The organism is Ruegeria sp. AF8, assembly GCF_056541825.1.
In genome coordinates this window covers 57,672-98,574 of sequence record NZ_JBQFYW010000017.1, presented here as the reverse complement: position 1 = coordinate 98,574, position 40,903 = coordinate 57,672, and the positions used below count along the sequence as shown (strand labels likewise).

Genomic DNA, 40,903 nt, shown 5'->3' with positions numbered 1-40,903 from the left:
CTCGATCTCGTCGCGCTGGCGGCCCAGTTCCGAGGTGATCGAGCCATAAAGCTCAGGATCACGATCCGACAAAGATTGGGTGAAAAATCCGTTGGCGCGATGGGGGGCGTTCATGTTGGAACCTCTTGAATTGGATTAGCCGGTTCAGCCCGGACCGGGCGAAATGGCATGCATGGATTGTAAGGGCGGAACCTGCGCGTGCCCGGATCACGGGTCTTGCGGGGCCAGAGACCGGACAGTACTTCGACGAACCCGTATTCGCTTGCCACGAGACCGTCCTGCGTTTGCCGGGTATCCCGCGCTGCCTGCATCAGATTACTCTGTCGCGTGGCGGTCGGCCTGCAAAGAAGTCGCCCAGATTGTCCAGAACGCGGAACCCCATAGCCTCGCGCGCCTCGCGGGTTGCGCTGCCAAGATGCGGCAGCATGACAAGGTTGTCGCATTGCAGCAGGTCCGGGCTGATCCGGGGTTCTCCGTCAAAGACATCCAGCGCGGCGCCTCCGATCATATCGAATGCAAGCGCCTGGATCAGGGCGAACTCGTCCACGACTTCGCCCCTTGCTGTGTTGATCAGGAACGCACCGGGTTTCATCAGGTCCAGACGACGGGAATTGATCAGGTGTCGGTTGGCCGGCCCACCGGGACAGTGCAGCGAGACGAAATCGCATTGCGGCAGCAGTTCATCCACCGAGTCCACTTGCACCGCGTTGCATCGGTTCAGAACCTCGGGCGATACAGGGCTGCGGTTCTGCACCAGGATCTTCATGCCGAACCCATGATGGGCCCGGCGCGCCATTTCCTGACCGATCCGGCCGAATCCGATGATACCAAGCGTCTTGCCGCTGACCTTGGTGCCGACCAGATGCGTGGGACGCCAACCCGACCACTGGCCCGCGCGCAATTCGCGTTCACCTTCGCCCGCACGCCGGGCGACCATGAGCAACAGCGTCATGGCCAGATCGGCGGTGCATTCCGACAGTACATCCGGCGTGTTGGTGACCGTCATCCCCAGATCACGCGCGGCCGGTTCGCAGATATGGCTGTAGCCCACGCCGTAATTGGCCAGAATTCTGGTCTGCGCCGCAGGTACGTCCAACGCTTCGGCGCTCAGTGAGTCCGTCACGGTCGGCAGGACCGCATCATACCGCTTGAGCGCTTCGCGGATTTCCGCCGGGGTCATCGGTTTGTCCCCGGTGTTCAGTACGGCGTCGTAATTCTCCATCAGTTGTGCCTCGACGGCGGCGGGCCAACGACGGGTGACAAGAACAGACGGTTTGGCCATCACGCAGCCTTTCCCATGACACGGGCGATGGTCTCGCCAATCACCGCCGGATTTTCAGCAACGGTCACACCCGCCGCCGAGAGGATTTCGACCTTTTCCGAAGCACTTTCGCCAAAGGCCGAGATGATTGCGCCCGCGTGTCCCATGGTGCGCCCCTTGGGCGCCGTCAGGCCGGCCACATAGGCCACGACCGGCTTAGTCACATGATCGCGGATGTATTCCGCCGCTTCCGCCTCTTGAGGGCCGCCGATTTCACCGATCATCGCGATGACCTCGGTTTCCTCGTCCTGTTCGAAACGTTCCAGTATGTCACGGAAGGACGAGCCGTTGATCGGATCACCGCCAATACCGACGCTGGTCGAAACACCGATGCCGCGCTCTTTCAGCTGTGCCGCGGCCTCATAGCCCAGCGTCCCCGAACGACCGATGATGCCCACGTTGCCCGGCAAGTAGATATGACCGGGCATGATCCCCAGCAGCGCCTTGCCCGGGCTGATCGTCCCCGCGCAGTTTGGGCCGGTCAGAACCATGCGCTTTTCCCTGGGGTAGCGGTACATGTAGCGTTTGACGCGGATCATATCCTGGGCCGGGATACCGTCGGTGATGCAAACGCAATAGCGGATGCCGGCATCCGCCGCTTCCATGATCGAATCCGCAGCGAACGGTGGGGGCACAAATACCAGGCTGGCATCAGCTCCGGTCGCCTTGACGGCCTGTTTGACAGTGTCGAAGACCGGCACGCCTTCGACGGTCTCGCCGCCCTTGCCGGGTACGACCCCGCCGACGACATTGGTGCCGTATTTCAGCATGTCCTTGGTGTGCAGCCGCGCCATGCGGCCCGTGATGCCCTGAACAATGACACGACTGTCGCGATCGAGAAGAATGCTCATTACACGGCCCTCATCTTGGTGTTTTGGGTCAGATCGTGCTGCCAGGCGCTGACAGCGCGTTCGGCGGCTTCCATCAGGGTTGTTGCGCGGATGATCGGCAGGCCGGATTTGGCGAGAATTTTTTGGCCTTCCTCGACATTCGTGCCCGCAAGGCGCACGATCACGGGCAGATCGATCTGCAATTCGCGAAGTGCCTGTACGACACCCTCGGCCACCCAGTCGCAGCGGTTGATACCGGCGAAGATATTGACCAGAACCGCCTGAACATTGTCATCCGACAGAACCAGACGGAACGCCTTGGCCACCCGCTCGGGCGATGCGCCGCCGCCGATGTCCAGAAAATTGGCAGGTTCGCCACCGGCCAGTTTGATCGTGTCCATCGTGGCCATGGCCAGACCTGCCCCGTTCACGATGCAACCAATGTTGCCCTCGAGCCCGACATAAGACAGGCCACGATCCGCCGCGCGGCTTTCGCGCGGGTCCTCTTGCGACTTGTCGCGCAACTCGCTGATTTGCGGGTGCCGGAACAGGGCGTTGTCGTCAAAGCTCATCTTGGCGTCGAGCGCCAGAACGCGATCATCGCCGGTGATGACCAGAGGGTTGATTTCGACCATGGTCGCATCAAGCTTGCTGAACGCGGCATAGCATCCTTGCAGCGTGCGGACCATGTGCTGGATCAGGCGTGGTTCAAGGCCCAGATCAAACGCGATCTCTCGCGCCTGGAATTCCTGCAACCCGACCGCCGGTTCGACGATCGAGCGCACGATGCTGTCGGGGCGTTCCGCCGAGATTTCCTCGATCTCCATCCCGCCTTCAGACGAGGCAACGATCATCACGCGCTGGCTCGAGCGGTCCAGTACAAAGCCCAGATAGATCTCGCGATCGATCGGCACCGCGCTTTCCACGTAAACGCGATAGATGCCCTTGCCCTCTGGGCCGGTCTGATGCGTGACCAGCTTGCGCCCGAACATGTCGTCGCAGGCCTCGTAGATCTCGCTTTCCGAGCTGCACAGCTTGACCCCGCCGGCCTTGCCACGGCCGCCGGCGTGGATCTGCGCCTTGACGATCCATTTGTCGCCCCCCAGTTCCCGCGCGCGATACGCCGCTTGTTCCGGGCTGTAGGCGAGTGCCCCCGAAGGAACATCGACACCGAAATTCGAGAGAATTTCCTTGGCCTGATATTCGTGAATATCCATTTGAATCCCTTTCGTTTAAGCGGCGATCGAGGTGCCGTAGCGGCTTTCGAGCAATGATTCGATCGCTTCGTGATCGACCTGACCACCCAGCTCGCGCAGCGCTTCGGCGAACAAGCGTACGATCCGGCTGACGGCCTGACGGTTCAGCTGATTGAGAATACCGATCCGAACCTGCACAGGTGCGCTCAGCGTGGGCCAGATGCCGAATCCGCGGGCGCGGCAGTTCTGAACCAGTTCCATCTCGCGGCCCGCCAGTTCCGGGGGCAGGTTGAGCACCACGAGGCTTGGCATGTCCGAGGTGACTTCACACCCCATCGCGGTCACGGCATCGCGCAGAACGCTTTCATGGGTCCGGTACGAATGCGATCGTTTCGCCAACCCTTCCTGCAACGTAAGACGCAGCGATTCATGGAAGGCCGCAACGGCATAACCAGAATGGGTTCGGTGATAAGTGCCCTTTTCGACGTCCTGACCGTCGACAACACCCCAGTGGCGCGCCTCGAAAATCGGGTTGTGAACATAGGTGTAGGCGCCGGTCGCTTTCAGAGAGGAAATATAGGCGTCGGTGAAACTGACGGGCGCGTAGGTCAGCGGCAGACAGCACAGGCCTTTTTGCGGGCAGGACGCCCATCCGGCGACGCCGGGATAGTCGTCGATCCGAAAATTCTCGACCCCAAGCGACGAAACGGCGTCGATCAGCCCCATGACGCCGTGGCGTTCGCAGGAATCCGAGAAGCCGCGCAAATCGTTGATACGGCCCGACCCGGTTTCCCAATGCGCCATGAAGGCCCATTTCGGCTTGTGCTCGGTCAATGCGGCCTCGACCGTCTCGGCGGTGACGGGCTGGCCGTGCGGAACGTCGATGACGGTCACGCTGGCCGCCTGCGGGTCCAGCGGATTGGCTGCGTGTTCCTGCGGCGTGGCGGCCTTGATCCGGAGCGTGAGAGAGTCGATGCCGGAAAAGGTTCCATTGGAAAACGCAACTACCTTGTCGCCGGGCATGACGGCCGAAAACATGGTGTCCAGCCCGCTCCAGCCAGTTCCGGCCACAGCAAATGTATAGGTGTTGTTCGTGCCCCAGATCTCGCGCAGCATGTGCTTGCATTCAATCATGCCACGCAGAACGTCGCCCTGCATGTGATCCGCCACTCCGGCGTTGGAGAACGCCTGCAAAACGCGCGCATCCGTATTGCCCGGCCCCGGTCCCGCTGCGAGGGTCTCAGGGATTTCGAGCTGTGGAAACTTCTGGAATGTCATCGGCGATCCTCCTCATCTATGGGGTGGAACCCGGACCCCACATATCGCGTTGATTGACAGAAAACCGATGCTTGCCTGTGAGCGCAACGTAACTTACTACTGCTTTAGCATATCTATTTGGATGGGGAAAAACCTACCCAAAATGGTCGGAATACAGTAGCATACCGCAAGAACACCTATCCTTTCGGGTAGGTTTACGCAAATTTGGGCGAAAAAACAAATGGCTGACACTGCGCAATCCCCGGTCGACATTATGCTTGCCGACAGCAACCCACTGGTTTTGTCGGCGATGTCGGAGATCTTTGAGCGTGACCCGCGATTCTCTTTGGTTGCGACTTCGGCCACTGCCGAGGGCTTTCTGGGCGCGGTGATGCGGGTGCCCGTTCAGGTCTGCGTTGTGGCCTGGGACTTGCCGGTTCTCGGCGCGGCCAAACTTATAGAGGTTCTGCGCGAACAGGAGAACACGCCCCGTTTCGTCATCTACGGGGACGAAGCCGGTGATGTTCCGCGCCTTGCGATGCAGGCGGGTGCTGCCGGATTTGCGGCCCGCTCGGGCGATGTCGAGGGTCTGCTTGAAACCTGCGCCGACGTGGCGGCGGGCAAAATGGTCTTTCCCTTTATCGACGTGCGCAAAATGCAGCAGAATCCGATGCTTAGCCTGTCGCGCAAGGAACGCGCCATTCTTGAGGCGCTTGCCAAGGGCATGTCCAATCGCGAATTGTCCAAGAATCTGCAGATATCCACGAACACCGTGAAGTTTCACCTGTCAAATATCTATGAGAAACTGTCAGTCAGGAACAGAGCACAGGCCATCGCCTACTATTATTCCTCAAAGACATCGGACAGCTAGACTTGAGCCGTTACAATCCCCGAACCGGGAGTTCACTGGAAGATGCGGGGCCGGCATTGGTATGGCCAAACTTTGGATTGTGGCGCGGTCGATGGCTCCTAGTCCTTTACTGGACAACCGAAGGTGATGTCAGACCCGAGGCGACAGACCGGCGATGTGCGCCCTTCACCTTTCTCATCAGAAAACTGACGTGAACCTGTCGGGCAACCGATAGAGGGTTTTTGTGCGTCCGCCTCCCCAAAAAGCGACGGTATCGTTGTGCAGCAGTTTTTGCCGATTGATCATCGTTTCACGAAATTCCGGGAATTCGATGGTTTCCATTTCGGGTTCTCTTGAAGACATGGCCTCATAGTTTTCCAGATCTTTGGACCAAGCACCGCTTTTGCTGGCGCCTTTGTTGCCAATGTCGATAGAGGCGCGCATGTCGCGCCGCAAATTCAGCCGTTCCTTTGTGCGTTCATAGTCAAAGAAGCGCATGTGGATCAGGTACAGGTCTTCGGAAAGGACGCGGGGAAGGTGGTTGTTTGCGTGTCCGCCGACCGTGAAATGCATGGGCGAGCGGACGATGCAGGGTTTGGAATAGTTTGCATTGATCCGAAAAACCCGGCGCCGGCTCAGAACCGGGACGTCGTCCTCCAGTGGTTCCGGCTCATGTTTGGGGTTGTGGATCAGTTCCAAACCCAATGGGCAAATCGACTTGGGGGTGCTGCCCCTTTCATATTGCGTCATGATGTAATCTGGCAGGCTCTGATTGGTGTCGGGGTCGACAATCACAATTTCATCTACATCAGTGCAGACCACCCAGTTGAAGTAAAACAGCAAGCCGTTGCTGATCTGGCTCAACAGCGACCAGCGGCGGCGATCCAGCCGGAACAGGCCGGGATCGCGATGAAGCCCGATGATATTTGCATCCGGTGCCAACCGGCGATGTTCGGGGTCGTTGTCGTGGCTGACAATGTAAAGGTGTTTGGGATCAATCAGCGCGCTGTAGTAGTCATACCATTTCTTGACGAAGAAATAGTCCTGGTACGCCATCGTGACAACGGCAATATCGGCCTTTGTCGGGTCGGGAAAAGGGCGCTTTGCCATACGGGTGCACTGGTTCCGTGAATTCTGTCGGGTTGGGGTTTCCGTTCTCAACGAGTAGGTATAATTCCGACAGATGTCGAGCCGAAACCTCAGTGATCTGCGGGCCAGGGGCGATCCGAGAAACAACTAGCGGGGCGAAAGGTATTCATTCCTATGCGAATTTTCGGGCACTGCCGTTTTTCCTGGTTCGGTATTTCAGATACGGGAAGGGAAATTGCCTCTGTCGAAGAGGCGCAGCAAAAGCTGTGGAATCCATACCGGATGGCCGTTCGCTTTCACCTGTTCGAAAATATCATGCTGCCCAGCATGGCCGCCCAAACCGATAAAGATTTTCAGCTTGTTCTTCTGACTTCGACGGACATGCCCCAGGCCTATCACCAGCGACTGAAAACTGTGACAGCGCCGTTTTCGTTTGTACGTCTTATTGATACGGACCAGCGGGATATCGGGCATGCATTACGGCCATTCATGCGCGAAACCGTGGAAGGAGGGCAAAAGGCAGTCCATTTTCGTATCGATGATGACGATGCCCTGGCCGCTTCGTATGTCGAACGCCTGCGGGTAATCAGCGACAGGCTTTCGCCGCGCACTGCAATCAGTTTTTCCAAGGGGTTTTCGGGATTTATTGATGGGAAAGTGGCGCGGCACTGCGAAAGAATAAAACCCTATATCGCGATAGGTCTCGCTTTGGTGACTGACGAGAGTTTTCACCGCAACCCATTCCAAATCCAGCACAGAAAGGTCGGGCGGTGGCTGCCCAGCTATCTGGATCCGGGTTTTCATGCCTGGCATCACAGTTTGCATGTGGCAAACAATACAAACGGCTATGCCGAATCCGGAGAGGAGTTGGCCGGCCTGAAACCGCCTTCACCACGCCGGTTGCTGGCAAGTCATCCGCATCTCAAAGATGATACAGTCAGCACCGACCAATGTGATGAAGCATTGACTGCTGCTTTCCCCTGGAGCGACGGCCCCAATCTGCGCAGGATCCTGGCGCAGTCCGCGGACCCCCAAACCTTGGCGCAGGAGATGGGATTTATTTGAGCTTTTGCGCCCGGTCTGCTTGATGTCAGCAGAGATTACGTTCCGAGTTTTCCGGCGGCTGTTCCGGTCAGAGGCATTTTGTTGTGGTGAACTGGCCGTTATTTGTTCGGCACCACCTTGTCCTGATCCGGCTGCCTGACGGACACGGCAAGTCCCTGCCGATGCGTGATCCTGACAAAACTTGCCCCCAAAACACATTCGGTTTGGGTGCCGTCCGATGTTATTTGCGGTGTCATCGGCCAATCGCTCAGATCCAGCGTCAGACTTTCGCCCCAACGGGTGATTTCCGTGACCCCGCCATATTCCGGTGCGATCACGGTAGCCCCGTCCGTTCCCGGAGTGATCAAGTTATGGCCGGGGCCCGCGTGAATCCGATCATTGCCGCCGGCGCTGACAACGGAATTGCGGCCTGGGCCGGTGTGAATCAATGAATTCCCGTTTCCGTCCTTGATATCGTCATTGCCATAGCCTCCATCGAGCAGATTGTTGTTGGCGCGGCCAAGGATGGTGTCGTCTCCGGGGCCGCCATAGAGCCGGTCACGTCCCGACCCGCCTGCCAGATAGTCATCCCCCGCGCCGCCGAAAAATGTGTTTCGGGCCTTGTTGACCGGCAGAGTTTCCAGGCAATCGTTTCCTCCGCCGCCATGGAACTCTGATCCCGCATAGCGTGACCCCATCATACGATCATCCGCGTTCGAGCCCCAGACGTGAACGGCGACTCGCTCGGATGTCTCGAATTTCAGCGGCGTTTCGGGGTGGGCCCGGACGCGGATTGTACGGGGAGCTTTGGGTTTACCTTCGGGCCGGGCCACGACCGTGGCGATGCGAACCGCTTCGACATGCGCGGGCATCGACAGTTCATATTCGTCAGGCCCGCCCATGTACCAAAGGGTATCATAGCCGCCGCCCTCTTCTTCGACGATTTTCTCGGCGTCGCGGCCATAGACCCAATAGTGGTTGTCGGAAATACCGCCTTCCAGCGTAATGCTGCCATCCACGGCCATCATTGCGTTGATCCCGTTTGCAGGGTTGGCCATCCCCCGCAAATCCAGACCGAGATCAAGCGCTCCGCGCACAAGTTCGTCGCGTAGTTCGCCAATGGGGGTGGTATCTGGCGAACTCGCCGCCAGATTGTCGGTTTCACCGGGATCGGTGACGAGATCATAGACATGCTCTTCGCCGTTCGGATACCGGAAATAGCGGTATTGTTCGAGGCCCTCGACCGAAGGGCGGACAGAGAGTGTTCCGAACACGCTGGTGATCGGAGATTTGCTACGGTCGTATTCTCCAAAGCTGTCACTGATCAGTGGCAAAAGGCTCTGGCCCGAGACCCAATCGGGACGCGGCGGCAGCCCGGCAAGATCGAGGATCGTTTTGGGGAAGTTGTGCAGCGATACCGGCAGCTCGATTTCCCGGCCTTCCTGCATACGGGGGTTCCAGATGCTCAGGGGGACGTGGGCGGCGCTGTCCCACTGGCTCATTTTGTGAAAGCTGTCATGGGTTCCAAGGTTGAACCCGTTGTCCGACAGGAAAACAACAGTCGTATTGCCCGCCAATGGCGAGTTTTCCAACGCCTCCAGAAAACGGCCGATTTCGTGATCCACGTGACTGCAGGCGGCAAAATAGGCGCGGACAACCTGCCGCCAGGCTTCGTCTCCGGCCCCTTCGGGTGTCCAGCGGCCATTGGTGATATAGGCCGCTTCATAAACGGCAAACCCCGGCTGCGGACCGAAATAGTCTTCGGGGGCCGCTGTCTTTGGCCAGCATATCCGGGCGGCATCATAGCGCTGATAAAACCGGTCGGGGCATTCAAGCGGATAGTGCGGATGTTTGAAGCCAAGCTGGATCAGGTGTCTGCGTTTCGGATCGGCGCGGTCGAGATAATCGATGGCGTTCTGGGCAACCCGATAGTCATAGTACCCGCTGTCGCATTCGCCCTGATCGTTCGGGTGGTTGTACCCGATGATCCCCGGACCCTTGTCCAGATAGGGATGCGGGGCACCGCGATTGGAGGTGTCTTTTGCCGCGGCTTCCTCGTGAAACAGAAAGTGGCGGTAAGCGTCCGGCATGGGTTTGTAATGACCGTCCACCTTTCCCGTGGTGAAACAGCGAAACCCTTTGCGGCGCAGATCGTATTGCCACGCGACCGGCGGCGGCAGTTCCTCTCGCCAGATGCGGTTGAGATCGACAAGCCCGGTCCGATATGGTGAAAGCCCGGTTGCCAGTTCCGCGCGGCAAGGCGCGCATAGCGGCACCGTCGCGTAGGCATTTGTGAAACGCACGCCTCGCGACATCAACCGGTCGATATTCGGTGTGTCGATCCGGATGCCGAACGCGTCACGCCAGGTAAAGACGTCGATCATGTCATCGACCCAAATGACGCAGATATTGTCCGACGCGATCGTGTCGCTTGTAAAGGTCATGGCTTTCTCTTGCGGATCGAATTCAGAACCCGGTGAACTCTGTCCCTTTGCAGGGAACTGGCTTGGTGAAGGATGTTGAAATCCGGCCAGATGATGATATCGCTGATGGTCTTTTCGCCCAGCGTCTTCAGCAGTCCGGCGCGATGGCTGCGGCAGCCGACAAAAAACTCGGCCGGTAAGGAAAAGCCGTAGCGCGCTTGACGTTTGTCCGTTGCGGCGGGGTCTGAACCCATGGCCAGAGAAAGCCCTTCCGGATCAATCCCTGCCCATACGTCGACCCACTCTCCCGGTTCGGCATCGATCGGCAGCACGATCCCGGTTTCGTTGTTGTCCGGCTTGAACTGAATGGTCCCATTCTGTTCGGACAGGAAAATGTATGGCACATCTTCCGCATCCCCGGTCAGCGTGGCAAGAGTGCGGGCTTCACCATTCGCGCGGCGATAGCGGATCAGCCAGGACGCGCTTTGGCTTTTCCGGTCCAGACGAAAGCAGAACCCGCAATGCACCCGATTTTGAAAGACAAGGCCGGCGCCGCCGGCATCGGGAAATGAATTGCCGTCATTCGGCTGGGTAGGCGCGGCCCGTACGTCTCCGAGGCGGGCTGAAATACCGCAGATGTGGCCTGTGTCCGCATCCAGCGAAAGCCGGTCTTTCGACAGATCAAACCAGATCGCGCCATCGCGCGAAAGGTCGTATGCGGCCGTGTCATCGGGCAACAGCAAGTGTTCGGGCAGATCGGCATCAAGCGTCAGCATGGATTTATCGCCCTCCTAGTGGATTTCCAGCACGGTCGGCAATGCCCAGCGGTGCAGGGTGCGGCCATTGCGGCCTTGTCTGGACCACGTGTCGCGAACGGAGCCGCACGCGGCGGGATACCCGTGGCGCATCGCCCGGGCAGGGGCGCCAAACCCGTAGACAAGCTTGAGTGGCTCATCCCGGGGCAGGGCGTCGAAATGGACGAGAATATCGCTGGGGATGTCGGGGCAGCGCTCGACGGCAAGGATCGCGGCCCCCGAGGAATCTCCGTCCAGCCGGAAGCCGTAGCTCGACCCGGCGTCAAAGGGATCGTTTTCATCCACGACCAACGCCTCCATGGCATCGGCGCGCACACGAACCGTATCAGCGGTATCCCGTTCGGCCAGAAGAAAAGTTGGGCAATGCCAGCGCTCGCCGGTTGCAAGCACCTGTAACGCAGATGCCTGCATTTCGCCCATCGCAGCGAGGGCTTCGGCGGTGGGGCGCGCGAATTCATCCTGCTCGAACATATAGCCGGGTGCCGCATAGACCAGCCCATGCCGCCAACCCATCCAGGCCAGATCCGATTGCGCGCGCAGCACGGGCAGGTCCGAGATTTGCGGCGTGCCGCAGTCGAAAATGGACAAAACCGGAGGCATGCGCATTCCCAACGCACCCAGATTCGCGCCCAATCTGGTCAGCAGGCCCAGCATGTCCGTCTGATAGCGCAGGGGATCGCTGACGACATCCTCCAAAGCGAAATCCAGGCAGATCGCAAGCAGTTCGGAGCGGGTTCCCATACGGTTTGCGCAGGCGTTCAGGTTCTGAGCCGCGACCAGCAGGTTGTCAAAGGCGCGTCCCCGCGCCAGATCGCCGAGCGATGCCGAACTGTCAGTCTCGGTCCGGACCATGAACACCGGCAGGGCGGAATAGGTGCGCAGACAATTCTCCAGCAGGGCTTCCGCCATGAAGGCTTCGCGCGTCAGTTCCTGAATATTCAGCAGGTCACTGCGTTCTTGCGCGCTTTCCAGTCCGGCCATTCCGACAGCGCCTATTTCATCCGCTGGAGCCATCACATGGCAGGGAAAGCCCGATGCCTGCGTGACACCCAATGCCCATCTCTGACCTCCAAACCCGAGAATTCCGCTGAGCGGCGCATGGCTTTCCGCAATGATCGCAGGCGGAGTGGCGTCCGGGTCGTTGTGATCCAGGACCCGGTACCGGCGCATTCCCTGCCGCCCCGGTATGCGCCCGTGAAACCGAAACCACTCTCCATCCTTTTCGATATCCCATACGTCCAGCCCCTTCAGCCGAGGCGGGCAGTCCACGGCTGATTTATCGCCGATCGGTTCCGGTGCAGATGGGTGAACGGGCAGGCGCGCGGCGATATCATCGATGACCCGGTCGGACAGAACCAGATCGAGGCCTGTCTGATCATACCGGATCACATCGCCGTTGCGCGCGCGCAGGATCGTGCCCTCTGCCGGGATGTTCCGCTTTTCGGACTCGGCCGGATCATCACTCATGAGCTTGACCCTCGGCCAAAGAAATCTGTTCTTCCGCCGCTTTCAAGGCCAAGCGCGCAAAACGCAAATCCGGTTTTCGCGCCAGAAGAGACTGACAGGCACGGATAGTCAATTTCGGATGTCTCCCGTCGCTGATGTGTTCAACAAACCTGCGTGACCATTTTCTGACCATCGGGCGATGGCGCATCCTCTGCCAGAATTCTGGGCCCACCAGACCTGTCTCCGCAAAATTCTGCATCACCCAGTGCATGGCGTCGCAATGTACAACAACACGGATGGCCTCGTGCGTGCAATGACGCAGTGGAACCAATTGCACATGTGGCGCCCGCATCCTTGCCACATGCGCTTTGTCCTCGGGGACAAAGGGATCGTACAGAATCGAGACACGGTCGATATACGGTATGGCGGCGGCGGCATCGAGAAAAGGCATGCCCTCCCAGTTGGAATGCCGGACCGAGTAGCGAAACCTGTTTTCGTAAGGCGCAATCGTCCTGTTCATTGTGGATTGAGGGCTGAACGCGAGCACGCGCGAGCCGGGTATGAGCGGAGCGAAATTGAGCGCGGCAAACCCGCCCATGGATGCCCCCATAAGGATGACCGTCCCGAAATGCCCGAAAAACCCGCGTTCCGCCAGTTCCCGCAATATCGGCCCGGTGGTTTCGTGGCGATACCAGTCTTTTCGGTGTGACTGCACCCCTAGAATGGAGTGGCCCAGTTCCGAGACACGCCAGCCCATCCATGGCGGGCGCGGAGATGGTTCGTCGACTGTGGCAAGGTTGTCGAACGTGACAAACAATACGTCCGAACGGCGTTCGAACCACAAATCAGATTCCGGCCCGGGAGTGAAAAACGCCGCGGCGGGAGTTCCGTGCCATGGCATGGCGCGGTCCAGAGGCATTTCCGGCGGTCGCACAATTTCCGTTTTTTCTTTGGTTTGCGCCATGGCCGGTCAAAACAACTGAGAGAAACGTTCGGGGAGACGAAACAGCTCTTTGCTGCGACCGCCGCCAAGGCTCCAGTACGAGCCCTTTTTTTGCCGCCATCCATTCAGCATCTTTTCGCGTTCTTCGGGAAAATCGATGGTTTCGGCCACCGGTTCTCGTTTGCTCAGATGCTGGAATTCGTCCAGTGCCGTATCCCATCCGGTGACCTTGCGAGCGCTGTCCTTGAGATCACCACTGGCTATGATGCGCTGTTTCCGGCGCAATGCCAGACGCTCTGACATCATGTCGAAATCGATGAACCGCAAGTGGAACAAATACAGATGCGGGTCGAGGTGAACCTTGTTCTGATTTGCATAGTGGCCGCCGGGAGCGAAACTCACGGATCCCTTGGCGATGCAGGGCTTGGCATAGTTGGCGTTGAGGCGGAACAGGCGGCGGCGGCCCAGGATATTGTAGCCATCCTCCAAAGGCTCTGGTTCCAGCCCCGGGTTGTGGACCATTTCCACCGCGAACGGAGTGATCACACGCGGCAGCTTGTTTCGCGGCAAGCTGTTTATGTAATCGGAGAGATTGTCAGAGACATCCGGATCCACCACGACGATTTCATCAACATCGGTGCTGAGCACCCAGTTGTAGTAGTTCGTGAATGCGCTGTTGAACAGCGAGATCATCTGCCATCGGCGTTGGTTCCAGCTGAATCGGGTCGGATCATAGGGCAGATAGATGATATTTGCCCCTTCGGCGATCTTCTTGTGCTCCGGATCGCCACCGTGACTGAAGATAAAAAGATTTTCGCGGCCAACGTGCCGACTGTAATAGTCGACCCATCGGCGCAGGAAAAAATGGTCTCCGCCAACCATTGTCGTCGCAGCCATTTTACCTTTTGTCTGATCCATGCCTGTTGCCCGGGGACATTGCCGTTTTTCTGTATTGTCTTGTTTAGAAGTGGGTCGCGAAACAACTACACGTCTCTGACCCATTCATACAAGGACAGAGGACCATCCTGAATCGTTTTTTGGTTGTATGTAGGATTTGCAATCCTGATGGCAGCGAGACCGGTCTGAACACAACTCTGCACCGCATGTGACGGGATGAAACGTATTGCCCGCATTCTCAATCCGGCTTGAGTTGAATGTGGCCCAGTCTAAAAACAGATCAGGGATCGGCCATCCTTTGATCATGACATCATCAGCGACGCGAGCAAAGAACTCCTCAAAGCGGACCTTGTCAGCCCTCGACATCAACAGGTAGAACAGTCATGGTCGCAACCGGCAGAGCCGCATTCGGCCTGCCGCGCGCTATTGGTTGGAAGACTGCCGGAGCAAAGATCCCGTGATCTCTATTCGCACGTTCGCGACTATTGTTTTTGTAATGTTGAGCGCTTGTGCGGCGCTGGCGGAAAAACGCGTAGCCCTGGTTATCGGCAATTCTGCGTACGAAGCCGTCGGTCAACTGGACAATCCAATCAATGACGCATCGGATCTAAGCATTGCGCTGGAAGGGCTGGGGTTTCAGGTCTTTCTTGGAACGGACCTCGACCAGAACGAGATGATGGCTTTGGCGGAATCATTCGGTGCGGCGGCAGAGGATTCCGATGTTTCGCTCCTTTTCTATGCCGGTCACGGTTTTCAGGTGGACGGCCGCAACTATCTGTTGCCCGTCGACACCAGGGTCTCGTCGATCGGTGATGTCGTCTCGCAGACAGTCGCCATAGACGAGTTCATCACGCGCATGGAGAAGTCGAAGGGAATTCGTTTGATCTTTCTCGACGCCTGCCGCAACAACCCGTTCGAAGATGCCGGTGTTGATCTGGGGGGCGATGGGCTGGCCCGTGTCGGCAGTGCGGCCGATTTTCTTTTCGCCTATGCGACACAGCCGGACAACGTTGCGTATGACGGCACCGGGCGGAACAGCTTTTTCACCGAGGCGATACTAAGCCATATCTACACGCCGGGGCAGGATATTTCCGACCTGCTGATTTCAGTTCGCAAGGATGTTCTGGCATCGACAGGCGGTCGGCAGATTCCGTGGGACAATTCTTCGATGACCCGCCAGTTCAGGTTTGACAACAGCCCGGTAACGGCGTCCGAGGAAACCCTGCTTTGGCAGGTCGCGGCCAACGCCCAGGACCCCGCGCTTATGCAGCTTTACATTGATCGCTATCCCCAGGGTTCATACGCTGGCGAGGTTGTGGCGTTTCTGGATCAGGCAGGGCAGCAGGGAACGCAAACCCGCGCCCTTTCCGTAGAGGATCAGGATGCGCAGGCCGAGAGGCTGTGGAAACTGGCCCAGCGCAGCCGGATGCGGCCGTTGCTGGAATTCTACATCGAACAATACCCGGATGGCTCTCATGCGGATCAGGCCAGGCGTCTGATTCAGTCGATCCCTCGCCCCGAGGATTCAAGCCCCGGCGGAATCTGCGAGCGGCTGGCGACACATCCGCGCGACAGCACGGCCAGCATCCCCGGCGTTCCGTTCAGCAGATTGCAAAAGAACGCGATGACCGCGATTCAGGCGTGCAGCGCCGCAACCGTGCAATCTCCGAATTTGCCGCACTATGTCGCGCTGCTGGCCCGAGCAACCATTGCCAGCGGCGACGTGGACCGCGCGGTCACTCTTTACAAACAGGCTGCCGAGCGTGGCGATTTGCGGGCGATGGTATCGCTGGCGCAACTCTATGAAAGCGGTACCGGCGTGGATCAAAGCACGGATCGGGCGCTGGAGTTGTATGAGCGCGCGGTCGCGGGCGGCAGTTTTGACGCGATGATCAATCTGGCCGTGGTCTTGTTCCAGGGTCAGATTGTTATGAAAGACGAACAGCGGGCGATATCCCTGCTGCAAAGTGCGGCAGACGGAGGCGCCGCCAAGGCGACTTTCAATCTGGGTGTGTTGGCGCAGGACGGGATCGTGGGGATTCCGCCGCAGGCGCTCGGCTATTTCCTGAAATCTGCGCGTGAGGGCGAATATCAGGGTTTTCTGGCTGCCGCTATTCTGTTGGACGAGGGCCGGGGCGTGCCACGAAATCCCGCGCAAGCTGCCCGCACTTTGTTGCGCGGAGCTGTGGAGGATGATGGAACCATCATCCAGCAATTGACCCAGGCATCCGACCAGTGGACGCGGGACACACTTATGGAAGTACAAAAGCTGCTGCAAACAGCCGGACTATATAGCAGTGTGATTGACGGGCTGCCGGGGCCGAACTTTACTTCGGCGCTGCAAAGCTGGCGCGGTGGTGGGTTCGATCCTCTGATCCTCGCAAAAAACTAATTGCGCGGTGACCCTTGAGTTCCGGTTCCGATCAGATCCGCTCCAACTGCCAGTTTGCGTGAATGCCGCAGTTGTGGTTCAGCGCATTCGTGTCCTGTCCGGCAAACAGACCGTCACGGGTCACCAGGACCGATTTCCAGCCCTGTGCGGCCGCCCCAAGAATGTCGGTGTGGGGGGAATCTCCACACATGATGATCCGTTCCGGCGGGATGCCGGGCAGAGTGCGGGCGACAAGGCGGTAGACGTCCGGAAAGGGTTTGCCGAAAAACTTTGCCATGTGATGTCCCAGATCGACCAGACGATGCCCATAATATCCCGGCTCAAGCGACAGGTGGTTGCCACGGGGCGCGACAATATCCGCATTCGCAATGATCAACGGGCGGGGATTTGCCAGCAGGGAGGCCTCGAGTAGCGACTGACGTTTCTCGGACCAGTTGGCAGTGGACAAAAAGACGATGCCCCCGGATCGGTCATAGGCCGACGCATCATCGTTCAATCTGGCGGTCGGAACAGTGAAATCCAGCGCCGCATCGTCGTCGGCCGCGATGAGCCCCCACAAGCGATTATCGAGATGGGGAAAGATTGCGTCGCGACTGGTAACTATTTCATTGTCTTTCAAAGACAGGCCGAGATTGTGGAATTTACGAACCGTGTGCGCCTTGCCGTAACTTGCCGCGTTGGACAGGACACGGATGGCACACCCGCTCCGGCGCAGCTGCTCCAACCGCCGGTCGGCGCCAGGGATCAGGGTGTTCCCCACGTTGAGGACGCCAAAAGCGTCAAAGACGAAGGCATCGGCATGATCCCGAATATCAAGAAGAGACGTGATTGACCGAGCGACGCTGCGGTTCGGAATGTTTGGCAGGCGCGGGCGGATTTCCTCGTACCTGTCAAATGCAGCTTGAGACGAGTTCATGCTTGTGCCGCGCCCCGGATATCATCCAGCCAGGTGTATCCGCGCGCTGTCAGGCGGCGCTGAACCCGGCCCGGATAGTCCGTTACGATGGCATCGACGCCGAGGTCGATCATCTGATCGATATCTTCCGGTTCGTTTACGGTCCACACCGCAACGCAAAGCCCAAGCGCACGGGCGCGCGCGATGGCCGTGGCGGTGATATCCGGAAAGCGCGGGCACCAGAACTGGCCACCGGCACGGAATACCAAGTCGGGCACGCTATCTGCGCCACCGCTCAGATCCGGGCCGACCGATTTCGAGGAGTCCTCGCCAATCTCGTCGTCGTTGACGGGCAGTTCGGACAGGTACGAAGTCGGCATGTCTGGTGCCTGTCGGCGGCACTCCTCCAACAGACCCCAGTCAAAACTGTGCAGGATCGTGCGGTCCACCAGCCGGGCATTGCGAATGTCGGCGACGACTGCGACGACCAGATCCTTGCGCCGCTTGCTGTTATTCAGAATTTCGGGATCCGATTTGATTTCAAGCATCAAGTGAACATCCCCGTTTCCGGGCCTGTTCACGAGTTCGAACAACTCGCTCAAACGCGGGATGCGCGTATCGTACAAAAACGCCTGATCGGGAAAACGCCGACCATATTCGCTGCGGCCATCCAGCCCACCTACGTCATAGCGTGACAGTTCGGCCATGGTAAGCGATGACACCTTGCGTTCTTCACCGCACAGCCACCGATCATTTTCGTCGCGGACCATGGCATTGCTAAGGCGGTGATTGTGCGTGATCACCGGCACCCGATCCCGACTGATCGCAACATCGAACTCCAAAAGCCTGACACCGCAGGAAAGTGCAAACTCAAAGCCTGCCAACGTGTTTTCCGGCAAGACGCCGCGTGCCCCCCGGTGTCCGATGATGCGGATGGTGCGGGCACCACCCGAAAACGCCTTGATCTGTGGAAACTTCATCCGGTTCGCAGCCGTTTTTCGGTTGCGGGGTCAAACAGGTGAACCAGCCCGGGATTGATCGAGAAGTGCCGTGTCGTTCCCTGTTCGATGGTGATATGCCCCGGAACCGATGCAATCAGATCCTGATCTGTGTCCTGCAGGCGACCATGCAACAAAGTGTTGGCGCCAAGTTGTTCCAGCAGGTCCACTTCCAGGGCTATCGGCCCCTCTGCATCCGGAATCAGGTGTTCGGGACGCAGACCCATGATCGCCTCGCCGGAAAACGGATTCTCCAGGGGCACGGCCACGCCGTTTGGCAATGTGGCCGACCCGCCATCTGTCCTGACGCTGACGAAATTCATCGCGGGACTGCCGATGAAACCGGCGACAAAAACAGATGCCGGGGCATCGTAAAGTTCGATTGGCGTCCCGAACTGTTCCACATACCCGCCATTCAGAACCATGAGCCTGTCACCCAATGTCATGGCCTCGACCTGATCATGGGTCACATAGATCGAGGTGACACCAAGACGCTGTTGCAGCTTGCGGATTTCCAGGCGCATCTGCACCCGCAACTTGGCGTCCAGGTTTGACAGCGGTTCATCGAACAAAAATACCTGCGGGTCACGGACAATGGCCCGGCCCATGGCGACGCGTTGCCGCTGGCCACCCGACAGCTGTCGCGGCTTACGGTCAAGGTATTGGCGGATTTCCAGAATGTCGGCGACGCTTTCAACACGGCGGTTGATTTCGTCCTTAGGCAATTTGCGGATTTTCAAGCCGTAAGAGATGTTGTCGCGCACCGACATGTGCGGGTACAGAGCGTAGTTCTGGAACACCATCGCGATATCCCGCTGCGCCGGTTCCAGGTCATTCACGCGCCGGTCGCCAATGCGGATTTCGCCGGAAGTGACAGTTTCAAGCCCCGCAACCATGCGCAAAAGAGTGGACTTGCCGCAACCCGAGGGGCCGACGATGACAATGAACTCGCCATCAGCTATCTCGCCATCGACATGGTGCAGAACTTCGGTCGGCCCATAGGATTTGACGAGGTCTTTGAGATGAATTTCAGCCATAGGGGCGCCTTATTTGTCAGTTTCCGTCAAGCCCTGGACAAAGAGCTTTTGCATCGCGATGACGACGACGATCGGCGGGATCATCGCCAATAGGGCGGTCATCATGATGATGTTCCAAAGAGGGGTTTGTTCGGCTGCTTCGAGCATCTGCTTGATCGACATCACGATGGTGGTCATTGAAGTATCGGTCGTGATCAGCAGCGGCCACAAATACTGGTTCCAGCCGAAAATGAACAGGATCACGAACAGCGCGGCGATATTCGTGCGCGACATCGGCAGCAGGATGTCCCAGAAAAACCGCATTGGGCCGGCTCCATCAACTCGTGCACTTTCAAGCAGCTCGTCGGGGACTGTCAGAAACACCTGCCGGAACATGAACGTCGCCGTTGCCGACGCGATCAGCGGGATCGACAGGCCCCAATAGCTGTTCAGCATTCCGAGGTTGGCGACCACCTCGAACGTGGGAAGGATGCGCACCTCGACGGGCAGCATCAGGGTGATAAAGATCAGCCAGAAACTCAGCATACGGAACGGAAATTTGAAATAGACAATGGCAAAGGCCGACAAAAGCGAGATCGCGATTTTGCCGATTGCGATCATCAGGGCCATTGCAAGGCTGTTGAGCAGCATCAGCCAGACCGGAGCGATTTCGGTTCCGCGCAGACCAGCGCCGAACAGTGTCTGTTTCAGATTTTGCCAGAAATAGCCGCCGGGGAGCAGGGGCAGCGGTGCCTGGCTCATCCGTAGCTCGCTATGGGTCGCGGCCACGAATGTGATCCAGACCGGCAGCGCCACTGCGGCAACCCCCAGGATCAGAACCACGTGGGTCAGCGTATCGGTTACAGGGCGGTTCTCGATCATCAGTATTCCACCTTTCGTTCGACATAGCGGAACTGGATGACAGTCATGGCGATGACGAGGGCCATCAGGATGACCGACTGCGCAGCCGAACCCCCGAGATCAAGACCGACAAAGCCGTCATTGAACACTTTGTAGACGAGGATCGTGGTCGATGTGCCGGGACCGCCTTGGGTAACCGCATGTATGATTCCAAAGGTCTCAAAAAAAGCGTAGACCATGTTGATCACAAGCAGGAAAAACGTTGTGGGCGAGATCAGCGGGAAGACGATTGTCCAGAACCGGCGCGACGGCCCCGCGCCATCCATGGCCGCGGCTTCGATCACGCTGTTGGGGATCGATTGCATCGCCGCAAGGTAGAACAGAAAGTTATAGGCCACCTGTTTCCAGGCCGCCGCCAGAATGACCAATAGCATGGCCTGGCCACCACTCAGATAGTGGTTCCATTCGATACCCAGAAAATCGAGGAAATAAGGGAAAATTCCCAGTGTGGGGTTGAACATGAACACCCAAAGCGCGCCGGCAAGAACGGGCGCCACGGCATATGGCCAGATTAGCATCGTGCGATAGAATAGTGCACCACGCAGAACACGTTGCGCAAAACCGGCCAGAAATAGGGCAAAAACCATCGACAGGGCAGTCACCGCCAGAGAGAAATAGGCGGTCCGCCAGAATGTGGCGATATATCCCTTGTCGGACCACAAAACCCCGTAGTTTTCAAACCATACGAACTCGGTGCCCAGACCAAACGCATCCTGGATCAGAAAAGACTGGTACACAGCCTGACTGGCCGGCCAGATAAAGAACACCAAGGTGATGACCAGTTGGGGCGCCACAAGAAGATAGGGCAGGGGCGAGGTCGGAAAATGCACACGTTTGAGCATGGTCGTCTCCGGAAATCATCAGGCCCCACGCGCCGACAGCAAACGCGGGGCCGATGTTACGATGAGGATCAGTTCGCCGTCCGCTCGAATTTGCGCAGCAGGTCGTTACCGCGTTCAACGGCCGTGCCCAGGGCTTCGGTTGCGGTTTTGTTTCCGGCCCAGACTTCCTCCATCTCTTCGTTGATCACATCCCGGACCTGAACGAAATTGCCGAACCGCAGCCCGCGGCTGTTCGGCGTCGGCGTATTCAGGCTGAGTTGTTGGATTGCCGTGTCCGTGCCCGGATTTGAATCATAAAACCCCTGTTCCTTCGACAGCACATAGGCGGCCGTTGTGATCGGGACATACCCGGTTTCCTGATGCCACCAGGCCTGAACCTCGGGCGAAGACAGATAGGTCAGGAATTTGGCGACGCCGGGATATTCGGCCTCGTCCCGCCCGCTGAGCACCCACAGGGTCGCGCCCCCAATGATCGAGTTTTGCGGCGCATCGGCGATCGAGGTGTCGAGCGGCAGCATGGTCTGACCGAATTCGAACTCGGCCTGCGACTTGATCGAACCATAATAGGCCGACGAGTTCATCCACATGCCACATTCGCCATTCGTGAACATCGGAAGGCTGTCGCCCCGGCGGCCACCGTAGACAAACAGGTTGCCGTCCGACATCGCGGCAATGTCATCCAGACGCGCCGCAATCTTGTCGTTGTCAAAGGTGAATTCGGTGTCGAATCCCGCAAAACCGTTTTCCTCGGTGCCGATCGGCATGTTGTGCCAGGCCGAGAAATTCTCGATCATCACCCAGGATTGCCAGCCAAAGGAGAAACCGCATTTCATGCCGCTGTCCACCAGCTTCTGGGCCGATGCCTTGACCTCTTCCCAGGTTGCGGGAACATCGGCGCCCGCAGCTTCTAGCGCGTCCTTGTTGTACCACAGAACCGGCGTCGAGCTGTTGAACGGCATCGACAAAAGCTCGCCTTCGGGCGTCTGATAGTAGGACACAACCGCTGGCAGGAACGCCTCGCCGTCGAAAGGTTCGTTGGCATCCTTCATGAGCTGTTCGACGGGGTAAACCGCACCCTCCGCCGCCATCATCGTTGCGGTGCCGACCTCGAACACCTGAACGATGGCCGGGTGTTCCTTGGCGCGGAAAGCCGCAATCGCTGCGGTCATGGTTTCGGTGTAATTACCCTTGTAGACAGGAACGATCTTGTAATCGCCCTGGGTCGCGTTGAAATCCTCGGCGATCTTGTTGACGCGCTCGCCATTGGTTCCGCCCATTGCGTGCCACCACTGAATCTCGGTCTGAGCCAGCGCGGTCGTCGCCATCGCCATCGCGACAGAGGACGCAAAAAAGATGGATTTGACAGACATTTGTTACCTCCCACTGCGTATGTGTGAGTCAGCATTCGAGCAACCATGAGAATAATGCAAGCAAAAGTTTTTTGACAAATAATATAACAAAACATTATTCACGAGAAATCGGTTTCTAACCTCGGTGGGCATATGAAGTTCAAACTCAGGCAACTTGAGGCGTTTCAGGCCGTCGCGCAGACTGGTTCGATGACCCGAGCGGCGCAAAGGCTGGAGATATCCCAGCCCGCTGTCAGCCGGTTGCTGTCCGACTTTTCCAGAACCGTCGCGGTGGAACTTTTCATCCGCGAAAGCGGCAGGCTGGTGCCCACCAGCGAGGCGCGGTACCTGCTGTCCGAAGTCGGGCGCATTTTTGACAGCCTGCGTCATCTGGAAGATCTCAATCGGGACCTGTCGGAACGAACCGCCGGCCATATCAGAATTGCGTGCTTGCCCGGTTTCGCCACCAGTCACCTGCCTGCGGTGCTGGCAGATTTCCTTGAGGAAAGGCCCGGCGTGACGGTGACGCTGGAACCGGACCGGCCGGAGCGCATCCTCGAATGGATAGTCGGTGAGCAATATGACTGCGGTATCACGGATGGATTCACCGGACATCCCACCGTCGAAAGTGAAGACATCATGATCCGCACGGTTTGCGTTATTCCCAAAGGACATCCACTGGCCGACAGGGAAGTCATTAACCCTATGGATCTGCGAGCCGAAAAGATCATCCACACCCGCCGGGACAGCAACTTTTTTGGCCATCTGTCGTCGGCTTTCGCCGAGTATGGATCACTAATAAATTCATGGATCGAGGTTCGCCAGTTCACCACCGCCTGCATGATCGTCAACCAGGGGCAGGGGATTTCCGTCGTCTCCGCTCTGGATGCCGAGCCGTTTCGTGGAAAAGGGCTGGAAATACGGGAGTTCGAACCCAAAGTCCCTCATCGGCTTTCGATCCTCAAACCAATTGCGGGGAGCAGATCACTGCTGGCGCTGGATTTTCTGGACGCTTTTGCAGAAAGTCTGGCGCCCTATGAATGTGCCGGATAGTGCCGCACGCAAGATCGGAATGGCGAGTTTGTGTCAGGCGTCAACGATCATGTCAGAGGTTTCCCCAATGGCTTTGTGCCAATAGGGCGGCTTCGGTACGATTGCGGACCTGCAATTTTTGCAGGATCGCAGTCATGTAATGCTTGACGGTTTTTTCCTGAAGCTGCAGCGCAAGCCCCACTTCCTTGTTGCTTTTTCCCTCTGAAACCAGCCGCAAGATATCCTCTTCCCGCTTTGACAAAGTGCCAATTGGATTGATTTGCTCGACCGGCGGACGCGGTCTGTTCATTCGGGTCAGAACCTTTGCCGCCAGGGACGGCGCGACATAGCTGCGGCCCGCAACCAGGTCCGTCAGAATACGGATCAATTCACGTGAACCGACCCCTTTGAGCACATAACCCGCCGCGCCGGCAGAAAGGGCCGCCAGTATGGAATCGTCGTCCTCGGATACGGTCAGCATTGCCACCAGCGCCTTGTGTTCACTTTTGATAATCTCAGTCAGAGCCCACTGACCGCCATCCGGCATGGATAGATCCAGCAGAACCAGATCGGGCTTCAGGCGCTCGGTCATTTCAACGGCCTCCTGCCCGGTTGCGGCTTGGCCAACGACTTCGAAGCCCTCGCTTTCATCCAGTGTACGGGCAACTCCATCCCGAAACAGAGGGTGATCATCAGCCAATACGACACGTGTTCTTGTCATCGGTGATCTCCTGTCTCAAGCATCATTTCGATTTCGCTGCCGCCGCCTCTTCGATTGGACGCCCGAAAAGTACCGCCAAGGCTTTCGACACGGTCGCGCAAGCCGCTAAGGCCAAGGCCAAGACGCGGGCCGCCTGGCCCGAACCCGGCGCCACGGTCCCGAACGGCGAGCGAAAGTGTCCGGTTGTCGCTTGTCATTTCGACCAACATTCCGCTTCCACCGCCATGGCGTGAAGCGTTGTTCAGACCTTCCTGAACAAAGCGATAGATACAGATCCGCTCTGCGGGTGAGGCGTTGAATGTGTCACCGTCGCAATCGACGGTGACGGTCTGTTCCGTTCGGCTTTCATGGGCGTTGACGGCCTTTTCGACAACATCGCATAGCCGGATGTCGGCGATGTCGGGAAGCGACAGGCCCTGCGAAATGAACCTAACCTCGTCCATGGCCTGCTTCAGCGCGTCATTGACGCCATCCAGTTCGGCCAGCGCGGCCGCGCCGGTTTGCTTTTCGCGCAGATCGTCGAGACGCAGTGTTGCGAACGCGAGGTATTGTGCCGGACCGTCATGCAAGTCGGCGCCGATCTGGCGCAGCGCATGTTCCGTGCTGGCCGCCGATCTTGCCGCCGCTTCCTGCACGCGCCGCCGCAGGTCAAGATTTCGCGCTGACAGCGCGCGCAGGTCCCGGAACTGGGCGTCCAGCCCGGCCCGTTGACGTTCGATCGTGCGGCTGCCGCGGCGCACGATCAGATATAGTGCCGCTCCGATGGCGGATATGACGCCGACCACCGTCGCCCAGGCTGTCTGGCGCGCAGCGATAAGATCGTTGCGCAACTGGGGGTTGGCTTCATAGATTTCCGCCACCGCGATGACTTCACCGGTCCAGACCTCATGAATTGGCGAATAGACTTCCAGCAACGGGATGCCAAGCGCGCTCTCTCCTTCGGCCTCCTCATCCCCGACTTCCTCGAATTCGCCGCTCACCTGTCCTTGCCAGGCTGCTTTCAAGGGTGCGCTGACTTCAAAGACGCGATTGATCAGGCTTCGATCGGACGCCTCTACAATACGCCCGCCCTTCTTCCAGATTTTATAGGAAACGATGCGTTCACCCAAAGGCGTGTTGTTGAAAATCTCGTCCAGAGCAATCTGTGCGTTTTCAGACAGTTCATCGCTCTCCGCAAGCTGCTGTGAGATCGGGGAAACGAAACTCTCCATGTAAAGTGCGGTTGAATTGGCGGTATTGCGGACGACACTTTCCTCGATCCGATGCGTGACGATGGCGCCGACGATGAGGGCTGCAACACACAGAACCACTCCGCCGGCAAGGCCAAACTGGGTGGCCAATGACATCCGCTGCCATATCGCCGCGTATCGCCCGAAAATCTTCATGTTTCCATATTCCCCAGCAAACCGGACAAGAAAAGAGACTTTGGTCCGAGTTTGGGACCGATAGTGGTTCACAGACGATCCGCCGAAGCGGGTTTCATTTTGCCGTGATTCCCTTTGGTCCGACGCCACTCGCGCTTGGGACCCGACAACATTCGACCCATTCAAAGGATCGATTTGAAATTTTCGGTCCCCCAGTCTTGACGGCGGGCCGCTTCTGTTGCGCGGAACGGAATTCCGAACGAATGAGGTTGATATTGGATGCAATATAATAAAAACAACATACAGTTTCCCTGTCAGCGCATTTGTCAGGGAAGTTGCATGAATTCTGATGCGCTGAAGCGATCAGAAATAAGAACAAGGGAGTAGATAATGAAATTCAGGATATTGGCCGCAACGGCGGCAACCGCATTGATGACGACGCCGGCTTTGGCGGCTGGCACACTTGTCTATTGTTCGGAAGGGTCGCCGGAAGGCTTTGACCCGGCGCTGTTCACCGCCGGCACCACGTTCGACGCCTCGTCACATCCCCTCTATAACCGGTTGATGGAATTCGAGACCGGCACCACCAACGTGATTCCGGGACTGGCGGAAAGCGTTGAAGCAAGCGACGACGGGCTCGAATACACCTTCACGCTGCGCAAAGGTGTCAAGTTTCATTCGAATGACGAATTCACCCCGTCGCGCGACTTCAATGCCGACGACGTGATTTTCACTTTTGAACGCCAGCGGCAAGAGGACCACCCATTCAACAAGGTAAACGGCGGGACCTGGGAGTATTTCAACGGCATGGGTATGCCGGAACTGGTGAAATCGGTCGAAAAGGTTGACGACTATACGGTCAAGTTCACCCTGAATAACCCCGAGGCTCCTTTTGTCGCCAACATGGCGATGGACTTTGCCTCGATCCTGTCGGCCGAATATGCGCAGGCCATGATGGACGCGGGTACACCCGAGAAGATCAACACCGATCCGATCGGTACCGGCCCGTTCGAAATGGTGGCTTATCAGAAAGACGCCGTGATCCGCTATCAGGCCAACGAAGACTATTGGCGTGGCAAGGCGGACGTCGATCAGCTGATCTTTGCGATCACCCCTGACGCTTCGGTTCGTTATCAGAAGCTTAAGGCTGGTGAATGTCACGTAATGCCGTATCCGAACCCGGCTGACATTCAGGCGATGAAGGACGATCCGGCCATCAACATGATGGAGCAGGAAGGTCTGAACGTCGGCTATCTGGCCTACAACACCACCATGGAACCCTTCGACAACCCGAAGGTCCGCAAGGCGCTGAACATGGCCATCGACAAGAACGCGATCATCGACGTGGTGTTCCAGGGCTCGGGGCAGGCCGCCAAGAACCCGATTCCGCCCACGATGTGGAGCTACAACGAAGCCATCGTGGACGACGCCTATGATCCCGAAGCTGCCAAGGCCGCTTTGGAAGCCGAAGGCGTCACCGACCTGAGCATGAAGGTCTGGGCAATGCCGGTGCAGCGCCCGTACAACCCGAACGCCCGCCGCATGGCCGAATTGATCCAGGCCGATTTTGCCAAGGTTGGCGTGGATGTCGAGATCGTGTCCTACGAATGGGGTGAATATCTGTCGCGCTCGCGTGAACTGAACCGTGACGGTGCCATTCTTCTGGGTTGGACCGGCGATAACGGCGATCCGGACAATTTCCTGGCCGTTCTGCTGGGATGTAGCGGTGTCGAAGCGTCGAACCGCGCTCAGTGGTGCCACGAGCCGTTCGAGGAACTGATCCAGAAGGCCAAGCAGTCGACAGACGTTGCCGAGCGCACCAAACTGTACGAAGAGGCGCAGGTCGTCTTCAAAGAGCAGGCGCCCTGGGCCACCATCGCGCATTCAGTGGTATTCATGCCGATGCTGAACAACGTCAAGGGCTATAAAGTCCATCCGCTGGGCGGTCACATCTTCTATGGCGTGAGCGTCGAGTAAGTTCTCATCTTCGGACCGGGGCCACCTTGAGTGGCCCCGGTTCTTTTTTGTCTGGGGAGACAGATACAATGGCCGACCGTTTTGCCCAATATCGCCAGATTGCCCGAGATCTGGACGTGGATGCAGTGGCGCTGGTGCCCGGACCGAACTTTACCCGTGCATTGGGGCAAAGCTTCATGAGCCATGAGCGCCCGTTCGTGGTTATCATCCCGGCCGAAGGTGCGCCCGCCGCGATTGTTCCAAATCTTGAACTGGCCAGTTGGGCAAAGGTCGGATTCGAGGGTGCGGTGTTCGACTGGCGCGACCAGACCGGATATTCAGACGCTTTTGCCGCACTGGCCGCGCATCTGCCGCTGAAACGGCTGGCTGTCGAAGGTCAGGTCATGCGTGTTTTTGTCCATCACGCGCTGAAACAGGCTTACGGAGAGCTGCAATTGATCGATGCGGAAGGTGAAATATCCGGCCTGAGGATGATCAAGACTCCCGAAGATATCGCCGCACTGGAGGACGCGATTGCCATATCCGAACGTGCCTTGCACCGGGTTCTGGAAAACGTGCGCAGCGGTCAGACCGAAAAACAGATAGAAGCCGCCCTGATCCACGCGCTGTTCACCGAGGGCGCAGAGGGCATGGCGTTTTCACCAATTGTCGCCGCGGGCGAGAATTCGGCGATGCCGCATGCCCACGCGCGCGAAGGCTACCGGATACAGGCAGGGGACGCGCTGATGTTCGATTTCGGTGCCCGCAAGCATGGTTTTGCCGCCGACATAACCAGAACGGTATTTGTGGAAGAGGTTTCCGACGAAGGCCGCGACGTTTACAATACGGTACTCGCCGCCAACGTGAAGGGGCTCGAAGTGACCCGTGCCGGCGTGACAGCGCATCAGATCGACGATGCGGTGATCGGCGTGCTGGAGGCGTCGCCCTATGCCGACCGCATCCGCACCAAGACCGGCCACGGGCTGGGCCGGGATGTGCACGAGGCACCCTACATCATGCGTGGCAATCATGCCGTTTTACCCGCGGGCACGGTCTATACCAACGAACCGGGCCTCTATGCGTTGGGCAAATTTGGTGTCAGGATCGAAGACGACGTGCTGATCACCGAAGATGGCTATCGCAGCCTGACAACCTTTCCAAAAGACCTCATGGTCGTGGGACACTGATGCTACGCTACTTGTTATCGAGACTGGGAACGTTTCTGCCGACATTCATCGGTGTGACGTTCATTTCCTTCATGTTCATCCGGGTTCTGCCGGGTGACCCAATCATCGTCATGGCCGGCGAACGTGGCATGACCGAGGAACGCTATCAGGAGATGGTGGAAAAGCTGGGTTTCGACAAACCCGTCTGGCAGCAATACGTCGATTATCTGTGGGGCGTGATGCACGGCAATCTGGGCGAGAGTTTCGTGACCAAAAAGCCGGTTTGGGACGAGTTCTTCTCGCTGTTCCCGGCGACTTTGGAACTTTCTCTCTGCGCCATGATCTTCGCGGTTCTACTGGGGCTGCCCGCCGGCGTGATCGCCGCCGTGAACCGGGGCAAGTTCTTTGACAGGATGCTCATGTCATCGGCACTGGTCGGGTATTCCATGCCGATTTTCTGGTGGGCATTGCTGCTGATTATCGTGTTTTCCGGCAATCTGGGCTGGACACCGGTGTCGGGGCGCATTGATCTGATCTACTGGTTCGATGACGTCACCGGCTTCATGCTGATCGACAGTCTGCTTTCCGGGCAGGCGGGCGCGTTCAAATCGGCCGTGCGGCACCTAATCCTGCCGACAATCGTTCTGGGCACCATCCCGCTTGCGGTGATCGCGCGCCAGACACGGTCGGCAATGCTGGAGGTGCTGGGGGAAGATTATATCCGCACTGCTCGCGCCAAGGGGTTGAGCCCTGCGCGGATCAACGGCCTGCACGCGCTGCGCAATGCTCTGATCCCGGTGATCACTGTGATTGGCCTGTCGGTGGGCACCTTGCTGGCAGGTGCGATTCTGACCGAAACGATCTTCAGTTGGCCGGGTATCGGCAAATGGATGGTCGACAGCATATTCCGTCGCGACTACCCCGTCGTACAGGGCGGCCTTTTGCTGATCGCCACCATCGTGATGATCGTAAACCTCATCGTCGACGTGCTCTATGGCGTGATCAACCCGAAGATCAGGAAACGGTAATGGCGGACCAAGCAATTCAAACCCCCACAGTCAGCCCTGCACGCCCCAGTGCGTTGCGTGAGTTCTGGTATTACTTCCGCGAAAACCGCGGTGCCGTGATCGGGCTGTGGTTTTTTGCGGCCTTCGTTCTGTGTGCGGCGTTGGCACCATGGCTTGCGCCCTACGATCCCACGGAACAGTTCCGTGACCATATATTGCAGCCCCCGGCATGGTCCGAAGGCGGTAGCTGGGCCTTTCCGCTGGGCACCGACCCTCTGGGCCGGGATATGCTGTCGCGCCTGATCGCCGGATCGCGATATTCCTTCTTTGTGGGAATCGTCGTGGTGACCGTGGCCGCCTCGGGCGGGATCATCGTCGGGCTACTCTCGGGTTTTGCGCCCAAAACGGTCGATACGCTGATCATGCGGATCATGGACATCATTTTGGCCTTCCCCTCGCTGCTTTTGGCGCTGGTGCTGGTGGCCATCCTCGGTCCATCGCTGACCAACGCAATGATTGCCATCGCCATCGTGTTCCAGCCCCACTATGTGCGCCTGACCCGTGCACAGGTGCTGGCCGAGCGGCAAAAAGACTATGTGACATCGGCGCGGGTTGCGGGGGCAGGGCTGCCACGGCTGATGTTCATCACCGTGCTGCCCAACTGCCTTGCGCCGATCATCGTGCAGGCGGCACTGTCGTTTTCGACCGCGATCCTTGACGCGGCCGCCCTGGGCTTCCTCGGTATGGGCGCACAACCGCCCACGCCGGAATGGGGCACCATGCTGGCCGAGGCCCGAGAATTCATCCTTCGCGCGTGGTGGGTGGTGACCTTTCCCGGTCTTGCTATCCTTGTGACCGTGCTGGCCATCAACTTGATGGGCGACGGCCTGCGCGACGCGCTCGACCCGAAACTGAAGCGGAGCTGATGACATGAGCCTGTTGCGCATCCGCAATCTTTCCGTAGATTTTGCCACTTCCTCGGGCCAGTTCAGGGCCGTGGACGGGATGAATCTGACACTCGACAAGCGTGAAATTCTGGCCATCGTCGGCGAAAGCGGCTCGGGCAAATCCGTATCGATGCTGGCCCTGATGGGGCTTTTGCCCTGGACGGCGACCATCACCGCTGACGAAATGACGTTCGAGGGCCTGGATCTGCGCGACATGTCCGCCCGCGACCGTCGCAAGATCGTGGGTAAAGATCTGGCAATGATCTTTCAGGAGCCGATGTCCTCGCTCAACCCCTGCTTTACCGTAGGGTTCCAGATCAAGGAGGCGCTGCGTATCCATCTGGGCCTGGATCGCAAGGCGCGGCATAAACGGGCGATCGAGCTGTTCGAGCAAGTGGGCATTCCCGCGCCCGAAGGCCGCCTGAACGTGTTCCCGCACCAGATGTCCGGTGGCATGAACCAGCGGGTGATGATCGCAATGGCGATTGCCTGCCGGCCCAAGTTGCTAATCGCGGATGAACCGACAACCGCGCTGGACGTGACCATTCAGGCCCAGATCCTTGATCTGCTGGTATCTTTGCGCGACGAGACCGGCATGGGACTGGTGCTGATCACCCATGATATGGGGGTGGTGGCCGAAACGGCCGAACGGGTGCAGGTGCAATATGCCGGTCAGAAGGTCGAGGAACAGCCCGTGCGGGATTTGTTCCGCCATCCCTATCATCCCTACACCGCAGCACTTCTGGCGGCGCTCCCCGAACGGGCCACGTCCAAATTTCTGCCGTCGATCCCGGGCGTGGTACCCGGTCAGTTCGATCGGCCCAAAGGATGCCTTTTTGCGCCGCGCTGCCAGTATGCCGATGAAAAATGCAATACCGTGCCGCCCGTTGCCAATGGGCCCGAGCTTGGCCGCGCCTTGTGCCACTATGCCCTGACCGGCCGGAAGGAGACCGCCTGATGACCGCCCCAATCGTCAAAGCCGAAGGTCTCGCAAGATTCTATGAGGTCAAGGAAGGGTTCCTGTCAAAGGCGAAAACCGTCCGCGCTCTGGCAGGTGTCGACTTCGAACTGGAAGCAGGCAAGACGCTGGCCGTCGTCGGCGAATCCGGCTGCGGAAAATCAACGCTGGCGCGCCTGGTGACGATGATCGAAGAACCTACTGCAGGTCGGCTGACCATCGATGGCAAGGAAGTAACCCCCGCCGTATGGTCGGGACTGCGTGAAGCGGTGCAGATCGTATTTCAGAACCCCTATGGTTCGCTTAATCCGCGCCAGAAGATCGGAACCATCCTGATGGAGCCTCTGGTCATCAACCGCCCCGACATCTCCGCCGCAGAGCGTGAGGCGAAGGCACGAGAGATGATGACTCTGGTGGGGTTGCGCCCGGAACATTTCGACCGGTTCCCGCACATGTTTTCCGGCGGGCAGCGGCAGCGCATCGCCATCGCACGCGCATTGATGCTGGATCCGCGCATCCTGGTTCTGGACGAACCCGTTTCTGCGCTGGATGTCTCGATCCAGAGCCAGATCCTGAACTTGCTGGTAGAATTGCAGGAGCGGCTGAATCTTGCCTACCTGTTCATCTCGCATGATTTATCGGTGGTGAAACACTTCGCCGATGACGTGATCGTCATGTACCTGGGTCGTGCCGTCGAAAAGGCCAGCAAGGAAGATCTGTTCGCCGCACCCAGACACCCTTACTCCAAAGCGCTATTGTCGACCACCCCCCGTGCGGATCCCGAAGCGAAGAAAGACCGGATCAAGCTGGAGGGTGAATTGCCCTCACCGATGAATGTTCCACCCGGGTGCGCTTTTGCGCCGCGTTGCTGGAAGGCAACCGAGGCGTGCAGGGCAAAAGCGCCGCAGATGGAGGGTGACGCGCATCAAGTGGCCTGTTTCCATCCCTTGTAGGGACAACTTCAGCCCTTGGTGAAATTCTCAAGTTGCTCTGCCAGCGATTTTTTGGCTGCGAGGATATGCGCCGCCGTCAGCTGGGCGGCGGCATCCGCGTCGCCACGCTGACAGGCATCCAAAATGCCCTCATGCTCGCGGGTCGCGCGAGAAAATCCATTGCTGAGAACCATCTGCGCCCTCAGAAATCGATCGATCCTATCCATCGAGTTGCCGATGACGCTCAGGTGATAGGGCAGGTTGCTCGCTTTATAAAGCGTCGCATGAAAGCGTCTGTTGAGGTCGCCGAATTCCATCGCGTCCCGGGTCTGATGGAACCGGGCCAGGAATGACCGTGCCTCATCCAGAACGTGATCCGTCATGTTCGGCACGGCTTTGCGGATGACCTCGGATTCCAGGAGCGCCCGGAATTCGAAGATTTCGCCGGCCTCCTCCAGCGACATACCGGCAACGACCGCGCCACGATAGCGTTCGGTTTTGACCAGACCCTGCTGCTCCAGCATGGTCAACGCCTCGCGCACGGGAATGCGGCTGGTGTTGAACATCCTGGCAATTTCGTCCTGACGCAATGGTTCCCCGTCTTTCAGAGATCCATCGATAATCGCTTTGCGAATTGCATTGCAAACGATTGTCGCCGTTGATGCAGTCTTGCCGATATCAACTGTAGGAATTTTAGCCATTGCTCGTTTATTTAGGGCCTCCGGAATACCCATCGCGCATTTTCAGAAGCACCTATAAGAAGTCGATTTTAAATTGCATATAATATTTTTGTTTTAGTTTCAGCAATTTTTTGTGTGCAGCGCCATTGCAAGAGACGCAGAACGCGCCTGGCATCCTCTGGCGTGATCACATATCGCCAGAGCGACAATTGCCCATCGGCAACTCAACCTGACTCCAGGACAGTGAGATTGACCTTGTGGCAGTCATCCACAATTTTCGCTCCACGCTGCACGCTACCCGGCCAGCGGGTCATCGGGCGGCGCTCCGCAAGAGGCATGCAGTTTTAGGCCTGATGGACTCCTTGCCTGAACTGTCTATGGTCAGGATTAGTCCAGTTCGCCACTTACCGAGGAGATAAGAAATGGATACACAACCCGTCACGGTTCAACTCGACAAACCCGGTCGTGGCCGTATCTACGGTTCGATTCTTGAGACAATCGGTAACACACCCCTTGTACGGTTGGGCCGACTGGCCGAAGAGGCCGGATGCCGGGCCGAGGTTCTGGTCAAGCTCGAATGCTTCAACCCCATTTCCAGCGTCAAAGACCGGATCGCCGTGGCAATGCTGGAAGCGATGGAAGCGGACGGCACCATCGGACCCGGAAGCGTTATTGTCGAACCGACGTCAGGGAACACCGGCATCGGGCTTGCATTTGCCTGTGCCGCCAAAGGGTATCGCTGCATCCTGACCATGCCGGACAGCTTTTCAATTGAGCGGCGCAAAATAATGAAGTTCTTTGGCGCGGAACTCGCGCTGACCCCGCGCGAGAAAGGGATCAATGGCGCCATAGAAAAAGCCAATGAAATCATCGCGGAAACCGAAGGCGCGGTCATGCCCTGGCAATTCGGAAATCCCGCCAATCCCGACATCCACCGTCGCACCACCGCGGAAGAGATCTGGGAGGATACCGGAGGTGCGGTGGATGTGGTGATCATGGGCGTAGGCACCGGCGGTACATTGACTGGTGTTGGACAGGTTCTCAAGGCCCGCAATCCTGACATCAGGATAATGGCGATCGAACCCGAACTCAGCCAGGTATTGTCCGGCGGCACGCATTCACCCCACATGATTCAAGGTATCGGTGCCGGTTTCGTACCCGATGTCCTGGAGACAGAACTGATCGACGAAATCCTATTGGCAAGCAATGACGAAGCGATGGAGACTGCCCGGCGCGCGGCGCGCCTTGAGGGTATACCAGCGGGAATTTCATCGGGCGCGGCGCTGGCCTGTGCATTGCGGGTCGCGGCGCGCGAAGACATGCAGGGAAAGACGGTGGTCACTGTGCTCCCGAGCGCTTCGGAACGTTACATCTCAACGGCTTTGTTCGATGGGTTGGGAGAGGATTGACCGGAACAACCGAAACGCCGGTCGGGGCTTCATAGATGCCCCTCACCCACCCAAGGCTTGTTTCGGGTCGATCCCGACTTCCTGGCACATGCGCCAGGAATAGGAATTTTCCAGCGGGACGTGATTGCGCCACCACGGCTTGGTGCCGTTCGTGTACAGGTGAACCGAAACGGTATCGTCAGTAAACCACCCTTCGACCCTGCCATACGGGTCGTAGAATATATCGTTCAGCTGGAATGGCACCGGATAAAGAACGTCCGGTGTCATCGCCCGATCGAAATCACCGGTTTGTTTTGCATAATGCGTAAAGGCCTGCGGGCCAAAAGCTGTCCGCTCGGTTTTGTAAATGCGAACCGCCAGGGGGTTCTCGTCATTTTGCCTGTCCATTTTCTTGCGCTGGCCGCGGCTCCACCACGCCGGATAGTCAGGCAGGTTCTCATAATAGTCCAGGAGCTGGTCGATCAGTTCGCACTTCTGCGGCAGCCCGACAACTCCGCAGTTCAAAGCACCGCGCATGCCGTGGCCCGCGAAAATCCACTCCCACTCATCCGGAAAGGGTTTGTGGCAATAGGCATCGCAATCGATCCAGATGGCGCCGGTTTTCTGGATCATCTTATAGCGGAACACGTTCGACAGAAACGAAGCCGACGTGGACTTGACCACCGACATATCGATATCCATGATCTCGGACGCGGGTCTTATCACGACGCCCTCGGGTGCGTTGGTCACATCGTCGGTGCAATATAACGTTACCGGATGTCCGTGACGCAGGTGAGATTTCAGGCACAACTGGTTGAGATAGTGCAGGCTCTCTCCGATCCAGAGAGAGGCAACGGGGCGACGCATTTCGGACAAGTCTGCTTCCTCGATAGAATTTGCCTGTTAGAATGTGTTGTCCAATATTTGACGCGATGATGCAAAGGTGAATTGTTTGACGCAATCAGAGTGCTCGAATGATGGCAGTTTTTTCATTCTGGGCGTATATCGGAATCTGACCAGCGAATACAGGCAACACAGGACAGACATGCCCGACCCGAAAGGCATTCTTGACGCGCTTAGAAACCGCGAAAGCCCGCATGGCACCGTCATGGCCGTGTCCATGATGAAGGACGAGGCGCCGTTTTTGCTTGAATGGTTTTCGCACCATCTGGCTGTCGGGTTCACCGATATTCTCGTCTATACCAATGACTGTTCCGACGGCACTGTGGAAATGCTGCAGCGGTTGGAGGCGCTTGGCCTGGGCTATCACCGGCACAATGTCATTCCCGATGGTGTCAAGCCGCAGCCATCCGCTCTGAAACATGCGCAAACCGAGCCGCTGGTCCAGGCGGCGGACTGGCTGTTGGTTTTCGACGCGGACGAGTTTCTATGCGTCAGTCATCCGTCCGGGGGACTTGACGATATGATTTCCGATGCCGCGGCCCAGGGCGCAAACGGTATCGTGATTACCTGGAGAATTTTCGGTTCGGGAGGTGTTGTCGACTGGTCGCGGGCGCCCGTGACCGAGCAATATCTTCGTGCGGCGCCGCCGCTTTGGAACAAGGGGTGGGGGGTCAAAACCCTGTTCAAGTTTGACCCTGAGTACTGGAAACTTGGCATCCATCGTCCCGCGATCAAGAACAAGCATCTTGAAACCGGATTCCCCGAAACAGTGAAGTGGTTGAACGGTTCCGGCCAGCCGATGGAGGACTATTTCAAGTTCCGCGGCTGGCGATCCATCCGCCGGACGCTGGGGTATGGGTGGGCGCAAATGAACCACTATGCCGTCAAGTCGGTGGATTCCTACGCTGTGCGGAAATTTCGTGGCAACGTGAACAACAAGAAAGACAAGTACAACGCCGACTATTGGGCCCTACAGGACCGAAACGAAGTCGAGGACCGGGCAATTCTTCGCCATGCGCCGCGCAGGCAAGAGATTATGGAAGCCCTTCTGTCTGATCCTGTGCTCAAAAATTTGCATGAGACTGCATTGAACCGGGTCGAAAAACGGCTGAACGAGTACAAGCAAACTCCGGAATATCAAGATCTCAGAGCCGGTTTGATGGAGGCCGGCAAAACACCCATCACCGAGGTGGTCGCCAAGCCGCCACAGCCACGTGACCCGGCCAAGATTGCCGCAATGATGAGTCGCGTCGAGAAAAAGGCGGCCGAAAAATCGCAGCACGCTCGTAATACGAAACCTGACATACGACCGGTTGCGTCTCTCTATGCAGGTCGTGACGCCCGTTTTTCTGGGGCCGGATCAAGCGAATGGTTCTTGAATCATGAAATCGATCTGCCTGCCGATCCCGTTCTTTTCACTCCCGAGGCTCTCAACGCCATCGTGTCGGGACGGTTCGACCGGCGGAACGCCCGGAACGCCAAAAGCTATCTGGAGGGATGTGCGCGGCTTCTTGAAATCGGTTGCGGGGTGGGTTTCATCCCGCTCAAGGTCAGCCGCGATCTTCCCGATCTGGTTGTGATGGCGCAGGACAGCCGCCCGGGCCTTGTCAGCGCAGCGCGGGAAATCGCGCGTCACAACGGGTTGGAGGATACGGCCAGACTCAGGTTCAGCGACGGGCCCTTGTCCTTTGAAACAGATGCGCAGGGGCAGGCCTCGGGGCTGGCCGCATATTTGAGAGACTTCAGGCCTGATGTCCTGCGCATTGCAACCGCCGACTGTCTTCCGCCTGAATGGTTGCGGTCGGTGCCTCTGGACCGCGTGCGCCGGGTGGTCATCCCGTTTGCGAATGACCGGACCCGCGATCGGACCCGGCGGGGGTATGGCCCGATTTTGAGGAAACTCGGCCTGGTCGAGTCTGAGGGCAGGGATGAGAGCGGGTCGTTACAATTTGACAGGCTCTCTCAGGTATAGCGGCGTCTTGACTGCGGCCCCGAGGCCGAGATCGTGTCCAGAGACAATGTGTGATCCATGTTCTGCATCCTGTGCCGCAGCATCTGACGGGTCAGGCGGGCAAGGTCAACGGCGTATTCGGGTTTATCGGCCACGTTTTCAAGTTCGCCATTCGCATTGCGGTCGAACAGGATGGGCGGCAGATCGGCGGCGAATTCGACAAGCGTGAACCTGCTGTCCCGCAAGATACCGAGACAGGAATTCGAAGGATTGGTTCCCAACGCTTTTTCCCATTCCGTTGGGGCGGAGGGTCTGGCAAAATCCAGCTCGCTGAACGTGCAGGTGCGCCAGTCACCCGGCACATCGCCCGTCATCAGAGGGATGAGCGAGCGACCGTCCATCGAATTGGGAACCTCGCACCCGATCCAGTCCAGAATGGTCGGTGTGATGTCGATGGTCTCGACCGGGGCGGATACAACCTTGCCCGCCCGCGCGCCATTTCCCGGCATTCGGATAATGAGCGGTGTCTGATAGGCCGCGTCATAAACCGTCATTTTCCCCCAGGAATGATGATCACCCAGCATCTCGCCGTGATCCGCCGTTATGACGAGAAGGGTATTGTCATACTGTCCGCTATCTTTGAGATGCTGGATCACCCGCCCGATATGATGATCCACCTCGGTGGCCAGACCAAGATAGATTGACCTCAGCGTCTGGATATTTTCATCCGTTGCTTCGAGGCCGGGAAACCCTTCGACGAAACTATCGATGGAGCTGGATTTCAGCAGCGGGCCAAAGAAGGGATGCATTGCACATTCCAGCTCGGGCGAGACCAGCCGTTTCGGCAGCGGCAGCGACCGGGGATCATACATGTCATTGTAAGGGGCCGGTGCGACCAGTGGTGGATGAGGGCGGATATAGGTCAGATGCGCGAACCAGTTCTTGCCGTGATGCGCGGTGATCTTGCCAAGAAAGGAATTTGTCAGGAACGCCGTGTCGCTGTCTTCGGCTGAATACAGGGCGGGATCGTTCAAGCGCGGCTTGCCACCGTCAGGCGCCTTTGGCTTGAATACATCCCAGTATTTTTCGAATTCATACCCACGCTGCATCAGGTGCGATTGCCATGGGTAAGACATCTCAAGCCGCATCTCGGTCATCTCGTGAAACCCGGTCATCGGATATTCATAGGTCCGCATAGCCGGGTCATTGGGGTGGTGGACGCGCGGATCGGAAGACGTGTCGGTATATCCGAACAGCATCGGCAGCAGGCCCACCTTGCGCATCTCGGTGGCCAGATTGGGGGTATCATGGCGCAAGGGTGTGCCGTTGCGGACCGACCGATGGTTCATCGAGTATTGTCCAGTCAGGATGGAAGCACGCGAAGGGCCGCAGGGGTTGGTGACCGAAAAATGCCGATCGAAGCTTACGGCATCCTCCATCAGTGCCCGCAGATTGGGCAGGTCGACATAGGAGGCCAATTCTCCGGTCAGGCAATCGGCCCGCAATTGGTCGATGACAATGAAAAGCACATTGCGCGGGGCGGACATCGGGCATCTCCAAATTTCTCGCGAATTCACGTGATAGGAGCGTTGTTCAGATGCGTCCAGACAAAAAGGCTCAAGGTGTTCAAAGGGAACAAAAACCAATGGAAAATGCGTTTTGCGGAGTCAAAGAAGGCGCGGCGGATGACCGCCGCGCCCTTTGCCTGGCATGTGCAGCGACGCTATTTCAGATCGAAGCGGTCTGCGTCCATCACTTTGGTCCAGGCAGCGATGAAATCGTTCACCAACCGCGCCTGACCGTCATCCTGACCGTAGACCTCGGCAATCGCGCGCAACTGCGAATTGGAGCCAAAGACCAGGTCGACCCGGGTGGCGCTCCACTTGACCGCCCCGGTCGCCCGATCCCGCCCCTCGAACGCGTTTTCCGAGCCCGGTGTCCATTCGGTTCCCATGTCCAACAGGTTCACGAAGAAGTCGTTGCTCAACACACCCGGGCGTTCGGTCAACACACCATGCGCCGAATTGCCCTGGTTCGCACCAAGTACCCGCAGGCCGCCAACCAGTGCCGTCATTTCAGGTGCCGTGAGGCCAAGCAATTGTGCCTTGTCGATCATAAGTTCTTCGGGCGAAACCGTATAATTGGCCTTCAGATAGTTGCGGAAGCCGTCGGCGATCGGCTCAAGCACATTCATGCCTTCCGGGTCGGTCTGATCCTGGGTGGCATCGCCCCGGCCCAAGGTCACCGGCACGGTGACATCGTGACCGGCGTCCTTGGCCGCCTTTTCGATTGCAGCGGAACCGCCCAGGACGATTACATCGGCCATGGATACCGGTTGTCCGAATTCCGCGCGGACACCTTCCAGAACTCTCAACACGCGGTCAAGCCGTTCGGGATCGTTGGCCGCCCAGCGGTTCATCGGCTCCAGCCGGATACGCGCTCCGTTGGCACCGCCGCGGTGATCGGACCCGCGATAGGTCGAGGCCGAAGCCCAGGCGGTTTTGACCAGATCCGAGACCGACAGGCCGGACTCGAGGATCTTTGCCTTGAGCGAGGCAACATCAGCGTCGGAAAGGTTGGTTTCCGATGCCGGGATCGGATCTTGCCAGATCAGATCGTCAGCAGGCACCTCCTCGCCCAGATATCGCGATTTCGGCCCCATGTCGCGGTGTGTCAGTTTGAACCATGCACGAGCGAAGGCTTCGGCGAATTCGTCCGGGTTGGCATGGAACCGGCGCGAGATCGGGCCATAGATCGGGTCCATGCGCATCGCCATGTCAGCGGTGGTCATCATGGTCTTGACCTTTTTCGACGGATCATGCGCCTGTGGCGCCATGTCGCCCTCGCTCACGCCGACCGGTTCCCAAATCCACGCTCCTGCGGGCGATTTGGTCAGGTTCCAGTCATAACCGAACAGCAGATCAAAATACCCGTTGTCCCATTTGGTCGGGTTCGCCGTCCAGGCGCCTTCGATGCCGCTGGTGGTGGTGTCGTCCTTGTTGCCGCAGCCGTGCGCGTTGATCCAGCCCAGACCCATTGCTTCGATCGGCGCGGCTTCGGGTTCGGGGCCGACAAGCGCCGGATCACCTGCGCCGTGGGCCTTGCCGAATGTATGGCCGCCGGCAACCAATGCCACGGTTTCCTCGTCATCCATGCCCATTCGGCCAAATGTTTCGCGGATATCGCGACCGGATGCCAGAATGTTGGGGTCACCATCAGGCCCTTCGGGATTCACATAAATCAGGCCCATCTGCACGGCGGCCAGCGGGTTTTCGAGGTCACGTTCGCCAGAATACCGTTTTTCGCCCAGCCACTCGGCTTCGACGCCCCAATTGACATCCTCTTCCGGTTCCCAAACATCGGGACGACCGCCG

34 protein-coding genes (1 of these 34 running past the window's edge) are annotated in these 40,903 nt (G+C 58.1%); 12 read left to right on the top strand and 22 right to left on the bottom strand.

The window, feature by feature from the left end; all coding sequences use genetic code 11:
• Positions 1-310 precede the first annotated feature (310 nt).
• The 4 genes from ACR0AO_RS20410 to ACR0AO_RS20395 are packed head-to-tail and all read right to left on the bottom strand — an operon-like array spanning position 311 to position 4,625.
• A complete protein-coding gene (locus ACR0AO_RS20410; RefSeq protein ID WP_480607796.1) occupies positions 311-1,282 on the bottom strand; it encodes a 2-hydroxyacid dehydrogenase in 972 nt (323 codons plus the stop codon).
• Positions 1,282-2,172, bottom strand: coding sequence for a succinate--CoA ligase subunit alpha (gene sucD, locus ACR0AO_RS20405; protein ID WP_480607793.1), 891 nt, complete (start codon positions 2,170-2,172; stop codon positions 1,282-1,284). The genes ACR0AO_RS20410 and sucD overlap by 1 nt, the downstream gene beginning before the upstream one ends.
• Positions 2,172-3,368 (bottom strand): malate--CoA ligase subunit beta, encoded by a 1,197-nt coding sequence (locus ACR0AO_RS20400; RefSeq protein WP_480607790.1) that lies wholly within the window; start codon positions 3,366-3,368, stop codon positions 2,172-2,174. The genes sucD and ACR0AO_RS20400 overlap by 1 nt, the downstream gene beginning before the upstream one ends.
• A gap of 15 nt (positions 3,369-3,383) precedes the next feature.
• Positions 3,384-4,625 carry a pyridoxal-phosphate-dependent aminotransferase family protein gene (locus ACR0AO_RS20395; RefSeq protein WP_480607787.1) on the bottom strand — a complete coding sequence of 414 codons (1,242 nt, stop codon included), beginning with the start codon at positions 4,623-4,625 and terminating at the stop codon, positions 3,384-3,386.
• 220 nt (positions 4,626-4,845) lie between these two features.
• On the opposite strand from ACR0AO_RS20395, the gene ACR0AO_RS20390 reads away from it, so the two are divergent.
• Complete coding sequence (locus ACR0AO_RS20390) at positions 4,846-5,475, top strand: response regulator transcription factor (RefSeq protein ID WP_480607784.1); 630 nt, start codon at positions 4,846-4,848, stop codon at positions 5,473-5,475.
• 177 nt (positions 5,476-5,652) lie between these two features.
• Here ACR0AO_RS20390 and ACR0AO_RS20385 read toward each other — a convergent pair whose 3' ends face one another.
• Entirely contained in the window at positions 5,653-6,564 is a 912-nt protein-coding gene (locus ACR0AO_RS20385; protein ID WP_480607781.1) for a glycosyltransferase family 2 protein, read from the bottom strand.
• Between the two features lie 153 nt (positions 6,565-6,717).
• On the opposite strand from ACR0AO_RS20385, the gene ACR0AO_RS20380 reads away from it, so the two are divergent.
• Entirely contained in the window at positions 6,718-7,608 is an 891-nt protein-coding gene (locus ACR0AO_RS20380) for a glycosyltransferase (RefSeq protein ID WP_480607778.1), read from the top strand.
• Between the two features lie 98 nt (positions 7,609-7,706).
• Here the strand turns inward: ACR0AO_RS20380 and ACR0AO_RS20375 are convergent, their stop codons facing one another.
• From ACR0AO_RS20375 to ACR0AO_RS20355, 5 genes are all read right to left on the bottom strand, one after another.
• On the bottom strand, positions 7,707-10,031 hold the full coding sequence (locus tag ACR0AO_RS20375) for a sulfatase-like hydrolase/transferase (protein ID WP_480607775.1): 2,325 nt from the start codon (positions 10,029-10,031) through the stop codon (positions 7,707-7,709).
• Positions 10,028-10,786, bottom strand: a complete 759-nt coding sequence (locus ACR0AO_RS20370; RefSeq protein ID WP_480607773.1) for a hypothetical protein — start codon at positions 10,784-10,786, stop codon at positions 10,028-10,030. Before ACR0AO_RS20370 ends, ACR0AO_RS20375 begins: the two co-directional genes overlap by 4 nt.
• Before the next feature lie 15 nt (positions 10,787-10,801).
• A complete protein-coding gene (locus ACR0AO_RS20365) occupies positions 10,802-12,292 on the bottom strand; it encodes a hypothetical protein (RefSeq protein ID WP_480607770.1) in 1,491 nt (496 codons plus the stop codon).
• Complete coding sequence (locus ACR0AO_RS20360; protein ID WP_480607768.1) at positions 12,285-12,869, bottom strand: hypothetical protein; 585 nt, start codon at positions 12,867-12,869, stop codon at positions 12,285-12,287. Before ACR0AO_RS20360 ends, ACR0AO_RS20365 begins: the two co-directional genes overlap by 8 nt.
• A 372-nt stretch (positions 12,870-13,241) precedes the next feature.
• Positions 13,242-14,132 carry a glycosyltransferase family 2 protein gene (locus ACR0AO_RS20355; RefSeq protein WP_480607765.1) on the bottom strand — a complete coding sequence of 297 codons (891 nt, stop codon included), beginning with the start codon at positions 14,130-14,132 and terminating at the stop codon, positions 13,242-13,244.
• 436 nt (positions 14,133-14,568) lie between these two features.
• Here ACR0AO_RS20355 and ACR0AO_RS20350 point away from each other — a divergent pair, with 436 nt between their 5' ends.
• Complete coding sequence (locus tag ACR0AO_RS20350; protein WP_480607762.1) at positions 14,569-16,503, top strand: caspase family protein; 1,935 nt, start codon at positions 14,569-14,571, stop codon at positions 16,501-16,503.
• Positions 16,504-16,534: 31 nt separating this feature from the next.
• On the opposite strand, the gene ACR0AO_RS20345 is transcribed toward ACR0AO_RS20350, so the two are convergent.
• The 6 genes from ACR0AO_RS20345 to ugpB all read right to left on the bottom strand — a co-directional run bounded on the left by ACR0AO_RS20345 (position 16,535) and on the right by ugpB (position 22,545).
• A complete protein-coding gene (locus ACR0AO_RS20345; protein WP_480607759.1) occupies positions 16,535-17,419 on the bottom strand; it encodes an HAD-IIA family hydrolase in 885 nt (294 codons plus the stop codon).
• On the bottom strand, positions 17,416-18,378 hold the full coding sequence (locus ACR0AO_RS20340; RefSeq protein ID WP_480607757.1) for a glycerophosphodiester phosphodiesterase family protein: 963 nt from the start codon (positions 18,376-18,378) through the stop codon (positions 17,416-17,418). Before ACR0AO_RS20340 ends, ACR0AO_RS20345 begins: the two co-directional genes overlap by 4 nt.
• Positions 18,375-19,433, bottom strand: a complete 1,059-nt coding sequence (locus ACR0AO_RS20335; protein WP_480607754.1) for a sn-glycerol-3-phosphate import ATP-binding protein UgpC — start codon at positions 19,431-19,433, stop codon at positions 18,375-18,377. The genes ACR0AO_RS20340 and ACR0AO_RS20335 overlap by 4 nt, the downstream gene beginning before the upstream one ends.
• 9 nt (positions 19,434-19,442) lie before the next feature.
• Positions 19,443-20,294 (bottom strand): sn-glycerol-3-phosphate ABC transporter permease UgpE, encoded by an 852-nt coding sequence (gene ugpE / locus ACR0AO_RS20330; protein ID WP_480607751.1) that lies wholly within the window; start codon positions 20,292-20,294, stop codon positions 19,443-19,445.
• Positions 20,294-21,175, bottom strand: coding sequence for a sn-glycerol-3-phosphate ABC transporter permease UgpA (gene ugpA, locus ACR0AO_RS20325; protein ID WP_480607748.1), 882 nt, complete (start codon positions 21,173-21,175; stop codon positions 20,294-20,296). Before ugpA ends, ugpE begins: the two co-directional genes overlap by 1 nt.
• 68 nt (positions 21,176-21,243) lie before the next feature.
• A complete protein-coding gene (gene ugpB, locus ACR0AO_RS20320) occupies positions 21,244-22,545 on the bottom strand; it encodes a sn-glycerol-3-phosphate ABC transporter substrate-binding protein UgpB (RefSeq protein WP_480607746.1) in 1,302 nt (433 codons plus the stop codon).
• A gap of 132 nt (positions 22,546-22,677) precedes the next feature.
• Here ugpB and ACR0AO_RS20315 point away from each other — a divergent pair, with 132 nt between their 5' ends.
• Positions 22,678-23,577, top strand: coding sequence for a LysR substrate-binding domain-containing protein (locus ACR0AO_RS20315; protein ID WP_480607743.1), 900 nt, complete (start codon positions 22,678-22,680; stop codon positions 23,575-23,577).
• 52 nt (positions 23,578-23,629) lie between these two features.
• Here the strand turns inward: ACR0AO_RS20315 and ACR0AO_RS20310 are convergent, their stop codons facing one another.
• Positions 23,630-24,277, bottom strand: coding sequence for a response regulator (locus ACR0AO_RS20310; protein WP_480607741.1), 648 nt, complete (start codon positions 24,275-24,277; stop codon positions 23,630-23,632).
• Entirely contained in the window at positions 24,274-25,662 is a 1,389-nt protein-coding gene (locus ACR0AO_RS20305) for a sensor histidine kinase (RefSeq protein WP_480607738.1), read from the bottom strand. Before ACR0AO_RS20305 ends, ACR0AO_RS20310 begins: the two co-directional genes overlap by 4 nt.
• 369 nt (positions 25,663-26,031) lie before the next feature.
• Between ACR0AO_RS20305 and ACR0AO_RS20300 the strand changes: the two genes are divergently transcribed.
• The 6 genes from ACR0AO_RS20300 (at position 26,032) to ACR0AO_RS20275 (ending at position 32,628) form a co-directional block, all read left to right on the top strand.
• Positions 26,032-27,618, top strand: coding sequence for an ABC transporter substrate-binding protein (locus ACR0AO_RS20300; protein WP_480607735.1), 1,587 nt, complete (start codon positions 26,032-26,034; stop codon positions 27,616-27,618).
• Positions 27,619-27,686: 68 nt separating this feature from the next.
• The gene (locus ACR0AO_RS20295) at positions 27,687-28,784 is read left to right on the top strand and encodes a M24 family metallopeptidase (RefSeq protein ID WP_480607732.1); all 1,098 of its coding nucleotides are present in this window, start codon (positions 27,687-27,689) and stop codon (positions 28,782-28,784) included.
• Positions 28,784-29,791: an ABC transporter permease subunit gene (locus ACR0AO_RS20290; protein WP_480607729.1), complete on the top strand. Its 1,008-nt coding sequence runs from the start codon at positions 28,784-28,786 to the stop codon at positions 29,789-29,791. The genes ACR0AO_RS20295 and ACR0AO_RS20290 overlap by 1 nt, the downstream gene beginning before the upstream one ends.
• Positions 29,791-30,696, top strand: a complete 906-nt coding sequence (locus ACR0AO_RS20285; RefSeq protein WP_480607727.1) for an ABC transporter permease subunit — start codon at positions 29,791-29,793, stop codon at positions 30,694-30,696. The genes ACR0AO_RS20290 and ACR0AO_RS20285 overlap by 1 nt, the downstream gene beginning before the upstream one ends.
• A 4-nt stretch (positions 30,697-30,700) precedes the next feature.
• Complete coding sequence (locus tag ACR0AO_RS20280) at positions 30,701-31,675, top strand: ABC transporter ATP-binding protein (RefSeq protein WP_480607724.1); 975 nt, start codon at positions 30,701-30,703, stop codon at positions 31,673-31,675.
• Positions 31,675-32,628 carry a dipeptide ABC transporter ATP-binding protein gene (locus ACR0AO_RS20275; RefSeq protein ID WP_480607722.1) on the top strand — a complete coding sequence of 318 codons (954 nt, stop codon included), beginning with the start codon at positions 31,675-31,677 and terminating at the stop codon, positions 32,626-32,628. Before ACR0AO_RS20280 ends, ACR0AO_RS20275 begins: the two co-directional genes overlap by 1 nt.
• Positions 32,629-32,636: 8 nt before the next feature.
• On the opposite strand, the gene ACR0AO_RS20270 is transcribed toward ACR0AO_RS20275, so the two are convergent.
• On the bottom strand, positions 32,637-33,308 hold the full coding sequence (locus tag ACR0AO_RS20270) for a GntR family transcriptional regulator (protein ID WP_480607719.1): 672 nt from the start codon (positions 33,306-33,308) through the stop codon (positions 32,637-32,639).
• Between the two features lie 401 nt (positions 33,309-33,709).
• Between ACR0AO_RS20270 and cysK the strand changes: the two genes are divergently transcribed.
• The gene (gene cysK / locus ACR0AO_RS20265; protein ID WP_480607715.1) at positions 33,710-34,696 is read left to right on the top strand and encodes a cysteine synthase A; all 987 of its coding nucleotides are present in this window, start codon (positions 33,710-33,712) and stop codon (positions 34,694-34,696) included.
• A 42-nt stretch (positions 34,697-34,738) separates the two neighbouring features.
• On the opposite strand, the gene ACR0AO_RS20260 is transcribed toward cysK, so the two are convergent.
• A complete protein-coding gene (locus tag ACR0AO_RS20260; protein ID WP_480607801.1) occupies positions 34,739-35,542 on the bottom strand; it encodes a glycosyltransferase family 32 protein in 804 nt (267 codons plus the stop codon).
• 178 nt (positions 35,543-35,720) lie between these two features.
• Here ACR0AO_RS20260 and ACR0AO_RS20255 point away from each other — a divergent pair, with 178 nt between their 5' ends.
• Positions 35,721-37,550 (top strand): glycosyltransferase family 2 protein, encoded by a 1,830-nt coding sequence (locus tag ACR0AO_RS20255; RefSeq protein ID WP_480607713.1) that lies wholly within the window; start codon positions 35,721-35,723, stop codon positions 37,548-37,550.
• Here ACR0AO_RS20255 and ACR0AO_RS20250 read toward each other — a convergent pair.
• The gene (locus ACR0AO_RS20250; RefSeq protein WP_480607711.1) at positions 37,541-39,076 is read right to left on the bottom strand and encodes an alkaline phosphatase family protein; all 1,536 of its coding nucleotides are present in this window, start codon (positions 39,074-39,076) and stop codon (positions 37,541-37,543) included. The genes ACR0AO_RS20255 and ACR0AO_RS20250 overlap by 10 nt on opposite strands.
• 176 nt (positions 39,077-39,252) lie before the next feature.
• Positions 39,253-40,903: the 3' portion of a catalase/peroxidase HPI gene (gene katG, locus ACR0AO_RS20245; RefSeq protein ID WP_480607708.1), read on the bottom strand. 515 nt of this gene lie beyond the right edge of the window; only the last 1,651 of its 2,166 coding nucleotides appear in the window; the start codon falls outside the window, past its right edge — the gene reads right to left on this strand; it ends in the stop codon at positions 39,253-39,255.

Coding starts and splice junctions, on each gene's coding strand:
- ACR0AO_RS20310 (WP_480607741.1), bottom strand. CDS start 24,277: ATGACAAGAACACGTGTCGTATTGGCTGATGATCACCCTCTGTTTCGG.
- ACR0AO_RS20340 (WP_480607757.1), bottom strand. CDS start 18,378: ATGAAGTTTCCACAGATCAAGGCGTTTTCGGGTGGTGCCCGCACCATC.
- ACR0AO_RS20315 (WP_480607743.1), top strand. CDS start 22,678: ATGAAGTTCAAACTCAGGCAACTTGAGGCGTTTCAGGCCGTCGCGCAG.
- ugpE (WP_480607751.1), bottom strand. CDS start 20,294: ATGATCGAGAACCGCCCTGTAACCGATACGCTGACCCACGTGGTTCTG.
- cysK (WP_480607715.1), top strand. CDS start 33,710: ATGGATACACAACCCGTCACGGTTCAACTCGACAAACCCGGTCGTGGC.
- ACR0AO_RS20250 (WP_480607711.1), bottom strand. CDS start 39,076: ATGTCCGCCCCGCGCAATGTGCTTTTCATTGTCATCGACCAATTGCGG.
- ACR0AO_RS20380 (WP_480607778.1), top strand. CDS start 6,718: ATGCGAATTTTCGGGCACTGCCGTTTTTCCTGGTTCGGTATTTCAGAT.
- ugpA (WP_480607748.1), bottom strand. CDS start 21,175: ATGCTCAAACGTGTGCATTTTCCGACCTCGCCCCTGCCCTATCTTCTT.
- ACR0AO_RS20370 (WP_480607773.1), bottom strand. CDS start 10,786: ATGCTGACGCTTGATGCCGATCTGCCCGAACACTTGCTGTTGCCCGAT.
- ACR0AO_RS20410 (WP_480607796.1), bottom strand. CDS start 1,282: ATGGCCAAACCGTCTGTTCTTGTCACCCGTCGTTGGCCCGCCGCCGTC.
- ACR0AO_RS20355 (WP_480607765.1), bottom strand. CDS start 14,132: ATGGATCAGACAAAAGGTAAAATGGCTGCGACGACAATGGTTGGCGGA.
- ACR0AO_RS20290 (WP_480607729.1), top strand. CDS start 28,784: ATGCTACGCTACTTGTTATCGAGACTGGGAACGTTTCTGCCGACATTC.
- ACR0AO_RS20280 (WP_480607724.1), top strand. CDS start 30,701: ATGAGCCTGTTGCGCATCCGCAATCTTTCCGTAGATTTTGCCACTTCC.
- ACR0AO_RS20255 (WP_480607713.1), top strand. CDS start 35,721: ATGCCCGACCCGAAAGGCATTCTTGACGCGCTTAGAAACCGCGAAAGC.
- ACR0AO_RS20360 (WP_480607768.1), bottom strand. CDS start 12,869: ATGGGCGGGTTTGCCGCGCTCAATTTCGCTCCGCTCATACCCGGCTCG.
- ACR0AO_RS20395 (WP_480607787.1), bottom strand. CDS start 4,625: ATGACATTCCAGAAGTTTCCACAGCTCGAAATCCCTGAGACCCTCGCA.
- ACR0AO_RS20300 (WP_480607735.1), top strand. CDS start 26,032: ATGAAATTCAGGATATTGGCCGCAACGGCGGCAACCGCATTGATGACG.
- ACR0AO_RS20285 (WP_480607727.1), top strand. CDS start 29,791: ATGGCGGACCAAGCAATTCAAACCCCCACAGTCAGCCCTGCACGCCCC.
- ACR0AO_RS20335 (WP_480607754.1), bottom strand. CDS start 19,433: ATGGCTGAAATTCATCTCAAAGACCTCGTCAAATCCTATGGGCCGACC.
- ACR0AO_RS20275 (WP_480607722.1), top strand. CDS start 31,675: ATGACCGCCCCAATCGTCAAAGCCGAAGGTCTCGCAAGATTCTATGAG.
- ACR0AO_RS20375 (WP_480607775.1), bottom strand. CDS start 10,031: ATGACCTTTACAAGCGACACGATCGCGTCGGACAATATCTGCGTCATT.
- ACR0AO_RS20295 (WP_480607732.1), top strand. CDS start 27,687: ATGGCCGACCGTTTTGCCCAATATCGCCAGATTGCCCGAGATCTGGAC.
- ACR0AO_RS20365 (WP_480607770.1), bottom strand. CDS start 12,292: ATGAGTGATGATCCGGCCGAGTCCGAAAAGCGGAACATCCCGGCAGAG.
- ugpB (WP_480607746.1), bottom strand. CDS start 22,545: ATGTCTGTCAAATCCATCTTTTTTGCGTCCTCTGTCGCGATGGCGATG.
- ACR0AO_RS20390 (WP_480607784.1), top strand. CDS start 4,846: ATGGCTGACACTGCGCAATCCCCGGTCGACATTATGCTTGCCGACAGC.
- ACR0AO_RS20270 (WP_480607719.1), bottom strand. CDS start 33,308: ATGGCTAAAATTCCTACAGTTGATATCGGCAAGACTGCATCAACGGCG.
- ACR0AO_RS20260 (WP_480607801.1), bottom strand. CDS start 35,542: ATGCGTCGCCCCGTTGCCTCTCTCTGGATCGGAGAGAGCCTGCACTAT.
- ACR0AO_RS20400 (WP_480607790.1), bottom strand. CDS start 3,368: ATGGATATTCACGAATATCAGGCCAAGGAAATTCTCTCGAATTTCGGT.
- ACR0AO_RS20385 (WP_480607781.1), bottom strand. CDS start 6,564: ATGGCAAAGCGCCCTTTTCCCGACCCGACAAAGGCCGATATTGCCGTT.
- ACR0AO_RS20345 (WP_480607759.1), bottom strand. CDS start 17,419: ATGAACTCGTCTCAAGCTGCATTTGACAGGTACGAGGAAATCCGCCCG.
- sucD (WP_480607793.1), bottom strand. CDS start 2,172: ATGAGCATTCTTCTCGATCGCGACAGTCGTGTCATTGTTCAGGGCATC.
- ACR0AO_RS20305 (WP_480607738.1), bottom strand. CDS start 25,662: ATGAAGATTTTCGGGCGATACGCGGCGATATGGCAGCGGATGTCATTG.